Raw genomic sequence first — 56357 nt, forward strand, 5'->3', positions numbered from 1 at the left:
TTCCGGGCCCATGCCGTAGTCTTGCAGGTAACGGTAGCCGTCTTTGTTCACCAGAATGCCACCTTCGCCGCGGCAGCCCTCGGTCATCAGGATGCCGGAACCGGGCAGGCCGGTCGGGTGATACTGCACGAACTCCATGTCGCGCAGCGGTACGCCGTGGTGGAACGCCATGCCCATGCCGTCGCCGGTAACGATGCCGCCGTTGGTGTTGTAGCGATAAACGCGCCCGGCGCCGCCGGTGGCCATCACCACCGCGTTGGCGCGGATCTGCACGCGGGTGCCTTCCATCATGTTGAGCGCCACCAGGCCGCGCGCCTGGCCGTCATCCACCAGAATATCCAGCACGAAGTGCTCGTCGAAGCGTTGGATTTGCGGGTATTTCAGCGAGGTCTGGAACAGGGTGTGCAGCATGTGGAAGCCGGTCTTGTCGGCGGCGAACCAGGTGCGTTCGATCTTCATGCCGCCGAAGCGCCGCACGTTGACCGAACCGTCCGGTTTGCGGCTCCACGGGCAGCCCCACTGCTCAAGCTGGGTCATCTCGCGCGGGCACTGATGCACGAAGTGATCGACCACGTCCTGCTCGCACAGCCAGTCGCCGCCGGCGACGGTGTCGTGGAAGTGATAGTCGAAGGTATCGTGATCCTGGGTGACGGCGGCGGAGCCCCCCTCGGCGGCGACCGTGTGGCTGCGCATCGGGTAGACCTTAGAGATCAGCGCGATTTTCAGTTGGGGATTGGCTTCCGCTGCGGCTATTGCTGCACGTAAACCAGCGCCCCCGGCCCCAATAATGGCAAGATCGGCGTTAAAGGTTTGCACTGCATTCCTCCAATGTTCTTATCAAGAACGGCAAGTTAAATATCTATGCTTAAAATTTAGCGAACTCTTCGGGTGCTAACTAATTGAACCGATTAATGTTGCTTAAAGGTTAAGGATAGATATCTCCCACCAATAATGGGGAATTAACTATACCTAAAGTTAAGTAGTGGAAATTTGATGTGATCGATTGTTTTGTCGATTAACGCTCGCTCAACAGGCCTGTCTGCCTTTTCGCGTGTTCGGCGTGCTTTACCCTTTTTAACGCGCTTTTGCCGCCTATTTATCGGAAATTGGCGTTATCGCCGGTTGCGCATCGTGAAGAATTTGTTTGGCTGCAAGGATGCGAGTAGACTGCATCCCCTGTTTGATTTCGGAGTTAATTACCATGAGCGAAACGGCAAGCTGGCAGCCTAGTGCACCCATCGCCAATTTGTTGAAACGCGCAGCGATTCTGGCTGAGATCCGGCGTTTCTTCGCCGATCGTGGCGTGCTGGAAGTTGAGACGCCCACCATGAGCCAGGCGACGGTCACCGACGTTCACCTGTTCCCGTTCGAAACGCGTTTCGTCGGGCCGGGGGCGGCGGAAGGCCTGACGCTATACATGATGACCAGCCCGGAATATCACATGAAGCGCCTGCTGGCGGCGGGCAGCGGCCCGATCTACCAAATGGGGCGCAGCTTCCGCAATGAAGAAGCCGGGCGGCACCATAACCCCGAATTCACCATGCTGGAGTGGTACCGTCCGCACTACGACATGTACCGCCTGATGAATGAGGTGGACGATCTGCTGCAACAGGTGCTGGACTGCGAGAGCGCGGAGACTCTGTCCTATCAGCAGGCGTTCCTGCGCCATCTGGACATCGATCCGCTGTCGGCGGAGAAGGCGCAGCTGCGCGAAGCGGCGGCCAAACTCGATCTGAGCAACATCGCCGATACCGAAGAAGATCGCGATACGCTGCTGCAGCTGCTGTTCACCGTGGGGGTGGAGCCGCATATCGGCCGTGAAAAACCGGCGTTCGTGTACCACTTCCCGGCCAGCCAGGCGGCGTTGGCGGAGATCAGCACCGAAGACCACCGCGTGGCGGAGCGTTTCGAGGTGTACTTCAAGGGCATTGAGCTGGCGAACGGTTTCCGCGAGCTGACCGACGGCCGTGAACAACAGCAGCGCTTCGAGCAGGACAACCGCAAACGCGCGGAGCGCGGCCTGCCGCAGCAACCGATCGACTACAACCTGTTGGCGGCGTTGCAACACGGCATGCCGGAGTGTTCCGGCGTGGCGCTGGGCGTGGATCGTCTGGTGATGCTGGCGCTGGGCGCCGAGAGCCTGAGCGACGTACTGGCCTTCCCGGTTGGGATCGCCTGACGTTTCAGGCGGTAAGAAAAGCAAAAGGGTCGGCATTTGCCGGCCCTTTTTTTATCGCGAGAAACGCTTACAGCCCCCCGGCGTCGCGCTTGGTGTTCGGCGCCGGCGTGGACGGCGGCGTGCGGCCGTTGTTGGTCAGTCGCGACAGCGTCTCGGTACGTACCTGGAATGGCGGGTACGGCAGCGTGATGCCGTGCTCGCGGTAGCCCGCCAGGATCAGCTGGTGGATCTCATGGCGCAGCGGCATACGGTGGCCCATCTCGGCGGCGTAAATACGCATCTCGAAGATCTGAATGCCTTGCTGCAGATCGACCAGATAGACCTCCGGCGCCGGGTTATCCAGCACCAGCGCGCAGCGCTCGGCGGCGTTCATCAGGATCTTGGTCACTTCTTCGCTGTTGGCCTCGCCCGGCGCCGGTACGGTCAGCACCACACGGGTCAGGGTGTCGGATAGCGACCAGTTGACGAACTGCTCGGTGATGAACGCTTTGTTCGGCACGATGATCTCTTTGCGGTCCCAGTCCGAGATGGTGGTGGCGCGGGTATTGATCTTGGTGACGGTGCCGGTCAGGTTGCGGATCGTCACGGTGTCGCCGATGCGGATCGGTTTCTCGAACAGGATGATCAAGCCGGAGATGAAGTTGGAGAAGATCTCCTGCATGCCGAAGCCCAACCCCAGACTGAGCGCGGTAACCACCCACTGCAGTTTCGACCATTCGATGCCGATCCAGGCGAAGCTGAGCACCGCGCCGAACAGCAGCAGCAGGTACTTGGTGATGGTGGTGATGGCGTAGCCGGTGCCCGGCGACAGATCGAGGTGCTGCAATACCGCCAGCTCCAGCAGCGCCGGCAGGTTGCGCACCAGCTGCATGGTGATGATCAACACCAGAATGGCAATCAGAACCGCGCCGAGGGTGATCGGATGGGCGGTTTCCACGCCGTTCACCGTCGAGGTCACGTCCCACAGCGAGATGTTTTCCAGGAAGGCGAACGCGGAGTGGATCTCCGACCACAGCACGATCACCGACACCAGTGCGATCAGCGTCAGGATCGAACGCACCAGCCGCAGCGACTGGGCGCTGATGGTGTCCAGATCGAAATCCGAATCGTCCGGATCGATGGATCCTTCGGTGCTGTTCGGGGTGTGCGAAGTTTCGTCTTCGCCGCGGGCACGCTGTGCCAGGATGTCGGCACGGCGCTGTTTGGCGCGATCGAAGGCGATGCGCCGCCGTTGGATCAGCATCCAACGGCGGATGATGTGGTAGACGACCAGCAGCAGGAACCAGATCGCCACCGAGGTTTCCAGACGCGCCAACAGCGCCTGCGCGGTGGTGAGGTAACCGACGGTCGACGCCAGCGCCGCCAGCAGCGGCGCCGACAGCAGCAGCCCCCAGAAGGCGCTGTTGAGCATGTTGTCGCCGGAGCCGTTTTTATCCAGATACAGCGGAATGCCGGCGCGTTTCAGGCTGTGGGTGACCAGCGCCAGCGCCAGACACAGCAGGATGAAGCACAGCCGCCCCAGGGTGTTGGCGAACTCACGTTCTTTCAGGCTATCGAAGGTGATCAGCGCCATGATCAGCGGCACGATCAGCCAGATCGACATCTTGTAGTAGCGCATGGCGCGCGAAACCTGCTTCGCCGGCCAGCGGAAGTGCACGATGAACAGCCCCTGCGGGTGGGCGAAGGCGGCGCAGATCATGCAGATCCACAGGATCGGCAGCGTGGCGGTTACCCCTTTGCCGATCGCTTCCGCCACCGGGTAGTTCCAGGCGCTTTGCAGGCCGTAGCCGAGCGCGGCCCACAGTACCGGCAGAGGCAGCGCCACCAGAATCGACCAGAACACGGTGCGCACCGTCAGGAAGAATTCATCCTGCGTCACCTTGCCGACGCGGCTGCTGGCGCGCTCGAGGAAGGCGTGATAGTGCTTGCGCGAGCTGATGCTGAAAATCACCAGCAGCAGGGCGCCGAAGATCGGGATCAGCGTTTCGCGGCTGGTCACCATCATCATGAAGGCGCCGCCGAGCTGCGACAGCGTGTCCAGCGACAGGACGCGTGTCAGATCGTGCGCCACGTTGAGCGGGTAGGAGAAGTTGATCGGATTGACGTCCGGCACCCAGAACAGGTAGCGGTGGGTGGCGTCGCGAATTTCGTTCAACGCTTCGATCAGCTGGGTGTTGGCCACCTTCAGCTTGGTCAACTCGAGGATTTGGGTGTCGCACCCGGACAACAACGAGTTGAGCAGCTCGCGCTGGGTGCGCAGCTGGGCATCGACGATGCGTTGCTCCTGGTTGGTCAGCGCGCTGCCGTCGTCGCGTTTGAATTCGCGCTGCGACAGTTTTTCCAGCTGATTTTCAAACTGCAGGCGCTGCACGCGCAGCTGAGCCATGTCGCCGTCCAGCTGTTGCGGCTTGGGCATTTCCGGCAGTGTCGCCACCTGGGCGCGCAGGGTTTCCCCCAGCGCCGACGACGAACCGAGCCACTGGGCCTGCTCGATGATGGTGCTCAGCGCCTGGCGCACTTGCAGCGTCTGCGCCGCCGCCTGCCGCTGCTGCGATGAAATCAGATCCATGCGCTGCGCCTGGCTGTTCAGCGCGGCGGACAGTTCGCGGTTGATCTGCAGCTGCTGGCTGATGCTTTTTGGCAAATCGCCGTTCTGCTCGGCCAACTGCTCGGTTTTTTCCAGCGCCAGCTCCGCTTCGCGTTGGCGTTGGGCGTTGAGGTTGTTGCGCAGCGCCTGCAGCTGAACGTCTATTTTCTCGTGGCGCTTTTTATAGACCTCGGCGCGCATGCGCGCCAGCTCCTGACGGTTGTTGGCCGACAGCTGCGCCAGTTCCAGTTCGTCCACTTTGGCTTTGCGCGCCGCGGCTTCGGCCTGCAGCAGGGCCAGGGCGGCCTGCGCATACGGCGTGGTCGGGTTGGCGGGCTGCGCCTGCAGGCGGCGCTGCACTTCCGTCAGCGCACGGCGGGCGTCGGTCTGCTGCTGCGGCAACTGGCCGAGCGAATCGCTGATCTCCCGCGTGCGATCCTGTTCTTGCTGCAGCAGGCGCGCCTGTTCCAGCAGCAGGCTGCTGGTTTGCAGGATCTGCTGTTCCAGCTCGGCGGCCGGCAAATCGTCGCCGTTAGGCAGGATCTTGTTGCTTTCCAGCACCAGCTGACGGCGCAGCTCCTGCGTCATCTTCGGAAAATCGTCGATCACCCTCTGATACTGCTCGGAGCGGGTCTGCGACTCTTTGCGCTCCGTCAGCCAGTTGAGGGCGCTTTGCAGCGCCTCGGTGGTTTCCGCCTGATTCGGCGCGTTTTTGCTGCTTTCCGCCTGCTTCAGCTCCTGTTTGAGCTGGCTCTCGGTCGGCACGGGGGCGGCCAGCGCCGGTTGCCACAGCAGGCAACCGAGCAAAAGCGTGATGAAAAGGCGCACGGCGTCGATTCCTTTAGAGCGGGGTCTGTGGCGTTTCAGCGGCGGCCGGGATTTCGGCGAAGGCTTCACCCATGCGGGTGACGGTGCCGTTATGCAGCTGCGGCGCAAACTGCACGCTGCCTGCGGTAAACAGGTTGATCACCGTGGAGCCGAGTTTGAAACGGCCCATCTCGGCGCCTTTTTCCAGCGCGATGGCGCCTTCTTCACCGGCGGCCGGGTAGGTCCAGCGCTTGATGATGCCTTCGCGCGGCGGCGTGACGGTGCCGGCCCAGACGGTTTCGATGCTGCCGACGATGGTGGCGCCGACCAGGATTTGCACCATCGGCCCAATGTCGGTGTCGAATACGCAGATCACGCGCTCGTTGCGCGCGAACAGGTTAGGCACGTTGGCGGCGGTGAGCGGGTTGACCGAGAACAGATCGCCCGGCACATAGATCATTTCGCGCAGCACGCCAGCGCACGGCATGTGTACGCGGTGATAGTCGCGCGGCGCCAGATAGGTGGTGGCGAACAGGCCGTTGCGGAACGGCTCGGCCAACAGATAGTTGCCGGCCAGCAGCGCTTCGAGGCTGTAGTGGTGGCCTTTGGCCTGGAAGATTTGATCCTCGCGGATCGGGCCGAGCTGGCTGATGGCGCCATCGGCGGGCAGCGCCAGCCAGTTGGCGTCGGCGACGATCGGGCGCGCGCCGTCGCGCAGCGGGCGCACGAAGAAATCGTTGAAGGTGGCGTAAGACGCCAGGTCCGGATTTTGCGCTTCCTGCATGTCCACGCGGTAGTAGCGGGCGAAGGTTTTGACCACCAGTTGGGTCAGCCAGCCGGCCCGTTTGTCGGCGCCCCAGCCCGCCAGGCGGGTCAGCGCCAGCTTCGGCAGCCAATATTGCAGTTTAATCTTGATGCTATCCAGCACGTTAACCTCGTGAATCAGGGTAAAGGGCGCGCATTGTAACGAGGGCTCCGCCGTCGTCAATGCCCGCTCGTCAGTGTCAGTCTGCGGCGTCCGTGAAGTTCTTGCGAACCTTCACCTGCGCCATGCTTTCCAGAATGCGGTGGTAGTTGTCGAACCGCTCTTGCGCGATATCGCCTTTCTCCATCGCCGCGCGAATGGCGCAGCCGGGATCGGTATCGTGGCGGCAGTCGCGGAATTTGCAACCGCCTAAATAATCACGGAATTCGACAAAGCCGCGGGTGATTTGTTCCGGCTCCAGGTGCCACAGGCCAAACTCGCGCACTCCCGGGGAGTCGATCACGTCGCCGCCGTGCTGGAAATGGTACAGCCGCGCGGCGGTGGTGGTATGTTGCCCGAGGCCCGAGACGTCGGAAACCTGATTTACCAGAATTTGCTCTTCAGACGGCGGCAGCAGCGCGTTCAGCAAGCTGGACTTGCCGACCCCGGACTGACCGGCGAAGATGCTGATACGCCCGGCCAGCGCCTGTTCGAACTCCGCCATGCCTTCCCGCGTTTGGCTGGAGACTTCCAGCACCCGGTAGCCAATCTTGCGATAGATATCCATCATGCCGTCGACCAGCTTGCGCGCTTCGGCGTCCAGCAGGTCAATTTTGTTGAGCACGATCAGCGGCTCGACTTCGAGCGTTTCGCAGGCCACCAGATAACGGTCGATGATGTTCAGCGACAGCTCGGGCAGGATCGCCGACACGATGACGATCTGATTGATATTGGCGGCGATCGGCTTCACGCCGTCGTAGAAGTCCGGGCGCGTCAGCACCGAGGTGCGTTCGTGCACCGCTTCCACAATGCCTTTTACCCCTTCATGGGCACCCAGACCGGGGCGCCATACCACGCGATCGCCGGTGACCAGCGAACGCAGCGTGCGGCGGATGTTGCAGCGGTGCTGAGTGCCATCCGGCGCCTCAACGTCGGCGTGCATGCCGAAACGGCTGATGACGACGCCTTCCTGCGGCTCGCCCAGTTGGGAATCATCAGGTTCCGGTTTGTTGTCAGCGCGCTTCAGACGGCGCTGATGGTTCGCCTGCACGCGGCGTTGCTGACCTTTGGACAGTTTGTTCTTACTCACTGCGCCTCACTTGAATCGGTTTTATACCTTTACGTATACGCACAGCCGCGGCGGGGGACTTGCCCCGGGCGCAGCCTTGAACCCGTCAGGGTATATGTCGCCCATGGCGACCAAAAAGACTATGATACACGCTATTTTATATTAAATAACCGTTGTTAGCCGCCGGCTGCGGCGTGTCGCCATCGGCGGCGGCCGTCGTCTCGTCCGTACAGCGTTTTTCTCTCGGCTTTTAGGCAGGAAACATCATGACAGCAAACGAAAATAACCTGATTTGGATCGATTTGGAGATGACCGGGCTGGATCCCGAGCGTGACCGCATTATCGAGATCGCCACGCTGGTCACCGACGCCAATCTGAACATCCTGGCGGAAGGGCCGGTGATCGCCGTGCACCAATCCGACGAGCAGCTGGCCTTGATGGACGAGTGGAACGTGCGCACCCATACCGGCAGCGGGCTGGTGGAGCGGGTGAAAGCCAGTCGGCAGGACGATCGCGCCGCCGAGCTGGAAACCATCGCCTTCCTGCAGCAATGGGTGCCGGCCGGCAAATCGCCGATCTGCGGCAACAGCGTGGGCCAGGATCGCCGTTTCTTGTTCCGCTACATGCCGGAGCTGGAGGCCTACTTCCATTACCGCTACCTGGACGTCAGCACGCTGAAGGAACTGGCGCGCCGTTGGAAGCCGGAAATTCTCGGCGGCTTTAAGAAGCAGGGCACCCATCAGGCGCTGGATGACATCCGCGAATCGGTGGCCGAACTGGCTTATTACCGCGAACATTTCATTCAGCTTTAAGGCGATGGCGGCCTCTGCGGGGAAAAAACGCCGTTTTTAGGCGCTTAATTCGCCAATCTGGCGCTTTAATCGGCAATCAAACAAAAATCGCGTTTTTTTGCTTTCAGGGGCTTGCGACAAAAAGGATTTCTCGTATAATGCGCACCCCGTACCGATGAAGAATTTCGTAAAGTTCCACCATCGATACGCCGGGCGGGAATAGCTCAGTTGGTAGAGCACGACCTTGCCAAGGTCGGGGTCGCGAGTTCGAGTCTCGTTTCCCGCTCCAAATTCAACAATGTCGCGATGCGGCATGATGAATAAATAAAGCAGTATCAAGCAGTACCTATGCGACGCGGGAATAGCTCAGTTGGTAGAGCGCAACCTTGCCAAGGTTGAGGTCGCGAGTTCGAGCCTCGTTTCCCGCTCCAAAAATTCAAAGGTCACGCCAGTGTTTGGTGACCGGATGCCAAAAGCATCTCAATGCGGGAATAGCTCAGTTGGTAGAGCACGACCTTGCCAAGGTCGGGGTCGCGAGTTCGAGTCTCGTTTCCCGCTCCAATTTTCTCTTCGTTTCAAACTCAAATCCAACGCCTTATCCGGCGCGGGTTTTTGTCCTGTTTTACACACCTGCTAAAAACGTTGTGAACAGAGTTATCCACAGCCTCTGTACATAAACCCACCAGCCTGAAAAATCAACGTCATACAAATTAAATATTTATACATTTGATTTATAAGCTTATTTATTTATCCCAAAACGTTATGCCGATCACTTGCTCTTTTTGTTGCAGTTGAAAGACAACGTGTTTTTATTTTTATGCACAAATCCACAGAGTGAGATTTCGGGCGATACGCCCGCGCGGCGCACCCCGTCAGGCATCCCTTGGCAAACCTTTTTCCACAGCCCGTATCAACCGTTTTTTCTGCGCCGTTTGCACCTCGATGCCCTGCGCTTCACGGCGAGCGAGCTGTTGCGCCAGCGCCCAGTGGATATGTTCGTCCAGCATGGCGTCTTGGCCCAAGCGCGTGCGCAGCGCGAGCACGATGCTGTCCTCATAAGGTGCATTGCCCAGCGCCACGGCGATATTGCGCAGCCAGCGCAGGTGACCGATGCGGCGTATCGCCGAGCCTTCGGTGATGCGCAGGAATTTTTCTTCCGTCCAACTGAACAGATCGATCAGCTGCGGCGCATGCAACGCGGCGCGCGGGCTGAAATCGTCTTCGTCGGTGAGTTGTGAAAAGCGGTTCCACGGGCAGATCAGCTGGCAGTCGTCGCAGCCGTAGATACGGTTGCCGAGCAGCGGCCGGAATTCCTCCGGGATCGCGCCTTCCAGCTCGATGGTCAGGTAGGAAATGCAGCGCCGGGCATCGACGGTGTAGGGCGCGACGATGGCCCCGGTCGGGCAAGTGGTGATGCAGGCGACGCAGCGGCCGCACTGCTCTTCCTGCGGCTGATCCACCGGCAGCGGCAGGTCGATCAGCAGTTCGCCGAGGAAAAACCAGGATCCGGCTTCGCGGTTAAGAATTAGTGAGTGTTTACCAACCCAGCCGATGCCCGCCTTGGCGGCCAGCGCGCGCTCCATGACCGGCGCCGAGTCGACAAAGGGGCGGAAATTTAGTTCGCCGCAGTAGGCCTGGATCTGATCGCCCAACTTTTTCAGGCGCTGACGCAACAGCTTGTGATAATCGCGCCCCAGCGCATAGCGGCTGACGTAGCCCAATTGCGGGTTCTGCAGGGTGCTGGCGAATGCCGCCTTGGCCGGCAGGTAGTTCATGCGTACGCTGATCACCCGCAGCGTGCCCGGCAACAGCTCGTGGGGGCGCGCGCGCAGCATGCCGTGGCGCGCCATCCACTCCATCTCGCCGTGGTACTGTTTGTCGAGCCAGGCCTGCAACTTCGGCTCTTCCAGGCTGAGATCGGTATCGCAGATGCCAACCTGCTGGAATCCTAGCGATTGCCCCCATTGCTTGATATGTTGGGCGAGTTGATGGAGATCGAGGGGGTGCGTCATGACGGGCCACAGTGAAAAAGCATACGCCGACAGTTTATCACACTCTGTCTGGCCTGCGGATTGGATCCGTCGTTCGGAACCTGCGGCGGCGGCCTCGCTCGGTCTTTCTCTTTACGATTTAATGCTGCGCGCCGGTCAGGCGGCCTACGTACTGGCGCGCGGCACTTATCCCTGCTGCAACCACTGGCTGGTGCTCTGTGGCCACGGCAACAACGGCGGCGACGGCTATGTGGTGGCGCGTTTGGCGAAGGCGGCGGGCGTGCAGGTGACGGTGATCGCCTGTGAAGGCGCACGCCCTTTGCCGCCGGAGGCCGCAGCGGCCCGCGAGGCCTGGCTGGCCGCCGGCGGCGATATTCTGCCGGCGAACAGCCGCTGGCCGGCGTCCGTCTCTCTTATTATCGACGGTCTGTTAGGCACCGGCCTCGCCAGCGTGCCGCGCGCGCCTTTTGATGCGCTGATTGAGGCCGCCAACCGCCATTCGGCGCCGGTGGTGGCGCTCGATATCCCGTCCGGGCTGCTGGCGGAAAGCGGCGCGGCGCCGGGCGCGGTTGTACGTGCCGCGCACACCGTCACATTTATCGGCCTCAAGCCGGGGTTGCTGACCGGCCAGGCGCGCGACTGGGTCGGGCAACTTCATCAGGATACGCTAGGCTTATCGGATTGGCTGGCGAAGCAACCGGTGCAGATTCAGCGGCTTACCGCCGAGGCGTTGCCGCGCTGGCTGCATCCGCGGCGCCCCTGCGCCCATAAGGGCGAACATGGTCGTCTGCTGCTGGTGGGCGGCGACCGCGGATTCGGCGGCGCCATTCGCATGGCGGCGGAAGCGGCGCTGCGCAGCGGGGCTGGATTGGTGCGAGTGCTTACTCACATTGAGCACGTCGCGCCGCTGCTGGCGGCCAGGCCGGAGTTGATGGTGCAGGCGCTGGACGAGACGACTTTGCGGCAGGCGATGCAATGGGCGGACGTGCTGGTGATTGGCCCGGGGCTGGGGCAGGCTGAGTGGGGCAAAAACGCCTTGAACGTGCTGCAAACCAGCGATAAACCGGCCTTGTGGGATGCCGATGCGCTGAACTTGCTGGCATTAAATCCCGAGAAACGGCAGAATCGCGTGATGACTCCGCATCCCGGAGAGGCGGCGCGGCTGTTGAGCTGCAGCAGTGCCGACATCGAAAGTGATCGCTTACTTGCCGTGCGTAACCTGACGGCGCGCTACGGCGGCGTGGCGGTGCTGAAAGGCGCCGGCACGCTGATCGCCGATGAGCAGGGCCAGATGGCGATCGCCGACGTCGGCAACGCCGGCATGGCCTCCGGCGGCATGGGCGATGTGCTGTCGGGCATCATCGGCGGTTTGCTGGCGCAAAAGCTCTCGCTGTATGATGCCGCCTGTGCGGGCTGCGTCGTACACGGTGCGGCCGGCGATCGCGTAGCGGAAAGACAAGGAACAAGAGGCATGTTGGCGACCGATTTACTGCCGGACATCCTTCATTTCGTTAACCCTGAGTGGGCAAAATAGACTTTATCGAATGAAAGAACTCGTTTTACCTCTGCCGGACGAGGCAGCGACTGTCGCTTTGGGTACCACTTTGGCCAAGGCCTGCGATCGCGCCAGCGTCATCTATCTCTACGGCGACCTGGGCGCCGGTAAAACCACCTTCAGCCGTGGCTTCCTGCAGGCGTTGGGGCATCAGGGCAATGTCAAAAGCCCGACCTACACGCTGGTGGAGCCCTATGCCTTGCAGCCCTTGGCGGTATATCACTTCGATCTGTATCGCCTGGCCGATCCGGAAGAGCTTGAATTTATGGGCATTCGCGATTACTTCGCGCAAGACGCCATCTGCCTGGTCGAATGGCCGCAGCAGGGCACCGGCGTGCTGCCGGAGCCGGATCTGGCGCTGCACCTCAGCTATCAGGGCGAGGGACGAGAGGCGAAGATCGAGGCGATTTCTGCTTACGGCAGCCAGCTGTTAGACCGTATTCATGGATCACAGGGATGATGCTGCAATGACGCATGCGTTGAAAAAATTTGCGGTCATCATGCTGATCGCCGTGCTGGGGCCGCTCGGCGCGTTGAACGCGCTGGCGGCGTCCTCGCTGTCCGATATCAAAGTGTCCAACGCCCAGCGCGAAGCGACGGTTTCGGTGAGCTTCAATGGCCCGCCGGACTACGCGTTTTTCCCGCTGCACGGCCCGGAGCGCGTGGTGCTGGACGTCAACCAGAAAGGCAAGGTCGGCGGGCTGCCGCTCAATTTCAGCGGCCAAAACCTGGTGAAAAGCATTCGCTCCAGCGCGCCGAAAGACGCTCAGAGCGTGCGTCTGGTGTTTGATCTGACTCAGCGCGCCAAAACCCGCGTCTCCACCCGCCAGAACGGCGGCGTGCACACCGTGGTATTCACCCTTACGGCCGAAGGCGGCGCCAATACCGTGGCGCGTAAAGCGCCGGTCCAAACGCCTGCGCCGGTCGCCGTCAGCCAACCGCCGCGTCAGGCGCCGGTCGCGGTGCGTGAAGCGCCGGAGCCGCCGCTGCGCAAAGCGCCGACGGGATCGAATCCCTTTACCAATAAACAGAGCGTAGTCGCGGGCACCGCCACTGAGGTGACGCCGCGCAGCAGCCGTGTTTCCGCCGGTTCCGGCGATCGGGTGGTGGTGGCGATCGACGCCGGCCACGGCGGCCAGGATCCGGGCGCCATCGGCCCGAGCGGGTTGAAGGAGAAGAATGTCACTATCGCCATCGCGCGTCGCCTGCAGGCGATGCTGGACGCCGATCCGCAGTTCAAGCCGGTGCTGACGCGTAACGGCGACTATTTTATTTCGGTGATGGGGCGTTCCGACGTTGCGCGTAAACAGGGCGCCAACGTACTGGTCTCCATCCACGCCGACGCCGCGCCAAACCGCAGCGCCAGCGGGGCTTCCGTTTGGGTGCTGTCCAATCGCCGCGCCAACAGCGAAATGGCCGGCTGGCTCGAACAGCATGAGAAGCAGTCCGAGCTGCTCGGCGGTGCCGGCGACTTGCTGGCCAACAGCCAGGCCGACCCTTATCTGAGCCAGGCGGTGCTGGATCTGCAGTTCGGCCACTCGCAGCGCGTTGGCTACGATGTGGCGGTGAAGGTGCTGCAGCAGCTGCAGAGCGTCGGATCGTTGCATAAACGCCGGCCGGAACACGCCAGCCTGGGCGTGCTGCGTTCGCCGGATATTCCATCGCTGCTGGTGGAAACAGGATTTATCAGTAATAGCACGGAGGAGCGGCTGCTGGGCAGTAGCGCGTATCAGGAGAAGATTGCCAAGGCCATTCATAACGGCCTGCGCAGCTACTTCCTGGCGCATCCGCTGCAAGCCGACCCAAAGGTGGAAAACCGACCGCTGGACGTCGCAGCGGCGGTTAACACCTCAACACCAGACGTGCGCCAGCCTGAGCCTATCGTCAACTCGGCCGGCGCGAGCCGCAGCGTAAGCGGCAAGACCCAGATCCACGTGGTTAAACGGGCGGAGACGCTTTCCGGCATCGCCGACAGCTACGGCACGACCATGGCGGCGCTGCGGGATCTGAACAAACTGAAGAAAGACGGCGTGTGGGTCGGGCAACGCCTGAAGGTGCCGGCGGGGAAAACCGCCGCCGTCACCGCCGTCGCCAAAGCGAAAACGCCGGCGAAGAAGCCGTCTAAACATAAAGTGGCCCGTGGGGACACGCTGTCCTCTATCGCTTCTCGTTATGGGGTCAGCGTCGGCGATCTGAAACGGGTCAATAATCTGAAGTCGGACGTCGCGCCGTTGGATCGGACGCTGACCATTCCGCAGGCCTAGCGCCACCGCTACAGGAGTCAGCATGCCTATCCAGGTGTTACCGCCACAGCTCGCCAACCAGATCGCCGCCGGAGAGGTGGTCGAACGCCCCGCGTCGGTCGTCAAAGAGCTGGTGGAAAACAGCCTGGACGCCGGTGCGACGCGCATCGATATCGATATCGAACGCGGCGGCGCCAAGCTGATCCGCATTCGCGACAACGGCTGCGGTATCGGCAAGGACGATCTGGCGCTGGCGCTGGCGCGGCACGCCACCAGTAAAATCAGCACGCTCGACGACCTGGAGGCGATCGTCAGCCTCGGTTTTCGCGGCGAAGCGCTGGCCAGCATTAGCTCGGTTTCCCGTTTGACCCTGACGTCGCGCACCGCAGACCAGAGCGAAGCGTGGCAAGCCTATGCCGAAGGGCGCGAACAGGCGGTGACGATCAAACCCGCTGCGCACCCGGTCGGCAGCACGCTGGAAGTGCTGGATTTGTTTTACAACACGCCGGCGCGCCGCAAGTTCATGCGCACCGAGAAAACCGAATTCGGCCATATCGATGAAGTGGTGCGGCGCATCGCGCTGGCGCGCTTCGATGTGGCGATCAACCTTAGCCATAACGGCAAACTGATCCGCCAATATCGGGCGGCGAAGGAAGAAAGCCAGCACGAGCGCCGTTTGGGCAGCATCTGCGGCCCGGCGTTTTTGCAGCATGCGCTGAACATCGACTGGCAGCATGGCGATCTGAACATCCGCGGTTGGGTGGCGGATCCGGACGGGGCGCGCCAGCTGGGTGAAATGCAGTATTGCTACGTCAACAGCCGCATGATGCGCGATCGCTTGATCAACCACGCCATTCGTCAGGCCTATCAGGATCAGCTGAAAGACGATCAGCAGCCCGCTTACGTGTTGTATCTGGAGGTGGATCCGCACCAGGTGGACGTCAACGTTCATCCCGCCAAGCACGAGGTGCGTTTCCATCAGGCGCGGCTGGTGCACGATTTTATCTACCAGGCGGTGACCACGGTGCTGCAACAGGCCGGGCAGACGCCGTCGCTGCCGCTGGCGGAAACGCCTGACGAGGCGCCTGCGCCGGTCTGGCAGCAGGAAAACCGCGTCGCCGCCGGCGGCAACCATTTTTCTCAGCCTGCGCCGCGTCGCGAAACGCCGCCACCGGCCGGCGCTGCCCGCGAGCGCCCCCCCCAGCAGGGCTGGCAAACGGCGGGCGGTTACCAGAAACGCGAAGGCGAGCTGTATGGCAAACTGATGCGGCCTGCCGCCGAGCCGCAGGCTGAGGCCGCGCCGGAAGCCCCGAGTCGGCCGCCGCTGTTCCCGTCGGTGAAAGCCGCCGTGGAAACGCCGTTGGCGAGCGGGCAACACAGCTTTGGCCGGGTGCTGATGATCCATCCGCCGTGCTACGCACTGATTGAACAGCGTCAGCAGCCGGCGTTGCTCAACCTGACGGTGGCCGAGCGCTGGCTGCGCCAGGCGCAGCTCAATCCGCCGACGGAAGGGCTGCGGCCGCAGCCGCTGCTGATCCCAGTCAAGCTGACGTTGGACAAGAACGAAGCGGCGGCCATCGCGCGGCATCAGGCGCTGCTGACGATGATGGGGCTGGATTTGCAGACGGATCACGGCCGTGTGACGTTGCGCGCAGTGCCTTTACCATTACGCCAACAAAATTTACAAAAACTGATACCCGAACTGTTAGGCTATCTGGCCGAGCATCAGGAGATGTCGCCCGCGGTGTTGGCCACCTGGCTCGCTCGCCATCTCGGCAGTGAACATGAACAGTGGAACACCTCGCAAGCGATACAATTGCTGACCGACGTTGAACGACTTTGCCCGCAGCTGGTCAAATCGCCACCGAGCGGACTTTTACAACCTGTTGATTTACAGGCCGCACTGGCGGCCCTCAAGCATGACTAACACTGAAATGACATCACGTCCCCCGGCTATTTTCATTATGGGGCCGACCGCCTCGGGCAAGACCGCGCTGGCGATCGCGCTGCGCGAGCGCCTGCCGGTGGAACTGATCAGCGTCGATTCCGCGCTGATTTATCGCGGCATGGATATCGGCACCGCCAAGCCGAGCGCCGAAGAATTGGCGCAGGCGCCGCATCGGCTGATCGATATTCGCGATCCCGCTGAAGCTTACTCGGCTGCGGAGTTCCGCGCCGATGCGCTGAAAGAGATGGCCGACATCACCGCCGCCGGCCGTATTCCGCTGTTGGTGGGCGGCACCATGTTGTATTTCAAGGCGTTGCTGGAAGGATTGTCGCCGTTGCCGTCCGCCGATCCCGCGGTGCGCGAGCGCATCGAACGGCAAGCGGCGGAGCAGGGCTGGGAGGCGCTGCACCGTCAGTTACAGGCGATCGATCCGGTCGCGGCAGTGAGAATTCATCCGAATGATCCGCAGAGACTGTCCAGAGCACTGGAAGTTTTTTTTATTTCGGGTAAAACTTTAACGGAACTGACTAAAATTTCGGGTGAATCGTTACCGTATCAAGTTCACCAATTTGCGATAGCGCCGACCAGCCGTGAGTTGATCCATCAACGCATCGAGCTGCGGTACCATCAAATGTTGGCGGCGGGTTTTGAGACGGAAGCGCGTGCACTTTTCGCACGGGGTGATTTGCATACGGACTTGCCCTCCATTCGCTGTGTCGGTTACCGCCAGATGTGGTCATACTTGTCTGGTGAAATTAGTTACGATGAGATGGTTTATCGTGGTATTTGCGCAACACGTCAGTTGGCTAAACGCCAGATGACCTGGTTACGGGGTTGGGAGTCGGTCCATTGGTTGGACAGTGAAAAGCCGGGAGAGGCTTTGGACTCGGTGACACAGGTTGTTAGTGCATAGGTTGGGTGATTGTGTACAATTGCTGAGTATTCAGCGCGCAAATTTTTTACGTCGTTTATTTTAGAGCCGACAGGTTCTTAGTTACAAACAACAAGCAAATAAGGAAAAGATAGAATGGCTAAGGGGCAATCTTTGCAAGATCCGTTCCTGAACGCATTGCGTCGTGAACGTGTTCCGGTTTCTATTTATTTGGTGAATGGTATTAAGCTGCAAGGCCAGATTGAGTCTTTTGACCAGTTTGTCATCCTGTTGAAGAACACGGTTAGCCAGATGGTGTACAAGCACGCTATCTATACCGTTGTCCCGTCACGCCCGGTCTCGCATCACAGCAACAATCCGAGCGGCGGTTCAAGCAACTATCACCATGGTAACAATCCGTCTGCGCAGCAACAGCCGCAGCAGGAAAGCGATGACGCTGAATAAAGCGCGTTGCAAGTCAACCATGACGGGGAGCATAAGCAGCCGCGTGCTGTTTATGTCCCCCAAACTCACGGTGAGTGTCCGTTTGAGAGGTTGCACGCTTGTTTGACCGTTATGAAGCCGGTGAGCAGGCCGTACTGGTTCATATCTATTTCTCGCAAGACAAAGATACGGAAGACCTCAGCGAGTTCGAATCGCTGGTCTCCTCAGCCGGTGTCGAAGCTTTGCAAGTGGTGACTGGTAGCCGCAAAGCCCCGCATCCGAAGTACTTTGTCGGCGAAGGAAAGGCCGAAGAAATTGCAGATGCGGTGAAAGCCAGCGGCGCGTCTGTTGTCCTGTTTGATCATTCCCTTTCCCCGGCGCAGGAAAGAAACCTCGAGCGCCTGTGCGAATGCCGGGTGATCGATCGCACCGGGCTGATTTTAGACATTTTCGCCCAGCGTGCCCGCACCCATGAAGGTAAGCTGCAGGTGGAGCTGGCGCAGCTGCGTCACATCGCCACGCGTCTGGTACGCGGCTGGACGCACCTGGAGCGGCAAAAAGGGGGGATAGGCCTGCGCGGGCCGGGGGAAACCCAGCTTGAGACCGACCGTCGCCTGTTACGCGATCGCATCAGCTTGATTCTGCGCCGCCTGGAGCGGGTAGAGAAGCAGCGTGAACAAGGCCGACGCGCGCGGACCCGCGCCGATGTGCCGACCGTATCGCTGGTGGGCTATACCAACGCCGGCAAATCCACCCTGTTTAACCGAATAACGTCTGCCGAGGTGTATGCGGCGGACCAGCTATTTGCCACCCTGGATCCTACGTTGCGGCGCATTGACGTGCCGGACGTGGGGGATACCGTGTTGGCGGATACCGTAGGCTTTATCCGGCACCTGCCGCACGATCTGGTGGCCGCCTTCAAGGCGACGCTGCAGGAGACGCGCCAGGCTTCTTTGCTGCTGCACGTCATCGACGCGGCGGATCCGCGCGTCGACGAGAACATCGACGCGGTGAACACCGTGCTGGCGGAGATAGACTCGGATGAAATCCCTACACTGTTAGTGATGAACAAAATAGATATGCTGGACGATTTTGTGCCGCGTATCGACCGCAACGATGAAAACCTGCCGATCCGGGTGTGGCTGTCCGCCGCCAGCGGAGAGGGTATTCCGTTGCTGTATCAGGCGTTGACGGAGCGCTTATCGGGGGAGATCGCGCATTACGAATTGCGCTTACCGCCACGGGCAGGCCGTCTTCGCAGCCGTTTTTACCAGCTTCAGGCGATTGAAAAAGAGTGGAACGAAGAGGACGGCAGCATTGGCGTGGTGGTGCGAATGCCGATCGTCGAATGGCGTCGTCTCTGCAAGCAAGAACAGGACCTGATTGACTTTATCGTATGATCATATCCTGTTACATTTATGCTTCGCGAAAGCCTGAAGTACCCAATCACAGAATATGGAGCTAAAACATGGCGTGGAATCAGCCCGGTAATAACGGACAGGACCGCGACCCGTGGGGGAGCAGCAATAACAATGGCGGCAACTCTGGCGGTAACAACAAAGGCGGTCGTGATCAAGGGCCACCTGATTTGGATGATATCTTCCGCAAACTGAGCAAGAAATTGAGCGGTTTTGGCGGGGGCAAAGGCTCCAATAGCAATAGCGGCGGCACCGGGGCCTCCGGCCCGGGCTTCAGCGGCCGCATTATCGGTATCGCGGCGGTCGCCGTGGTGGTGATCTGGGCCGCCAGCGGCTTCTACACCATCAAGGAAGCCGAGCGCGGCGTCGTGACGCGTTTCGGTAAGTTCAGCCATCTGGTGCAGCCGGGCCTGAACTGGAAGCCGACCTTCATCGACGACGTGCGTCCGGTGAACGTGGAATCCGTGCGTGAGCTGGCGGCGTCCGGCGTGATGCTGACCTCCGATGAAAACGTGGTGCGCGTGGAAATGAACGTGCAGTACCGCGTGACCAACCCGGAAGCGTATCTGTTCAGCGTCGTCAATGCCGACGACAGCCTGAGCCAGGCGACCGACAGCGCCCTGCGCGGCGTGATCGGCAAATACTCGATGGATCGCATCCTGACCGAAGGCCGTACCGTGGTGCGTAACGATACGCAGCGCATGCTGGAAGAGACCATTCGTCCTTACAACATGGGCATCACGCTGCTGGACGTCAACTTCCAGGCGGCACGTCCGCCGGAAGAGGTGAAGGCGTCGTTCGACGATGCGATCGCCGCGCGTGAGAACGAGCAGCAATACATCCGTGAAGCGGAAGCTTACGCCAACGAAGTTCAGCCGCGTGCGAACGGCCAGGCGCAGCGTCTGCTGGAAGACTCCAAGGCTTATAAAGACCGCACCGTCCTGGAAGCTCAGGGTGAGGTGGCGCGCTTTGCCAAGCTGTTGCCGGAATACAAGTCCGCACCGCAGATCACCCGCGAGCGTTTGTATATCGAAACCATGGAAAAAGTGCTGGGCCATACCCGTAAGGTGTTGGTGAGCGACAAAGGCAACAACCTGATGGTGCTGCCGCTGGATCAGATGCTGCGCGGCCAAGGCGCGGCGACGGAGAGCGGCAACAAGGATACCAGCCTGATTCGCCTCAATCCGAATCCAGCGCCGGCTGCCAACAGCAGCACCCCGCGCACCAGCAGCGGATCGGTTATGGATCAGCGCCGGGCGAATGCGCAGCGTGACGACACCACTCGCGTAGGGAGAGAGTAATCAATGCGTAAGTCTTTTGTAGTTATTGTCCTCGCGGTGCTGGTGGTGCTGTACGCTTCGCTGTTCGTGGTGCAGGAAGGCCAGCGCGGCATCGTGCTGCGCTTCGGCAAGGTGCTGCGCGACGGCGAAAACAAGCCGCTGGTGTATGCGCCGGGTCTGCACCTCAAGATCCCGTTCATTGAGACCGTGAAGAACCTGGATGCGCGTATCCAGACCATGGACAACCAGGCCGATCGCTTCGTGACCAGCGAGAAGAAAGACCTGATCGTTGACTCCTATCTGAAGTGGCGCATCAGCGACTTCAGCCGCTACTATCTGGCGACCGGCGGCGGCGACGTCTCCCAGGCCGAAGTGCTGCTGAAGCGTAAGTTCAGCGACCGTCTGCGTTCCGAAATCGGCCGTCTGGACGTGAAAGACATCGTGACCGACTCGCGCGGCAAGCTGATGTCTGACGTGCGTGACGCGCTGAACACCGGCACCGTGGGTGACGGCGAAGAAGTGGCGACCACCGAAGCCGATGACGCTATCGCCTCTGCGGCGGCGCGCGTTGAGCGGGAAACCACCGGCAAACAGCCGCAGGTGAACCCGAACAGCATGGCGGCGTTGGGCATCGAAGTGATCGACGTGCGTATCAAGCAGATCAACCTGCCGGCCGAAGTCTCCGACGCCATCTACCAGCGTATGCGCGCCGAGCGTGAAGCGGTAGCCCGTCGCCTGCGCTCGCAGGGCCAGGAAGAAGCCGAGAAACTGCGCGCCAGCGCGGACTACGAAGTGACCCGTACCCTGGCGGAAGCCGAGCGTCAGGCGCGCATCACCCGTGGTGAAGGCGATGCTGAAGCAGCCAAGCTGTTCGCCAACGCGTTCAGCCAGGATCCGGACTTCTATGCCTTTATCCGCAGCCTGCGTGCCTATGAAGCCAGCTTCAAGGACAACCAGGACGTGCTGGTACTGAGCCCGGACAGCGATTTCTTCCGCTACATGAAGTCGCCTGATACCCTGCGCAAATAAGCGCGGCAGGCAATCTGATCGAGGGCCCGTTTTCGCGGGCCCTTTCTCGTTTTTGGGGGATGCATGAACTCAACGATTTGGCTGGCGCTCGGGCTGGTCCTGGTGCTGGAAGGATTGGGGCCGATGCTGTTTCCGCAGGCCTGGCGCAAAATGATTGTGGCGATGTCGCAGCTGCCGGACGCGACGCTGCGGCGATTTGGCGGTGGAATAGTGGTTGCGGGCTGCGTGATCTACTACATGTTGAGCGGCCGCACGGGTCTTTAAAGTCTAGCTCAAAATTTATGCAATCGTATGCTAAAAGTGCTGAAAATCGAAAATTACGGTGGTAGAATCCATTTTTAAGCAATCGGTGATTTTGAAAAATGGGTAAGAACGTCGTCGTACTGGGCACCCAATGGGGTGACGAAGGTAAAGGCAAGGTTGTAGACCTGCTGACTGAACGGGCTCAATATGTTGTGCGCTACCAAGGTGGCCATAACGCTGGCCACACTCTGGTAATCAACGGTGAAAAAACCGTTCTTCATTTAATTCCTTCAGGTATTCTGCGTGAAAACGTCACCAGCATCATCGGCAACGGTGTTGTTCTGGCGCCGGACGCATTGATGAAAGAAATGGGTGAACTCGAAGCGCGTGGCATCCCGGTACGCGAACGTCTGTTACTCTCTGAAGCTTGCCCGTTGATCCTGCCTTACCACGTTGCGTTGGATAACGCGCGTGAGAAAGCGCGCGGCGCGAAAGCGATCGGCACCACCGGTCGCGGCATCGGCCCGGCTTACGAAGATAAAGTGGCTCGTCGCGGTCTGCGCGTCGGCGATCTGTTCAACAAAGAAACCTTCGCCGTTAAGCTGAAAGAGATCGTCGATTACCACAACTTCCAACTGGTCAACTACTACAAAGTTGAAGCCGTCGATTATCAGGCGACGCTGGACTACGTGCTGTCTATCGCCGATATCCTGACCGCGATGGTGGTTGACGTTTCCGAACTGCTGGACGGCGCGCGCAAGCGTGGCGATCTGATCATGTTCGAAGGCGCTCAGGGTACCCTGCTGGATATCGACCACGGTACTTACCCGTATGTGACCTCTTCCAACACCACCGCCGGCGGCGTGGCTACCGGTTCCGGCATCGGCCCGCGTTATGTGGACTACGTGCTGGGCATCGTGAAAGCCTACTCCACTCGCGTGGGTGCAGGCCCGTTCCCAACCGAACTGTTCGATGAAACCGGCGAGTACCTGTGCAAGCAGGGTAACGAGTTCGGCGCCACCACCGGCCGTCGTCGTCGTACCGGTTGGCTGGACGCGGTAGCGGTGCGTCGCGCGGTGCAGATCAACTCCCTGTCTGGCTTCTGCCTGACCAAACTGGACGTCCTGGACGGCCTGAAAGAAGTGAAGATCTGCGTGGGTTACCGCATGCCGGACGGCCGTGAAGTGGACACCACTCCGCTGGCGGCTGAAGGCTGGGAAGGCATTGAGCCTATCTACGAAACCATGCCGGGCTGGAGCGAAACCACCTTTGGCGTGAAAGAGCACAGCAAGCTGCCTCAAGCTGCGCTGAACTACATCAAGCGCATCGAAGAAGTGACCGGCGTACCGGTAGACATCATCTCTACCGGCCCGGATCGCAGCGAAACCATGATCCTGCGCGACCCGTTCGACGCATAATCAGGCTTTGCGGCACTAAACAAACCGGGCGCGTCCCGGTTTGTTTTTATCCTGACTCCCTCCGATTGCGGTTTCACGTCAAAAAATCCTTTCATAAACCCGCCTTAGGGCGCGGGATTCGCTAAATAATTAGCGACGAACTCTCCGGCTGGTTTATTATCCAATGAGTAATCTTTTGAATAGCGCCGAAAAGCGGCGTATCAGACGGGTAAAGTCATACCCAGAGGTAAGATGTGCAGTTAACAAGTTTTACTGATTATGGTCTGCGGGCGTTGATCTACATGGCCTCGTTGCCGCAGGACAAGATGACCAGTATCTCGGAAGTGACCGAGGTGTATGGCGTGTCTCGCAACCATATGGTGAAGATCATCAATCAGTTGAGCCGGGTCGGTTTTGTCACGGCGGTGCGCGGCAAGCATGGCGGCATCCGTTTGGGCAAACCGGCCGAGAGCATTCGCCTCGGCGATGTCGTGCGGGCGCTGGAGCCGCTTGCGCTGGTTAACTGCAGCAGCGAGTTTTGCCACATCACCCCTGCCTGCCGATTGAAGCAGGTGCTCCAACAGGGCGTACAGAATTTCCTTGAAGAGCTGGATAAGCATACGTTGGCCGACATGGTCGAAGACAATCCGCCGCTCTACAAGCTATTGCTTGTCGAATAAAACGACGTTGAGAAGACAAGGCTCAACGTCATCCTGCTGATGACAACGGAGGAACCGCAATGTCACAAGATCCATTCCTGGAACGAGAAGCAGAAAAATACGAATCTCCCATCCCCAGCCGTGAATATATCCTGGCCCATTTGGCGAAACGAGAAACGCCGGCCAGCCGCGAAGAACTGGGCAACGAATTGGGCCTCAGCGGCGAAGAACAGCTGGAAGCGCTGCGCCGCCGCCTGCGCGCCATGGAGCGCGATGGCCAGTTAGTGTTTACCCGCCGCCAGTGCTACGCGCTGCCGGAGCGTTTGGACCTGCTGCGCGGCACGGTGATCGGCCATCGCGACGGCTACGGCTTCCTGCGCGTTGAAGGCAGCAAAGACGATCTCTATCTGTCCGCCGAACAGATGAAAATGGCGATCCACGGTGACGTGGTGCTGGCGCAGGCGCTGGGCGCGGATCGCAAAGGGCGTCGCGAAGCGCGCATCGTGCGCGTGCTGGTGCCGAAAACCAGCCAGATCGTCGGCCGCTTCTTCATGGATGCCGGTACCGGCTTCGTGGTGCCGGACGACAGCCGTCTGAGCTTCGATATTCTGATCCCGGCGGACAGCGTCAGCGGCGCGCGCATGGGGTACATGGTGGTGGTGGAGCTGACTCAGCGCCCAACCCGCCGCACCAAAGCGGTCGGCAAGATCGTCGAGATCCTCGGCGACAAAATGGGCACCAGCATGGCGGTGGATATCGCGCTGCGCACCCATGAGATCCCGCATACCTGGCCGCCGCAGGTGGAAAAGCAGGTGGCCGATCTCAGCGAACAGGTGCCGGAAGCGGCCAAGAAGGGCCGCGTCGATCTGCGCAAGCTGCCGTTGGTCACCATCGACGGTGAAGACGCGCGCGACTTCGATGATGCCGTGTACTGCGAGAAAAAACGCGGCGGCGGCTGGCGCCTGTGGGTAGCGATCGCCGACGTCAGCTACTACGTGCGTCCACGCACCGCGCTGGATGACGAAGCGCGCAGCCGCGGCAACTCGGTCTACTTCCCGTCGCAGGTGATCCCGATGCTGCCGGAAGTGCTGTCCAACGGGCTGTGCTCCCTGAACCCGCAAGTCGATCGCCTGTGTATGGTGTGCGAGATGACCATCTCCGCCCAGGGGCGCCTGTCCACGGCCAAGTTCTACGAGGCGGTGATGAGCTCCCACGCTCGCCTGACCTACAACAAGGTGTGGCACATTCTGCAGGGCGATCAGGAGCTGCGCGAGCATTACCACCCGCTGGTCAAGTACCTGGAAGAGCTGCACGCCATGTACAAGGTGCTGGATAAGGCGCGCGCCGAGCGCGGCGGCATCGCGTTTGAAACCGAAGAAGCCAAATTCATCTTCAACGCCGAACGCCGCATCGAGCGCGTGGAGCCGACGGTGCGCAACGACGCCCACAAGCTGATCGAAGAGTGCATGATCATGGCCAACGTGGCGGCCGCGCGCTTCGTCGAGAAACGCAACGAGCCGGCGCTGTACCGCGTGCACGATCGTCCGAGCGATGACCACATCTCCGCGCTGCGCAGCGTGCTGAGCGAGCTGGGGCTGACGCTGGGCGGCGGCAACAAACCGCAGCCGAAGGACTATGCGGTGCTGATGGATGAAGTGTCCGAGCGCCCTGACCACGAAATGCTGCAAACCATGTTGCTGCGTTCGATGAAGCAGGCGATTTACGATCCGGAAAACCGCGGCCACTTCGGCCTGGCGCTGGCGTCTTATGGCCACTTCACCTCGCCGATCCGCCGTTATCCGGATCTGGCGCTGCACCGTGCGATCAAATATCAGTTGGCCAAAGAACACGGCGAGCAGAAAGAACGCTGGACGCCGACCGGCGGCTGGCACAGCGAGTTCGAAGAGATGCTGCAGCTGGGCGAACACTGCTCGATGACCGAGCGCCGCGCGGACGAAGCGACGCGCAACGTCGCCGACTGGCTGAAGTGCGACTTCATGCAGGATCACGTCGGTGAAGTGTTCAGCGGCATTATCTCCAGCGTGACCGGCTTCGGCTTCTTCGTGCGCCTGAACGATCTGTTCATCGACGGGCTGGTGCACGTATCAACGCTGGATAATGATTACTATCGCTACGATAATATCGGCCAACGTCTGATCGGCGAGTCTTCCGGCACGGTCTATCGCCTTGGGGATACGGTGGAGATCCGCGTGGACGCGGTGCACATGGACGAGCGCAAGATCGACTTCGCGCTGGTGTCCAGCACCCGCAAAGCGCGCGGTGAAGGCAAAACCGAACGCGATCGCGCCAAGAAAGGCGGCCAGCGTACGCTGCGCGACAACGGTAGCGCAGGGCGCGGCAAGCGCCGCGGCGGCAAACCGCCGGCCAACTTCGAGCCGGACAGCGCCTTCCGCAAGCAGGATGACGCCAAGCCCGCCGACAACGTGAAGAAGGCGAAAAAGAAAGCCAAGAAAGCGTCCGACAAAACGCGGAAAATCGCGGCGGCGACCAAAGCCAAACGCGCAGCCAAGAAGAAAGGTGCCGAGCAGGCTTAACCTGCCGCACATCGTTACCATCGGCCGGTTATCGCCGGCCGCACGACTTTAAAAGAGCATCATGAGCGAAATTATTTACGGCATCCACGCCGTCAAAGCCCTGTTAGAGCGCGATCCGCAACGCTTCCTGGAAGTGTTTATCCTGAAAGGTCGCGAAGATCGCCGCCTGCAGCCGCTGATCGCCGAGCTGGAAGCGACCGGCATCGTGATCCAGGTGGCGAACCGCCAATGGCTGGATGACAAGGTTGAAGGCGCGGTGCACCAGGGGATCATCGCCCGGGTGCGCGAAGGGCGTCAGTATCAGGAGAACGATCTGCCGGGCCTGTTGGAGAGCGTGGAAACGCCATTCCTGCTGGTGCTGGACGGCGTGACCGACCCGCATAACCTCGGCGCCTGCCTGCGCAGCGCCGATGCGGCCGGCGTGCACGCGGTGATCGTGCCGCGTGACCGTTCCGCCCAGCTGAACGCCACCGCCAAGAAAGTGGCCTGCGGCGCGGCTGAAAACGTGCCGCTGATCCGCGTGACCAACCTGGCGCGCACGCTGCGTCTGCTGCAAGAGATGAATGTCTGGGTCGTCGGCACCGCCGGCGAAGCCGACCATACGCTGTATCAGAGCAAAATGACCGGCCCGATGGCGCTGGTGATGGGCGCGGAAGGCGAAGGCATGCGCCGCCTGACCCGCGAACACTGTGATGAGCTGATCAGCATCCCGATGGCCGGTACCGTCTCTTCACTGAACGTGTCGGTCGCCACCGGCATCTGTCTGTTTGAAGCGGTGCGCCAGCGCGGCTGATTCTTCTGACGGGAGCGCCGTGCTCCCGTTAATTCCCCCTCTTGTGATCCCGCCTGCGGCAGAAATCTCTGCGCCGACCATACTTACCCCTGACGCTTTTTTCAGGGAGCACTCTCATGGTCTGGACTACGCACACCGTTTTTAACCAACCCAAGCCGCTGGGCAACAGCAACCTGTTTCTCTCCGATACGCCGCTGCGCGAAGCGTTGCAGCGCGAGCAGGGCGGTTGGGACGCCGAGGTATTGGCTTCGCTGGGCCAGCAGCTCGGCACGCAGGAGTCGCTGGAGCTGGGGCGGCTGGCCAACGCCAACCCGCCGGAGCTGCTGCGCTACGACGCCACCGGCCAGCGGCTGGACGACGTTCGCTTTCACCCGGCCTGGCATATCCTGATGCAGGGGCTGATCGCCAACCGGGTGCACAACCTGCCCTGGCAGGAGGATGCGCGCATCGGTTCCTTCGTGGCGCGCGCCGCGCGCTTTATGCTGCATGCGCAGGTTGAGGCCGGCACCCTGTGCCCGGTGACCATGACCTTCGGCGCCACGCCGCTGCTACAGCAGGCGTTACCGGCCGAGTTTCGCGCCTGGCTGACGCCGCTGCTGTCGGATCGTTATGACGCTCACCTGCTGCCGGGCGGGCAAAAACGCGGCCTGCTGATCGGCATGGGCATGACGGAGAAACAGGGCGGCTCCGATGTCTTGAGCAATACCACCACCGCCACGCCGCTCGGCGCGCGCGGGCCGGGCGAAGCCTACCGGCTGGTGGGGCACAAGTGGTTCTTCTCGGTGCCGCAAAGCGATGCGCACCTGGTGCTGGCGCAGGCCGAAGGCGGGCTGTCCTGTTTCTTCCTGCCGCGCATTTTGCCGGACGGCAGCCGCAACGCCATTCGCCTTGAGCGGTTGAAAGACAAGCTGGGCAACCGCTCCAACGCCAGCAGCGAGGTGGAGTTCCAGGACGCCACGGCCTGGCTGCTGGGCGATGAGGGCGACGGGGTGCGGCATATCCTGAAGATGGGCGGCCTGACCCGTTTCGACTGTTCGCTGGGCAGCCACGGCCTGATGCGCCGCGGGCTGTCGGTGGCGCTGTATCATGCGCTGCAGCGGCAGGCGTTCGGCAAGTTGTTGATAGAACAACCACTGATGCGCCAGGTCTTGGCGCGCATGGCGCTGCGGCTGGAAGGGCATACCGCGTTGCTGTTCCGGCTGGCCCGCGCCTGGGAGAGCCGCAGCAATGAAGGCGAACTGATCTACAGCCGGCTGCTGACCCCGGCGGCCAAATACAGCATCTGCCGGCAGGGCATGCCGTTCATCGCCGAGGCGATGGAGGTGCTGGGCGGCATTGGTTACTGCGAGGAGAGCGAACTGCCGCGCCTGTACCGTGAGATGCCGGTGAACAGCATCTGGGAAGGCTCCGGCAACATCATGTGCCTGGACGTGTTGCGCAGTTTGCATAAACTGCCGGGCGCGCTCGAGATGTTGCAGTTCGAGCTGCAGCCGGTGCGCGGCCAGAATCGGTTGTTCGATCACGCCTGGCGGCAGTGGCAGCAGCGTGCCCGGCAACCGAGCGAGGAGATGGGGCGGTTGCTGACCCAGCAGCTGTTCGATCTGTGCTGCGCCGCGCAGCTGTTGCAGCACGCCAGCCCGCAGATCGCCGACGCCTGGTGTCACCTGACGCTGGATCACCGCGGTGAGAGCCTGCTGTCGGCCGAGGTGTGCGAGCTGTTGTTGAACCGCGCCATCGGCGGTTAGGGAAAAGGGTGGCGCCCGGCGGCGAAAACCTTTTTAATTCAGCCTCACTCTGACAGGAAAATGCACATGGATATTCTCAGCGCGTTGGCGGCGTTCGCCTCTTACTTCTTCAGCGGCTTCGCCATGATTTTGGTGTTTCTGTTCGTCTATACCCGCATCACCCCGCACGACGAATGGGCGCTGATCAAGGCCGATAATCAATCCGCCGCCTTTGCTTTCATCGGCGCCTGCCTGGGGTATGTGATCCCGTTGGCCAGCGCGGCGATCAACTCGATCAGCCTGCTGGATTACCTGCTGTGGGGCGTGGTGGCGCTGGTGGTGCAACTGCTGCTGTTCGCGGCCGTGAAGATCTACATGCCGCGCATCAGCGACAAGATAGAAGCGAATCACCTGGCCGCCGGGATTTTCCTGGGGGGCGTCTCCGTCAGCGGCGGCGTGTTGAATGCGGCTTGCATGAGCTACTAAAGGTATAAGATCGCCGAGGCGCGCCAGCCAGGCGGGTGCGCCTGCTCTTCCATGCGCAGGATGCGGTAATAGCTGGCGCCGTGTTGGTCGGCGGTGCGGGCGATGGCCAGTTCCGCCTCCTGCGGTGAGCCGGGCAGATCGTTGAAGGTGATCTCGGCGATTTCACTGAGCGGCGTCACGCGATCGGCGGGCGCCAGCTCGGCGGACTGTGCGCCGGTGCTGAGCAACCCCATGGAAAGCAAGAGGGAGGTGAGTGCGGTGGAGCGTTTCATGGCGTTCCCCTTCGTCAGATCCTGATTCGACACCCGCAACATGCGGCATGCTGTCACTCAGTGTGCAACACCCTGCTTCAGCCAGTGCAAAGCCAGTGTAAATCTGCTTAAAAAATCCCCGCCTTAGCGATACAGGATCGCCTGGGAATACCATTGGCCCGGCACGACGGTCTCGCTGTTCATGATGATCACGTAATAACGGGCGCCGGCGGCGGTGGCCTTGCGCTGGATCTCCGCTTCCACGTCCATCGGGCTGCCGCGTACCACGGCGGTGACGGTGCCGATTTTCACCAGCTCGGCGGTTTGCGCGCGAACGATCTCCTGCGCCTGAGTGGTGGGGGGCGGCGGCGGTTTCGGCGTGGTGGTCATGATGCCGCAGGCGGAAAGCTGTGCGGCCAGCGTCAGGGTAATGAGTGTGCGGACAATCGTCATGGTGACCTCGGAAGCGCCGGTGCGATGGCTTCAGTGTAACGCAATATAAGCTGTAACAGATTGAGCTATCGCTGCTTCGCGCAAGTTTGTCATGATGAATGCCAACAGGTGAGTTGAGGATGAACGGATGATCGAAATTCATGACGAGCGGGCGGGCGATATTGCGGTGATCCATGCGGTGCCGGCGGGGCAGTATCATCGGCCGCTGCCGACGGTGTTCTTCTGCCATGGCTATACCTCGTCGAAAGAGGTGTACGCCTACTTCGCCTATGCGCTGGCGCGCGCCGGTTTTCGGGCGGTGCTGCCGGATGCCGATCGGCACGGCGAGCGGTTCGACGGCGATGAGGCGCGGCGCCTGGCGTCGTTCTGGGAGATCCTGCGCAGCAATATCGACGAACTGCCGCAGATCAAGGCGCATTTCGAGCGGCTCGGCCTGATCGCCGACGGCCGCATCGGCGTCGCCGGCGCCTCAATGGGCGGCATGACCGCGCTCGGTGCCTTCGCGCGCTTCCCGTGGATCCGGGCGGCCGCCAGCCTGATGGGCTCCGGCTATTACCGTGCGCTGGCGCAAACGCTGTATCCGCCGTTGGGCGAGACGGGCGAGGCGCTCTCGCCGGCCGCGTTTGCGGCGCGAACCGCCGTACTGGCGGAGTATGAGCTGGAAGGACGTTTGGTGCAGATCGCCGGGCGGCCGCTGCTGCTGTGGCACGGCGAGACGGACGACGTGGTGCCGGCGGCGGACAGCCTGCGTTTGGCGGCTGAACTGCGGCAGCAAGGTGCGGACGGCCGTTTGACATCGCTCGTCGAGCCGGGCGTGAAGCACCGCATCACGCCGTTGGCGCTGTCCGCCACCACCGATTTCTTCCGCCGCGAATTGTAATGCGCCTCCGGGCGCGATGCGTGGAATTACAGCGCTCTGCGCAGGCTATTTCGGCCATCGTTTGGCCGCTCGAAGGGGAGAATGTCAGCGTGAATTCTTTCAGGGGCGGCAAGGAGCAGAGCATGATAAAGGGTATCAGCAAGACGGCCGAGGCCGATCGCAGTTTGATGGGAACGATAAAAGCGCGCGCCGATCTTAACTCAGCGGCCTTCAGCGAGCTGTTGGGCGCCGCCGACGGCAAGGCGCGGCAAAACAAGGCGAATCCGCTGTCGCGCATCACCGCGCAGACGGTGCAAAACATGACGGCGCTGTTCGCCTCTGCGCCGAAAGCGGCGGCCGCGCAAACCGCGAAGGCCGGCTCGCTCTCCTTCGAGCAGCGGGCGACGCTGGAGGAAAGCGCCGAACTGCTGCAGGTACGGACAAACTATCTGCGGATGGCGCTGCAATTGCACAATCCGGGCAAGGCGTTCAGCGCGCCGACGTTGCTCAAACTGTGATGGGTGAGGAAGTGGAGCGCCCGACAGGCGGCGCTCCGGTGCGGACTGAACGGGCTTTCTGATGAAGCCCTGGGGATTTCCCTGGCGTGGCGCGTCTTTTTAACGGTACAGCTCGGCGCTAACGTGCATCGTGCTGTTGTCGCTCGGTTCGTGCAGGGCGATGATGCGATAAGAGCTTGCACCGCGTTGATCGGCGATTTTACTGACCTGGCTGCTGGCGTCATCCGGCGAGACCACGTTCTGGTTCAGGGTGACGAAGCCGACGCTCTGGCGTTGATCGGCCTGGTGCGAGGAGATCTCCGTCGCGGCCATCACGTTGGCGGAGAACAGGGCGGCAAGCGCCGTCGCGAGAAGGATGCGTTTCATAGTGCCTCTCTTACTTTTTGCCGTTACGGCCTGACAGCGAGTGTCGCTGCGGCAAAAAGTCATTTATCTGCATTGAATAACCTGGAGTCTTTTTCGTCGCGCTGTCTGCGGCGGATAAGGTTAATTTTAGTCGGTTGCGGCGGATTAAAAAGCCGGGCGTTTTGATGACCTCTTTCAAAAAAAATGAAATAGATTTGTGACTCAGCGCTGATTTCATTGAAAGATTTTTGAAACTGATGGATCGGCGTACATAGGTTTCCTCGCCAGCAAATCGTGCTATTTCCCATACCCCCTCTCAATAATGCGAATAAAACCCACGCAGTCCTTGAGTTTCCCGCCCTGCGTCAGTATGATTACGCGTCATTTTTCAGCCGCACACTAAACACGTTCCTTGCTTCCATGGGCCGCGGTTGACCCTGACAGGAGGCTGAATAATCCGTAAGGAGCAATTCGATGCGTCATTACGAAATCGTTTTTATGGTCCATCCTGACCAAAGCGAACAGGTTCCGGGCATGATCGAGCGTTACAGTGCTACCATCACTAACGCGCAAGGTCAGATTCACCGTCTGGAAGACTGGGGCCGCCGTCAGCTGGCTTATCCGATCAATAAACTGCACAAAGCTCACTACGTTCTGCTGAACGTTGAAGCGCCGCAGGAAGCGATCGATGAGCTGGAAACTAACTTCCGCTTCAACGACGCCGTTATCCGCAGCATGGTTATGCGCGTTAAGCACGCGGTAACTGAAGCATCTCCGATGGTTAAAGCGAAAGACGAACGTCGTGGCGATCGCCGCGAAGACTTCGCTAACGAAACCGCAGATGATGCAGATGCTGGGGATTCTGAAGAGTAATTGCCGCCGTGACGGCTAATCGTCTGGTTTTGTCGGGCACTGTGTGCAAGGCACCGGTTCGAAAAGTGAGTCCTTCCGGGATACCGCACTGCCAATTTGTGCTAGAGCACCGTTCGCAGCAGATGGAAGCCGGATTCAGCAGACAAGCATGGTGCCGAATGCCCGTGGTTGTCAGCGGACAACAGTCACAAGCACTAACTCAAAGATTAACGGTCGGCAGTCAGATTACCGTGCAAGGCTTTGTAAGCTGCCATCAAGGGCGCAACGGGCTGAGCAAATTGGTTCTGCATGCCGAGCAGATTGAATTGATAGATTCTGGAGACTAGCCAAATGGCACGTTATTTCCGTCGTCGCAAGTTCTGCCGTTTCACCGCGGAAGGCGTTCAAGAGATTGACTATAAAGACATCGCTACGCTGAAAAACTACATCACCGAAAGTGGTAAAATTGTACCGAGCCGTATCACCGGTACTCGTGCAAAATATCAGCGCCAGCTGGCCCGTGCTATCAAGCGCGCGCGCTACCTGTCTTTGTTGCCGTACACTGATCGTCATCAGTAATCGGCCACTGTCCATTAACGACTTTGAGAGGATAAGGTAATGCAAGTTATTCTGCTTGATAAAGTAGCAAACCTGGGCAGCCTGGGTGATCAAGTTAACGTTAAAGCGGGCTACGCTCGTAACTTCCTGGTACCACAGGGCAAAGCTGTTCCTGCTACCAAGAAAAACGTTGAGTTCTTCGAAGCACGCCGCGCTGAACTGGAAGCCAAACTGGCTGACGTTCTGGCTGCTGCTGAAGCTCGCGCAACCAAGATCAACGAACTGGGTTCAGTGACCATCGCTTCCAAATCTGGCGACGAAGGTAAACTGTTCGGCTCTATCGGCACCCGCGACATCGCTGACGCAGTGACTGCGGCAGGCGTTGAAGTTGCCAAGAGCGAAGTTCGTCTGCCGAACGGCGTTCTGCGTACCACTGGTGAGCACGAAGTGCACTTCCAGGTACACAGCGACGTGTTCGCACAGCTGAATGTAGTTGTGGTTGCAGAAGCGTAATTTACGCTGCTGTTAACCCGGTTAAAACGCCAGCCTCGCGCTGGCGTTTTGCTTTTCTGCGCCCGGCAAAACGCGCTACGCTTGAAGACGGGATGAAAAGGGAGAGCGTGCGATGGCAACGATTACGCTACAGCGGGTTTACGACTTCAGCGCGCCGGCGCCGGCGCATTGCTATCTGATAGACAGGCTATGGCCGCGCGGCATCAGCAAGGAGAGGCTGGCGGGCGTGCAGTGGTTGAAACAGGTGGCGCCGGATGATGAGCTGCGCAAGTGGTTCCATCAGCATACCGACCAGTGGGAAGCCTTCGAGGCGCGTTACCGCCAACAGCTGGCGGCCAACGACGCCTGGCAGCCGCTGGTGGCGCTGTTGCGGCAGGGGGAGGCGCTGACGCTGCTGTATGGCAGCAAAGATACCGCGCACAACCAGGGCGTGGTGCTGCGCGAGTTTCTGCTGGCGCAGCTTTAGCGATTAACGTTCCCGGCGGTAGCTGCCGTCGGCCTGGCGGCGGAACAGCGCCTGGCTGTTGTCCACGGTGGTGACCGACAGCGCGCTAATCACGCCGTTGGCGTCGCGTTCGATACGCACTTCCTGGCCGGCCTTCATGTTGCTCAGCGGCTTGTCGCCGCCTTCTACCTGCGCCATGGCGAACACCTCATTCACCGGCAGATTGTTGTCGCGAAACAGCTGGGCCAGCGTCTGGCCGGGCTGGATCTGATAACGCTGCCAGTTGCCCGCCGGCGTCGGTTCGTCGGCCGGCGTGGCGGCGCCACCGCCGTTTTGCAGCTCAGCCTGCAGCGGCACGCTGGTTTCCTGCTGAGAGACCGGGAACGGCTGTCTTTCGGGCGAGTAGGGCCACAGCAACGCCAGCAGCAGAATGATGCCGAAGATCAGCACCCAGCGGCGGTGAAAGTAGGGCAGTGGTTCCATCCAATGGAAACCGTCCGGCAGATGCCAGACTTTGGCCAGCAGCGCTTTGACCTGCTGCATTTTGTCGTTGGCCGACGGCGGTTCCGATGGCGGCTCCGCGCCTTCAGACGCAGGTGCGGCGCCCGGTTTCAGGCGCTGGCTGATGTTCAGCCAGGTGCGCAGCAGCGGCTGGTAGATGCGGGTGGTTTTCCTTCTCCTGGGCGCGATTCTGCCCATGGTGACCTCTCTTCGACGGCGTAATAATAAGCGCGGCGCGGCAAGCGCGTCGCCTGCCCGATATCCTGCTTTCAGTATAGTCCGCTAACTGATTGAAGTGAAAGGCGGCTGAGCGGCAGGGCCGGGGTTTGCGGCTGCGGGCGTTAACAGAAGGTTATTGTTTCTTTTTCTACGACAAAAGTCATCATTCTCCACACAAGATTTTACCCGGCATTGACGCGCTGTTATGCTGCGCTTTCGACTTTTTACAGACTTAAGGAAAACCCCATGACAACCCCTTCTTTTGACAGCGTTGAAGCGCAAGCAAGTTACGGGATTGGTTTACAGGTCGGCCAGCAGCTGCAAGAGTCCGGGCTGGAAGGTTTGCAACCGGAAGCTTTGCTGGCGGGTCTGCGCGACGCGCTGGAAGGGAATGCCCCGGCGGTTCCGGTAGACGTGGTGCACCGTGCGCTGCGTGAAATCCACGAGCGTGCGGATGCGGTGCGCCGCGAGCGCCAGCAGGCGATGGCCGTTGAAGGCCAGAAATTCCTGGACGACAACGCCAAGCGCGACGACGTGACGCTGACCGAGTCTGGCCTGCAGTTCTCCGTACTGGAGCAGGGCAACGGCCCAATCCCGTCCCGTCAGGATCGCGTGCGTGTGCACTACACCGGCCGTCTGATAAACGGCGACGTGTTCGACAGCTCGGTTGAACGCGGCCAGCCGGCAGAATTCCCGGTCAGCGGCGTGATCCCAGGCTGGATCGAAGCGCTGACCCTGATGCCGGTCGGTTCCAAATGGCAGCTGTATATCCCGCACAACCTGGCCTACGGCGAGCGTGGCGCAGGCGCGTCCATCCCGCCGTTCAGCGCGCTGGTGTTCGACGTCGAGCTGCTGGAAATCCTGTAATCCCACCGAGGATTACTCTGGGCGCCTTCGTGGCGCCCTTATTTTATGCGCCGCGCAAACGGGCGATGAATGGCCGGGCGAGCCGGCCAGTGACAGTGAGTTACTTACCGCTTAAATCGATGCGATAAACCGCGAAGCCGATGCTGTCGCTGCCTGCGGCGCTCATCGGGTATTGGGCGTGCTCTTTGATAAACTTCGTCGCTTTGTCCGAAGGCGAGGTCTCGAAGCGGATATCCAGCGGCTGCGTGCTGCTGAAGTTAGCCAAACGCCAATTGTTGTCCGCCTGCGGGCGCACCGCGCCATGCCGCTGGGTTTCGGCGCTGATGTAGGCCGCCAGCACCGAGCGGTTTTCATCCGGCGAAGCGAAGGCGATATGTTTGTCGCCGGTGCCGGCAAACTTGCCGCCGTAGGCGCGGTAGTTGTTGGTGGCAACCAGGAAGGTGGCGTTCGGATCGATCGGCTTGCCGTTGAAGGTCAGCTGCTTGATGCGCTCCGCCTTAGCGTTGATCAGCTGGCATTCGCCGTCGTAGCGCGCCGGCTGGCTGACGTCGATCTGGTAGTTGACGCCGTCGATCACGTCGAAGTTGTAGGTGCGGAAGCCGTCCCAGTTGATCAAGCCCTGCGGCTTGGCGCTGTTGACGTCGATCTGGTTGAACTGGCCGGCGGAGCACTCCAGCCACTCTTTCACCTCTTTGCCGCTGGCCTTCACCACCACCAGCGTATTGGGATAGAGATAGAGATCGGCGGCGTTGCGGAAGGTGAGCTGGCCTTTTTCCACTTCGACGAAGCTGGCGGGGTCGTTCTTGCGGCCGCCGACCTTGAACGGGGCCGCCGCTGACAGCACCGGCAGATCGGCCAGGTCCGGGTCGCCCTGGATGTAATGTTCGACGTAGGCCTTCTGCGCATTGTTGACGATCTGCACCGTCGGATCGTCCTGCACCAGCGCCAGGTAGCTGTACATGTTGCCGTCGGATTTACCGATCGGCTGGCTGACGAACTCGCGCGTGCCTTTGTGATCGTCCGCCAACACCTTCACCAGCGCAGCATCTTCCGCCGCCAGCGATTTCTTGTTCTCTTTGTCGTAGATCGGCCGCGCTTCCGCTTTGGCGGCGGTCACTTTCCAGCTACCGCCATCGTTGTTGAGCTGCAGATCGACCACGCCGAGATGGTCGCCCCATTGGCCCGGCATCACCGCCGGTACGCCATTCAGCAGACCTTTGTCGATATCCGCGCCTTTGATGTTGGCGAAGTCCTTGCTCGGGAACACCGCGTGGGCGTGGCCGAACATGATGGCGTCGATGCCGGGCACCTGGCTGAGGTAATAGACCGAGTTTTCCGCCATCGCCTTGTAAGGCTCGCTGGACAGCCCGGAATGCGGGATCGCCACCACCAGATCGGCGCCCTGTTTACGCATCTGCGGCACGTAGCGCTTGGCGGTGGCGGTGATGTCGTCCACCGTCACTTTGCCCTGCAGGTTGGCTTTGTCCCACACCAGGATCTGCGGCGGCACGAAGCCGATGTAGCCGATGCGCAGCGTATGCGCCTTGCCATCACGATCCTTCACCGGGGTATCGACGATGATGTAGGGCGCGAACAGCGGTTTTTGCGTTTTGGCGTCGATGACGTTGGCGTTGATGTATGGGAATTTGGCGCCGGCGATGGCGTTCTGCAGGTAGTCCAGCCCGTAGTTGAACTCATGGTTGCCGATGTTGCCGACCACATAGTCCAGCGTGTTCATCGCCTTATAGACCGGGTGCACGTCGCCCGGTTTCAGCCCCTTGGCCGCCATGTAATCGCCGAGCGGGCTGCCCTGAATGATGTCGCCGTTATCCACCAACACCGCGTTGGCGGCCTGCTGGCGCGCCTGTTGGATCAGGCTGGCGGTGCGCACCAGGCCGAACTTGTCGGTCGGCGTGTCCTTGTAGTAATCGAAGTCCATCATGTTGCTGTGCAGATCGGTGGTTTCCAGCACGCGCAGATCGACGGTGGCCGCCTGCGCCGAGGCGCATACCAGCAGCGCAAGCGCGGACAGCGTCAGTGGATGCTTCATCATTTGGGGTTCTCTCCATTCCATTATTCGAGTGTTATCGCAGAGGGAAATGTAATTAACACTGCTTGCCACAGTAAACTGTGAAGTGTGGCAGAAAACGGCGGCGGGTAACGCGGGGAAGTTCACAGTTGTGCCCAACAGGATCTGAGGAATTCCCGTGGCTTAGCCGGTTGAGATGGATATTCGGCGTAAAAAAAACTAGTCTGCTAGCAGAGACAGAGGGAAATTTCCCACGGAGATGCAGAGTTGAGGTGCATGATGTTAGAGCGAATTTGCCAACTGTCCCGCGAGGCGGGGGCGGCGATCATGGCGGTGTACGACGGTGAACAACCGCTTGATGTCGCACAGAAAAAAGATGACTCACCGGTGACGGCGGCCGATCTGGCGGCGCATCACATCATCAAGCGCGGCCTGGCGGCCCTGACGCCGGAGGTGCCGCTGCTGTCGGAAGAGGATCCGCCGGCGTGGGAAGAGCGCCGCAGCTGGACGCGCTACTGGCTGGTCGATCCGCTGGACGGCACCAAAGAGTTCTTGCATCGCAATGGCGAGTTCACGGTCAATATCGCCCTGATTGAAGACGGGCAGGCGGTGATGGGCGTGGTGTACGCCCCGGCGATCGACGTGTTGTATCTGGCGGAGCGCGGCAAGGCCTGGAAAGAAGAGAAGGGCGTGCGGCAGGCGATCGGCGTCAGCAACGCGCATCCGCCGCTGGTGGTGGTGAGCCGCTCGCATATCGACGACGAATTGAAAGACTATTTGCAGCAGCTGGGCGAGCACCAGACCGTGTCCGTCGGTTCCTCGCTGAAGTTCTGCCTGGTGGCGGAAGGCAAGGCGCAGCTCTATCCGCGCTTCGGGCCAACCAATATTTGGGATACCGCCGCAGGACATGCGGTGGCGGTGGCCGCCGGGGCGCAAATTCACGATTGGCAGGGCAAGCCGTTGCTTTACACCCCGCGTGAATCTTTCCTCAACCCCGGCTTCCGGGTTTCGCTGTTCTGAATCAGTTCGCCAACAGCTGGTGCAGCTTGGACATCACCTGCTGCACCTCTTCCGGCGTCAGCGCGCCGTCTTTGGCGAACTGAATGCGCCCTTGCTTATCCAGCACCACGATAGCGGAACCTTTCGGCTGCAGATCCCAGGCTTTGCGTACGTTGCCGTCGCTGTCGACGATAAACTGCGACCACGGGAACTCTTTCTTGCTGTCTTCGATGCTGCTGCGCACGAACATGGCGGTGCCCATCAGGGCATCGTCGGTGTTGACGATTGTCGTCGTTTGGTAACGATCGTGTGGTAGCTTCGCCTTCTTAATCGCTTCAATCAGTGGGTCGTTCATGTCTTTGGCGGAGCTGCGGCCGGCAATGTGCTGTATCACCCGCACTTTTCCACTGAGCTGCGCGCTGTTCCAATTCTGGTAGCTAAAATTACCGTCAGCGTAATTGAGCTCTCCTTTATCGCTGACGCCAACCGGCGCCACGCGCTGCTGGAGCTGGAAGTTGTGCGCGGAAGCGAAAAGCGGGGCGAGCAGCAGGGATACCATCAGCATGCGACTTGTTTTCATGCTTTCTCCTTGTAAATGGGGGAATTTGTGCGACAGCACTTCGACAGCCTAAAGCATAGGATGTGATAAGAGGTCTGTCCTGTTAACCGGATCGCAGTTTTTCCCTTGGTTCGCTAATCATCAGATTTTGAAGGGATATCCTGAAAACGTTATAAATCATCATATACAATTCTGTCAAAAAGTGTAAATCCAGTGCAGATCACCGGGCGGAAGTGAACGATCTGGTCTTTACTGGGTCTACTACATGCAATCAAGTTGCGTTCTGAATTTCGAGGCTGCCACCTTTGGCGGCTCGCTGAGCGCATGGATCAACGGGAGGAGCGTAAAAGAATGAGAATCTTCCAGCGTTATAACCCTTTGAAAGTGGCGAAGTACGTTAAGACCCTGTTTCGCGGAAGGCTGTATATCAAGGACGTGGGCGCATTTGAATTCGACGAGGGGAAAATCCTGCCGCCGAAGATTCGCGATAAGCGCCATTTCAGCGTGATGTCCGAAGTGAACCGCCAGGTGCTGCTGCTGCAGGCCGAGGTCGGCTGAACACGGCGCTGACAGCGGTAAAAAAATGCGGCCCCGATGGGGCCGCTGATGTTTTTGTCCTTCGCGCCGTCAGGCCGCAGGCGTGTCGTCCGGCGCTTTCGGCAGCACCGCCGCCGGTTTGTCGCTCAGCCGGGTGACCAGCAGCTGATCTATCTTGTAGCTGTCGATATCCACCACTTCGAACTTGTAGCCGGCGTATTTGACGAAGTCGGTGCGTTTCGGGATCTTGCGCAGCATGTACATCATAAAGCCGCCAATGGTTTCGTAGTTGCCCGCCTGCGGGAACTCGTCGATATCCAGCACGCGCATCACGTCGTCGATCGGCGTGCCGCCTTCAATCAGCCATGAGCTTTCGTCGCGCGCCACGATCTGCTCTTCCTGGCCCTGGCCGACCAGATCGCCCATCAGCGTGGTCATCACGTCGTTAAGGGTGATGATGCCCACCACTAACGCATATTCATTGAGGATCACCGCGAAGTCTTCGCCGGCGGTTTTGAAGCTTTCCAGCGCTTCGGACAGCGTCAACGTGTCCGGCACGATCAGCGCCGAGCGGATCTGCACGCCGCTGCTCAGCACCAGACTTTGGTTGCCCAGCACGCGGTTCAGCAGGTCTTTGGAATCGACGTAACCCACCACCTGATCGATATGGCCGTCGCATACCAGGAACTTGGAGTGCGGATGGGTCGAGACCTTCTCCTTGATGCTCTCTTCACTTTCGCGCAGATCGAAGTACACCACGCTTTCGCGCGAGGTCATCGAAGACGGCACGGTGCGCGATTCCAGTTCGAACACGTTTTCAATCAGCTCGTGCTCCTGCTTGCGCAGCACGCCCGCCAGGGCGCCGGCTTCCACCACTGCGTAGATGTCATCGGAGGTGATGTCGTCTTTACGCACCATCGGCAGCTTGAACATGCGGAAGATCAGGTTGGCCATGCCGTTGAAGAACCACACCAGCGGGCGGAAGATCATGATGGAGAAACGCATCGGGTTGATGATCCGGACGGCGACCGTCTCTGGTGCAATCATACCGATGCGCTTCGGGGTCAAATCGGCGAACAGGATAAACAGGCTGGTCACCAGCACGAAGGAGCAGATGAAGCTGACCTGTTCCGCCAGCTCGGGCGAGAGAAAACGGTCGAATAACACTTTGAAGTAAGGCGAGAAAGCCGCGTCGCCGACGATACCGCCGAGGATGGCCACGGCGTTCAGGCCGATCTGCACCACGGTGAAGAAGATGCCCGGGGTTTCTTGCAGTTTAAGCACTCTGGCGGCGTTGACGTTGCCTTCGTCCGCCATCAGTTTCAGTTTGATCTTGCGCGAGGCGGCCAGAGAGATTTCCGACAGTGAGAAAAACGCACTCACCGCGATCAGAAAAAGAATCAGTAAAATACTGTTTAACATAATCTATCCATACGTGCCGACGGGATGCCGGCGCTCTTGAGGAAGGGTAGTACATAGTAAAAAAAGCAGCGATAACAACCAGAAGGGAAGCTATCGGGCCGCAGAAGCGGCCCGCACAGTATAGCAGTTGCCCCACAGGGGCCGCCAGCGGTTAAAAAAGTGCCGCCGGCCGGCATCGGATCAGCCCTGCGGCGGCAGGCAAACGCCGATGCCGCCCAGCCCGCAGTAGCCCTCCGGGTTTTTGAACAGGTACTGCTGGTGATCGTCTTCCGCATAATAGAACGGCAGCGCCGGCGCGATCTCGGTGGTGATGACGCGCTTGTCGCCCGCCGCCGCCATCGCCTGCTGGAAGCGTTGCAGGCTGCTTTCCGCCTCGGCCTGCTGCTCTGGGCTCAGCGTGTAAATCGCCGAGCGGTACTGCGTGCCGACGTCGCCGCCCTGGCGCATGCCCTGCGCCGGATCGTGATTTTCCCAGAACACCTGCAGCAGCTGCTTGTAGCTGACGACCTGCGGATCGAACACCACGCGCACCACTTCGGCGTGGCCGGTCTGGCCGCTGCACACTTCGCGGTAGGTCGGGTTCGGCGTGTAGCCGCCGCTGTAGCCGGCGGCGGTGCTGTAGACGCCCGGCTGTTGCCAGAACAGACGCTCAACGCCCCAGAAACAGCCCATGGCGAAGATCGCCACTTCCATGCCGGCCGGCACCTGAGTCATCGAGTGTTCGGTGACGACGTTGAGCGTTGCGACAGGCATTGGCGTGGTGCGGCCAGGCAGCGCGCTTGCCTTATCGACGGTTTGTGATTTATCAAAAAATGGCACCACGGTTGACTCCTGTTGTCACAGTAAGAATTGACCCTACATGGCGGCGGTTCGGTTGTATCTCACCGCGTCTTTGCCCACAATAAGCGGCAAGTGGGATTTTGTATAAGCTTAACGCAGTATTTTGAGCGCCAAAAGTGAAGAATTCGCCTGTTGCGCGGCGGCAAAGCGCGGCGGGCGGCGTCCGGAAGAAGGTTGAAGAGGGCTGCCGTCATGATAGCGCGGAGTCTGCCCTGGCCCCGGAGCGAACACCATAACAGGAAAGTAAAATCAATAAGGAGAACACGTGCCAAAGTACCCGGTCATGTGCTTGATATCTGTGTTGCTTGCGGCACCTGCAGCCTATGCGGCCAACGTGCGGCTGCAGGTGGAGGGGTTAAGCGGAGAGTTGGAAAAAAACGTCCGGGTGCGGCTGTCGTCGATCACGCCTGAAGAGGTCGGCACCGACGGTCGCTTCCGCGCACGGGTGGATGAGGCGGTGCGCCAGGGGCTGCGCGCGCTCGGCTATTACCAGCCGACCATCGAGTTTACGCTGGACGATCGGCCGGGGATGTCGCGTCCGGTGCTGCATGCCAAGGTCAATCCGGGCGAACCGGTGCGCATCGCCGGCGCCAACATCGTGCTGGAAGGCGGCGCGAAGACCGATGAGGACTACCTGGCGCTGGTAAAGAAGGATCGGCCGACCATCGGTGAGATCCTCAACCACGGCAAGTATGACAGTTTCAAAGGCTCGCTGACCGGCCTGGCGCTGCGCAAAGGCTACTTCGACGCCGACATGACCAAAAGCCAACTCGGCGTAGCCGAAGATCTGCACAAGGCGTTTTGGGATATCGATTTCAACAGCGGCGAACGTTACCGCTTCGGCAAGGTGAAATTCACCGGTTCGCAAATCCGCGAAGACTATCTGCAAAATCTGGTGCCCTTTCATCAGGGGGATTACTACAGTTCGGAGGATTTGGCCGAGCTGAACCGCCGTTTGTCCGCCACCAACTGGTTCAACTCGGTGGTGGTGTCCCCTGATTTCAACGATGCCAAAGAGAACAAGATTTTGCCGTTGGACGCGCTGGTGACGCCGCGTACGCGCAATACCATCGAAACCGGTATCGGTTACTCCACCGACGTCGGCCCGCGGGTGAAAGGCACCTGGAAAAAGCCCTGGCTCAACGATCGCGGTCACAGCCTGGAAACCAGTGCCAGCGTGTCGGCGCCGGAACAGCAGCTGGATCTGACCTATAAGATCCCGCTGCTGAAGAATCCGCTGGAGCAGTATTACCTGTTGCAGGGCGGGCTCAAGAACGTCGACCTTAACGACACTAAATCCGTGACCTCCAAAGTGGTGGCTTCGCGCAACTGGGATCTCTCCAGCGGCTGGCAGCGGGCGATCAACCTGACCTGGCGCTGGGATAACTTTACCCAGGGCAACGTCAGCAACACCACCATGCTGCTGTACCCCGGCGTCAGCTTCAACCGCACCCGCTCGCGCGGCGGCCTGATGCCGACCTGGGGCGACAGCCAGCGCTACTCGATCGACGTGTCCGACACCACCTGGGGCTCGGGCGTGGACTTCGCGCTGATGCAGGCGCAGAACGTCTGGATCCGCACCTTGGCCGACAAGCATCGTTTCGTGGCGCGCGGGCAGGTGGGATGGATCGAAACCAACGACTTCGACAAGGTGCCGCCGGATTTGCGCTTCTTCGCCGGCGGTGACCGCAGCATTCGTGGCTACAAGTACAAAGACATTTCGCCGCGCGGCGACGACGGCAAGCTGACCGGCGCCTCCAAGATGCTGACCGGCTCGCTGGAGTATCAATACAACGTGACCGGCAAATGGTGGGGGGCGATGTTCGTCGATTCCGGTGAAGCGGTGAACGATATCAAGCAGAGCAACTTCAAGACCGGCGCCGGCGTAGGCGTGCGCTGGCAGTCGCCGGTGGGGCCGGTGAAGCTGGATATCGCCGCGCCCGTGGGAGACAAGGACACTCACGGGATGCAGTTCTACATCGGTTTGGGGCCTGAACTATGAGCCTGGTTAAAAAGATTTGTCTCGGATTTCTGGTCGTTCTGCTGCTGCTGATCGGCGGGCTGGCCTTTCTGGTGGGGACCACCACCGGTTTGCATATGGTCATCAACGGCGCGGCGCGCTGGGTGCCGGGGCTGGAGATCGCCGGCGTCAGCGGCGGCTGGCGCGATCTGACGCTGAAGGGCGTGAAGTATCAGATGCCGGGCGTGACGGTCAACGCCGGGCAATTCCATCTGTCCCTCGATCTCTCCTGCTTTAAACGCAGCTCGCTGTGCGTCAACGCCTTGACCGCTCAGGACGTGGACGTGGCGGTGAACACCAAAGAGATGGCGCCTTCCGCGCCGGTGGAGGAGAGCAGTGAGCCGACCACCAATCTCAGTACGCCTTATCCGATCACCCTGCGCCTGCTGGCGCTGAACAACGTCAAGGTCACCGTCGACGACACCGCCATCTCTCTGGCCGAGTTCCGCACCGGCGCGCAGTGGCAAGAGCGCGCGCTGACGCTGATGCCGACCAAGATCGGCTCGTTGCTGATCGCCTTGCCGAAAACGCCGCAAAATCCGTTGCCGGAAGCGGTGCAACCGGCGGTCGAGGTGGCGAAAAAGGTCGGTGAGCAGGTTACCGACGCGGCGAAACCGGCGCCGCAGCCGGAGGAGAAGCCGCTCGGCGAAACGCTGAAGGAACTGTTCGCCAAACCGCTGTTGCCGGATCTGCCGGACATCCGCCTGCCGCTGGATATCACCGTCAAAGAGATCAGCGGCGAACAGCTGCGCTTGACCGGCGATACCGACGTGCTGATCACGAGTCTGTTGCTGCAGGCCAGCACGCAGGATCAGCATATCCAACTGGACAACTTCGACGTGAAGTCGCCGCAGGGCACGCTGTCGGTGCAGGGACAGGCGACCCTGACCGGCGATTGGCCGGTGGCCCTGACCGCCAACAGCGCGTTGAACATCGACCCGCTGAAGGGTGAGAAAGTGAAGCTGAACATCGGCGGTGGGTTGCGTGATGAGCTGAAGGTCGCGCTGAACCTGTCCGGCCCGGTCGGCGCCCAGCTCGATGTGCAAACCCGGCTGGCCGAAGCCGGCCTGCCGCTGGCGCTGACGCTGCAGAGCAAACAGCTCAAATGGCCGCTGAGCGGCGAGGCGCAGTACCAGGTTAACGATTTCCGCCTGCGCTTTAACGGCAAGGCGACCGACTACGCGCTGTCGACGCGCGCCAATCTGAAAGGCCAGGATCTGCCGCCGGCGGTGTTGACGCTGGACGGCAAAGGCAACGTCGAGCAGTTCAAGCTGGAGCGCCTGCGCCTGGCGGCGCTGCAGGGCAATACCGATCTCACTGCGCTGGTGGACTGGAGCAAGGCCATCAGCTGGAACTCGCAATTGACGCTGAGCGGCATCAATACCGCCAAGCAGTGGCCGGAATGGCCAGCGAAACTCGACGGCAAGATAGCTACGCGCGGCAGCCTGCACGGCGGCAGCTGGCAGCTGCAGGTGCCGGTGCTGCAGCTTGACGGCAACGTGAAGCAGAACAAGGTCACGGCGCGCGGCACGCTGAGCGGCAACGCCGCCGGGCAGTGGAAAATCCCCGGCATCGATCTGACGTTGGGGCGCAACCAGCTGAACGTTAAAGGACAGCTGGACGAGAAGAGCTGGAACCTGGACGCCAACATCGACGCGCCGCGTCTGGACGGCGCGCTGCCGGGCCTGGGCGGCACCGCCAAAGGGCTGCTGAAGCTGCGCGGCAATCTGCAGGCGCCTCAGCTGCTGGCGGATTTGACCGCTTCCGGTTTGCAGTGGCAGGCGCTGCGCATCAACCGCGTGAAAATCGACGGCGACGTGCGCTCCACGGATCAGATCCAGGGGCAGTTGGCGGTACGCGTCGAGCAGCTGAAGCAGGACGCGCTGGAAGTCAGCTTGCTGACCCTCGACGCCAAAGGCAGCGAGAAGCAGCATCAGCTGCAGCTGAAGATCGACGGTAAGCCGGTCTCCGGCCAGCTGGCGCTGCAGGGCAGCTTCGATCGTCAGCAGCAGCGCTGGCGCGGCAATCTGAACAATACCCGCTTCGATACGCCGGTGGGGGAGTGGCGCCTGACGCGCGCCATCGCGCTGGACTACCTGAACACCGCACAGAAAATCAGCATCGGGCCGCACTGTTGGCAGAACCCGAACGCCGAGCTTTGCGTGCCGAAGACCATCGAAGCCGGCCAGAGCGGCCAGGCCAGCGTGGTGCTCAACCGCTTCGATCTGGCGATGATCAAGCCGTTCCTCGGCCCGGAAACCGCCCTGAGCGGCGTGTTCACCGGCCGGGCCGACGTCAGCTGGAAACCGGGCGGCGCGCTGCCGGAGGCGAAGGTCACGTTGGCCGGCAACGGCGTCAAGGTGGTACAGCAGGTGCAGGGCAACGCGCTGCCGATCGCCTTCGATACGCTGACCCTCAACGCCGGTCTGAACAACGGCCGCGCGCAGGCTGACTGGCGGATCAAACTGACCAACAACGGCCAGTTCGACGGCAACATCCAGGTGGTGGATCCGCAGGTGCGGCGCACCATCAGCGGCAACGTCAATATCACCAACATCTCGCTGGCGCTGATCAACCCGGCGCTGATGAAGGGCGAAAGCGCGGCGGGCATGCTGAACGCCAACCTGCGCCTGGGCGGCAGCGCGCAGAAGCCGCTGGTGTTCGGCCGCCTGGCGTTGGATCGGGCGAAGGTGCAGGGGCACTGGATGCCGTTCGATATGACCGACGCGCGGCTGGCGGTGAATTTCAACGGCATGACCTCGACGCTGGAAGGGCTGCTCAGCACCACGCGCGGCCAGCTGAATCTGGCGGGCGATGCCGACTGGCGTGACATCAACGCCTGGCGCGCACGCATCGCCGCCAAGGGCGACAAGCTGCGGGTGACGGTGCCACCGATGATCCGCATCGACGTGTCGCCGGATCTGGTGTTCGAAGCCACGCCGCAGCTGTTCTCGCTCAACGGCAAGGTCGATATTCCCTGGGCGCGCATCACGGTGCAGGAGCTGCCGGAAAGCGCGGTAGGCGTCTCTTCCGACGAGGTGATGCTGGACGATCAGCTGAAGCCGATTCAACCGAAGACGGCGTCGATCCCCATTAACAGCAACCTGATGATCCACGTCGGCAACGACGTGCGGCTGGACGCCTTCGGCCTCAAAGCCCGCTTGAAGGGCGATTTGAAAGTGGTGCAGGACAAGAAAGGGCTGGGCCTCAATGGCCAGATTGACATCCCTTCCGGTCGCTTCCATGCTTATGGTCAGGATTTGATCGTGCGTAAAGGGCAGCTGATGTTCTCCGGCCCGCCGGATCAGCCGCTGCTCAATATCGAAGCAATCCGCAACCCGGAATCCACCGAGGACGACGTGACCGCCGGCGTGCGCGTGACCGGCCTGGCGGATGCGCCGAAGCTGGAAGTGTTCTCCGATCCGGCCAAATCGCAACAGGAAGCCCTGTCTTATCTGCTGCGTGGCCAGGGCTTGAACAGCTCAGGCGCCGACGGCAACGCCATGACGTCGATGTTAATCGGCATGGGGGTTGCACAAAGTGGTCAACTTGTGGGTAAAATCGGCGAGGCATTCGGCGTGAGTAATTTGGCTCTGGACACTCAGGGGGTTGGCGACAATTCTCAGGTTGTCGTGAGCGGCTATGTCCTCCCAGGCTTACAAGTAAAATATGGGGTGGGCATTTTCGACTCACTGGCCACGCTGACGTTGCGTTATCGCCTGATGCCTAAGTTGTATCTTGAAGCGGTGTCTGGTCTCGACCAGGCATTAGATTTGCTCTATCAGTTTGAGTTTTAGCGATGCGAATAATTGTCTACGGCAGTTTACGGCGCAAACAGGGAAACAGCCATTGGATGACCAACGCCCAATGGCTCGGCGAGCACGAGCTCGAAGGCTATCAGATTTATAATCTGGGCCATTACCCGGCGGCGATCCCTGGAGAGGGCACGATACATTGCGAGGTGTATCGTATTAACTCATCGATTCTGGCAGAGCTGGACGAACTGAAAAGCAACACCAAGGACTATAAGCGCGAGCTGATTCAGACGCCTTATGGGAGTGCGTGGATCTACCTGTACAAACACAGCGTGGACGGTTACCCGCGAATTACCAGCGGTGACTGGCTGAAGCGTCTCGAAGAACAGTAAGAAAAAAAACACCGCTCAATGAGCGGTGTTTTTTCATCGGACGGCGGCTGGAATTACTTCTTGGCAGCGCGTTCGAAGGAGGCGATGATTTCCGCTTTAGCTGCGGCAGCGTCTGCCCAGCCTTCCACTTTCACCCATTTGCCTTTTTCCAGATCTTTGTAGTGCTCGAAGAAGTGAGCGATCTGGGCTTTCAGCAGTTCCGGCAGGTCGTTCACGTCTTTCACGTGATCGTACTCTTTGGTCAGCTTGCTGTGCGGCACCGCAACCAGCTTGGCGTCTTCACCGGCTTCGTCGGTCATTTTCAGCACGCCAACCGGACGGCAGCGGATCACGGAGCCCGGCTGCAGCGGGTATGGGGTTGGAACCAGCACGTCAACCGGGTCACCGTCCAGAGACAGGGTGTGGTTGATGTAGCCGTAGTTGCACGGGTAGAACATCGCGGTGGACATGAAACGGTCAACGAACAGTGCGCCGGTTTCTTTGTCGATTTCGTATTTGATTGGATCGGCGTTGGCCGGGATTTCGATTACTACGTAGATGTCTTCCGGCAGGTCTTTGCCAGCTGGGACCAGATTCAAGCTCATGTCGGTTTCCTTTAATCATCAAACCAGAAATGGAGTGGCGGCTATTATAGCGGACTCTTTTGCGATTTCCTGCCCTTTTCATCGTCGAAAACCCTGTGTCTCTGCGCGCGGAGAATTTCCAGATTAATCCCGCCGCGGCATGAAGTTTTGCCTCCGCCTGCCGATAACTTCAACAAACAATAATGAGCCAGCAAAGCTGGCTCCGCGTTTTGCCACCCCTACTACGTCTGATCTCACTATTCTGAAGCCGGGAAGAACTCATGCTAAAAAAGATTACGGTGAAGGCTGGGCTGATCGCCCTGCTGAGCCTGATGACCATGCTGCTGATCATGGTCAGCGTTATTGGCGTCAACGCGATTAACGAAGGATCGCGCTCGATCCATACCTTAAATCAGATCCTCGGCGAAGAGCTGGGCTCGCTGGCCAACAGCTCCAACCTGACGCTGCGCGCCCGAACCGCCGCCTCGCTGGCGGTGCGCCAACGGGAGATCGGCCAGACTGATGTCGCCGATGCCACCGTGGGCCGCATCTACGGCTACCTCGAGCAGTCGAACCAGGAAATGGCGCGCTTTGTCGGCGTCGGCACCGTGACCGATCGCGGCCGCGAACTCTCCAGCCGCCTGCAAAACAGCTATCGCGCCTATCTGGAACAGGGCGTGAAGCCGATGGCCGCCGCCATCAAGGCCGGCAAGATCGATGAGTATTACCATATCCAGGAGACGCGCATCTCCGCATTGAGCATCGCGTTTGAAAAGGATCTCACCGATTTCCGCAGCTTCGCCATGAAGCTCGGCGCCCAACAGGTGCATGACGCGGAAAGCAACGCCAGCACCAAGATCTCGCTGATCGTGGTGGCGGGCATGCTGAGTGTGCTGCTGGCGGTGCTGGCCTGGTTCGCGCTGCGAGTGATCATTCTGCGCCCGCTGGACGAGTCCATCGCGCAGCTGGAACACATCGCCGGCGGCGATCTGACCCACGAGATCCGCGGCGAGGGCGATACCGAAATGGGGCGCCTGATACGCGCGATGCAGCGCATGCAGCAGGCGTTGGCCAGTTCGGTCAGCAAAGTGCGCGACGCCAGCAGCCAGATCGACACCGGTTCACGCGAACTGGCGGCCGGCAACCTGCATTTGGCGCAGCGCACCGAAGAATCGGCCGCCTCGCTGGAAGAGACCGCCGCCAGCATGGAGCAACTGACCTCGACGGTGAAAATGAACGCCGAGAACTGTGAACAGGCCAACCAGCTGGCGCTGAGCGTGTCCGATATCGCCAACCAGGGCAGCGAGGTGGTCAGCCAGGTGATGAGCAAGATGCAGGCGATCACCGACAGTTCACGCCGCATCGCCGATATCATCAGCGTGATGGACGGTATCGCCTTCCAGACTAATATTCTGGCGCTGAACGCGGCGGTGGAAGCGGCGCGCGCCGGTGAACAGGGCCGCGGTTTCGCGGTGGTGGCCGGTGAAGTGCGCAACCTGGCGCAGCGCAGCGCCCAGTCGGCGAAAGAGATCAAAGGGCTGATCGAAGCGTCGCAAAACCGGGTGCAGGAAGGCGAACAGATGGTGGAGTCGGCGGCGCAGACCATGAGCGGCATCACCGGTGAAGTGGGCCGGGTGACGGCGTTGATGCGTGAGATCTCGGCGGCGACGCGCGAACAAAGCAGCGGTATCGAACAGGTGAACCTGGCGGTGGCGCAGATGGATCAGGTGGCGCAACAGAATGCGGCGCTGGTGGAGGAGTCTGCGGCGGCGACGCGCTCGCTGGAAGATCAGGCTCAGCTGCTGGCGCAGAGCATGGCGGCCTTCAAGCTGTAAGGCAATAAGGGTTCGGCAAGGCGCCGAACCCTGGCAAAGAACGCGTTACTCGTCCGGGTTTTCGGCGATGAAGCGTTCTGCGTCTTCCACCATCGACTTGGTGCCGACGAAGAATGGCGCGCGCTGGTGCAGTTTCACCGGCGTGATGTCCAGAATGCGGTTTTTGCCGTCGCTGGCCTTGCCGCCGGCCTGTTCGGCCAGGAACGCCATCGGGTTGCATTCGTACAGCAGGCGCAGCTTGCCTTGTGGGTGGCTGGCGGTGCTTGGGTAGATGTAGATGCCGCCTTTCAGCAGGTTGCGGTGGAAGTCCGCCACCAGAGAACCGATGTAGCGCGAGGTATAAGGGCGCTGCGTCGCTTCGTCCTGCTCCTGGCAGTACTTGATGTATTTCTTCACGCCGAGAGGGAACTTGATGTAGTTGCCTTCGTTGATGGAATACATGTTGCCGCTCGCCGGGAAGCGCACTTTCTCGTGAGAGAGACAGAACACGCCCAGAGACGGATCGTACGTGAAGGCGTGGACGCCGTAACCGGTGGTGTACACCAGCATGGTGGACGACCCGTAAACCACGTAACCCGCTGCGACCTGGGCGCTGCCCGGCTGCAGGAAGTCTTCTTCGGTCACCGGCGTGCCGACCGGCGTGATGCGACGATAGATAGAGAAAATCGTACCGACCGAGACGTTGACATCGATGTTGGACGAACCGTCCAACGGATCCATCAATACGACATACTTGGCATTTTCAGCACGCTCGCCGTCGAATATCACGATTTCATCTTCTTCTTCGGAAGCGATACCCGCAACTTCACCGCGCGCTTTCAACGCCGCTTTCAGTTTTTCGTTCGCGTACAGGTCCAGTTTCATCTGAACTTCGCCCTGTACGTTGGACACCCCGCTGGTCCCCAGAATATCAACCAGGCCGGCCTTGTTGATGTCGCGGTGGATGATTTTGGCGCCCAGTTTAATGGCAGAAAGTAACGCGGTCAGCTCGCCGGTGGCGTGCGAGAAGTCGTGCTGTTTCTCGACGATAAATTCGCCTAACGTTTTCATGACACAATCCCTGAATCTACGGATGGATAGCGGCCTGTTAACAAACCGCCAACGTTTTCGCGAGCAGTGTAGCCCAAAGATGCGCGCCATTCATAGGCAAATCCATTTCTTCTGGACGATTCTGAGCGTTAGAATATGCCGACATTCGATGCACTCACATGAGAAACCTATGCGCATTCACATTCTTGGGATCTGTGGCACCTTTATGGGCGGGCTGGCGATGCTGGCGCGCTCACTGGGGCATGACGTCACCGGTTCGGACGCCAACGTCTATCCGCCGATGAGCACGCTGCTGGAGAACCAGGGGATCGATCTTATTCAGGGTTATGATCCAGCCCAGCTGGATCCGGCACCGGATCTGGTGATCATCGGCAACGCCATGACGCGCGGCAACCCGTGCGTGGAGGCGGTGCTGGAGCGTGGCATCCCTTACGTTTCCGGTCCGCAGTGGCTGCACGACGCCGTGTTGCGCGATCGCTGGGTATTGGCGGTCGCCGGCACCCACGGTAAAACCACCACCGCCGGCATGGCGACCTGGATCCTCGAGGCCTGCGGCTACCAGCCCGGCTTCGTCATCGGCGGCGTGCCGGGCAACTTCGACGTCTCGGCTCGCCTCGGCGGCAGCCCGTTCTTCGTGATCGAGGCCGACGAGTATGACTGCGCGTTCTTCGACAAGCGCTCCAAGTTCGTGCACTACAGCCCGCGCACGCTGATCATGAACAACCTGGAGTTCGACCACGCCGATATCTTCGACGATCTGAAAGCCATTCAGAAACAATTCCACCACCTGGTGCGTCTGGTGCCGGGCAAAGGCAAGATCATCCTGCCGGACAACGACAGCCACCTGAAGCAGGTGATGGCGATGGGCTGCTGGAGCGAGCAGGAGCTGGTGGGCGAAGAGGGCACCTGGCGCGCGCAGAAGCTGACGCCGGACGCCAGCCATTACGCGGTGTTCCTCGACGGCGAGCAGGTTGGCGAAGTGAACTGGGCGCTGGTGGGCGAGCACAACATGCATAACGGCCTGATGGCCATCGCGGCGACCCGTCACGTCGGCGTGCAGCCGGCGGACGCCTGCCGCGCATTGGGCGATTTCATCAATGCCCGCCGCCGCCTGGAGCTGCGCGGCGAAGCCAACGGCGTCACTGTTTACGACGACTTCGCACACCACCCGACGGCGATCCTGGCCACCCTGGCCGCGCTGCGCGGCAAGGTAGGCGGCACGGCGCGCATTCTGGCGGTGCTGGAGCCGCGATCCAACACCATGAAAATGGGCATCAGCAAAAACGATCTGGCGCCTTCGCTCGGCCGCGCCGATGAAGTGTTCCTGTTCCAGCCGCATCACATTCCGTGGCAGGTTGCGGAAGTGGCGGATGCCTGCGTGCAGCCGGCGCACTGGAGCGCGGATCTCGACACGCTGGTGGAGATGGTGGTGAAAACCGCACAGCCGGGCGACCACATTCTGGTGATGAGCAACGGCGGTTTCGGCGGCATTCACGATCGCCTGTTGAACGCGTTGGCGAAAAAGCAGGAACCGAAGGTGACCTACTGATCGTTCAGCCGCATAAGCCAACCTAAGGGCCGCATTCGCGGCCTTTTTTACGCCCATAAAAAAGCCCTCGCGAGCGAGGGCAACGGGGTTCGTCGGATAGGACGACGAGAGGGTCTCTGGGAAATCGGCGTTTGCGTCAGAACTCGGCAGTGGCAGTGACGAGGGTAATCAGCTCTGCAAAACCGTTCCCAGAGTTGTTATTTGTAAATCTCGGCGGTGGCGTGATAGTTGCCTTCGTTACGCGCTTCGATCACGCGGTAGGCGGTCGCGCCTTTCGCGTCGGCTTTCTCCGACAGCGCCTGGCGTATGTCGGTCGGTGCGCCGTCGATGCCGCTGACGGTAATGGTGCCGATAGATTGCAGATTGGCGGTCTGATAGTTAGTCACCAACTGGGCGGCAGACGCGCCGAAGGAGATGACGGACAGCAAACCGAGTGCAGCGAGAGTAGTTTTCATGTTCATGATAGCGATCCTTGGTCATAACAGCCTGGAAGGGCTTGGCAGCGATTTTTATTCTTGAAGGCCGTTATGACAGCGTTTGATTCCAGAGATGTATTGCCCGTTGCCGGGTAATGCCGGTACTTATTTGTAGATTTCAGCGGTCGCGTGGAAGTTGCCGTCGTTGCGCGCTTCGATCACGCGGTAAGCGGTCGCCCCTTTGGCGTCGGCTTTATCGGACAGCGCCTGACGAATGTCGGAAGGTGCCGCGGCGACGCCGCTCACAGTGATCACGCCGGCGGGCTGCAGTTTTGCGGCCTGGGTTGCATCAACAGATTGTGCTGCGAATGCGCCGAAGGAAAGCATGGACAGAACGCTCAGGGTTGCAACGGTAGCTTTAATTTTCATCATCTCACCTCATCGTATTCTTTTATCAGTTCCAACGAACTGTGACTTAGTTCACGGAAATGAGTATACAGCTAGTAACTCGAAAAATTAATAGTTCGCTAACAGTTGCTAGTGAAACTTTAAACCGATGAACCTTATTTTTTATAACTACAAGGAATAAAAAACGCTCATAAAACGATCTTTTGATGTTAAATTTATGTAATTTCAATAAGGTAAGTGCTTTTGACCAAAAGTGCGGAAGATCACAGTGGGTACTGCTGGTTACATGGATATGTCATGGAAATGTGTTGTTGCGGGATAAAAAAGCAGTGTTAAACGCGGTTGAAGGCCGGAAAGGTAACGCGAGGGTTAAAGAAGCGCTAACAAAATGCGGGCGGTAGCCGCACTTTGTTAGCGCCAGGTTTCACAGCTCTTGCTCGAACACGCCCAGGATCGCTTCATGCAGCTTCTGAGCGGTAAAGCCGCTGGACGGGGTGACGAAAATCGTGTCGTCGCCGGCGATAGTGCCGAGGATGCCTTGGGATTTGCCCAAGGAGTCAAGCAGGCGGGCGATCAGCTGTGCGGCGCCCGGACTGGTGTGGATCACCACGACGGCGTCGTTATGGTCGACGTCCAGCACCAGGTTCTTCAGCGGGCTGGTGGTGGTCGGCACGCCGAGTTCGGCAGGAAGGCAATACACCATTTCCATTTTGGCATTGCGCGTACGTACCGCACCGAACTTGGTCAGCATGCGCGATACTTTGGATTGGTTAATGTTTTCGAAGCCTTCTTCTTGCAGCGCCAAAACGATCTCGCCTTGAGAACTGAATTTTTCTTCTTTCAATAACGCTTTGAACGTCTTGATCAGATCTTCCTGTTTTGCGGGATTACGCATTTTGCACCGTGGAATGTTGATAATGGAAGTCATGATTATGCATATAGATGAATTTTTATGCAACAAGGGCCGACCCAAAGAAAATAAACATGACCGGGCGGCGAGGAAAGGGCGGCATTTTAACAAAATCCGGCCGTGATGAATATGCCCTTTTGACGTCGGAAAATCGGCCTGCGCTGGTAAATAAAATGTTATTAAAATGATGTTGTTCTGATGTTGCGTAAGGGTGTAATGTAACGGCCGGTTAACTTGCTCGTGAATAACCTCGCACTATTTTTGATTAGTGTGCGCTATGCCCTTCATGCGTAAGCGATTTAATCTAAAATGGGCGCGACAGCGGTCATTTTATTGCACCTGCAGGCAACAATTAGCTAATTTATTGTTTTTAAAGGTGTAATAATTTAAGGTCCGTCACCAACACATTCACGGCGCTTTATATATTTAAGACAATAAAGGAGTATAGGATGAAAGTTGCAGTTCTCGGTGCTGCTGGCGGTATCGGCCAGGCCCTCGCCCTTCTACTCAAAACCCAGCTTCCTTCAGGTTCTGAACTCTCTCTCTACGACATTGCCCCCGTTACCCCAGGCGTTGCCGTCGACTTAAGCCACATCCCAACCGCAGTTAAAATCAAAGGCTTCAGCGGCGAAGACGCGACCCCGGCTCTGCAGGGTGCGGACGTGGTGCTGATTTCCGCCGGCGTGGCTCGTAAGCCAGGCATGGATCGCTCTGACCTGTTCAACGTTAACGCCGGCATCGTGCGCAACCTGATTGAGCAAGTGGCGAAAACCTGCCCGAAAGCCTGCATCGGCATCATCACCAACCCGGTTAACACCACGGTCGCCATCGCGGCGGAAGTGCTGAAAAAAGCCGGCGTTTACGACAAGAACAAACTGTTCGGCGTGACTTCGCTGGATATCATCCGTTCCAACACCTTCGTGGCCGAGCTGAAAGGCAAGCAGCCGGAAGAGCTGAACGTGCTGGTGATCGGCGGCCACTCTGGCGTGACTATCCTGCCTCTGCTGTCGCAGATCCCTGGCGTGAGCTTCACCGATCAGGAAGTGGCGGATCTGACCAAACGCATTCAGAACGCCGGCACCGAAGTGGTGGAAGCCAAAGCCGGTGGCGGGTCTGCTACGCTGTCCATGGGCCAGGCGGCCGCGCGTTTCGGTCTGTCTCTGGTGCGCGCACTGCAGGGCGAGAAAGGCGTTGTGGAATGCGCTTACGTTGAAGGCGACGGCAAATACGCCCGCTTCTTCGCACAGCCGTTGGTGCTGGGTAAAAACGGCGTTGAAGAGCGCAAGGATATCGGCACGCTGAGCGCCTTCGAACAGAAAGCGCTGAATGAGATGCTGGACGTGCTGCACAAAGATATCGAACTGGGCGAGAAGTTCATCAATAACTGATCGTCGCCGATAGTCAGCCGATAAACGCCGCCGGACGCTGTTCCGGCGGTTTTTTTTGCCCCGCGTTCACGATTTGATGCGGGCTTTTCGATCCAGCAGGCAATCGCTATGCGGATCATAATAGCGGCTTGGCCAGATCTCCGATGGGTGGATGCCGATTGCTTCGGCGATCAGCCATTCCCCCTTCGGCCAGGGACGCGACAGCGCGTTGGCCAGCGTTGATGAGCTTAATCCGGCCTTGCGCGACACCGCCGCCAGCGTGGTGCCCTGT

54 protein-coding genes and 3 tRNA genes (2 of these 57 cut by a window edge) are annotated in these 56357 nt (G+C 60.0%); 37 read left to right on the forward strand and 20 right to left on the reverse strand.

The window, feature by feature from the left end; all coding sequences use genetic code 11:
* A protein-coding gene (gene frdA / locus IMX17_RS14480; RefSeq protein ID WP_042783510.1) for a fumarate reductase (quinol) flavoprotein subunit crosses the window boundary here: on the reverse strand, positions 1-816 show its beginning. The gene continues 981 nt to the left of window position 1, outside the view; 816 of the gene's 1797 nt are visible here — the first part of the coding sequence; the start codon lies at positions 814-816; its stop codon lies off the left edge, out of view.
* Between the two features lie 385 nt (positions 817-1201).
* On the opposite strand from frdA, the gene epmA reads away from it, so the two are divergent.
* Entirely contained in the window at positions 1202-2179 is a 978-nt protein-coding gene (epmA, locus tag IMX17_RS14485) for an elongation factor P--(R)-beta-lysine ligase (protein ID WP_004929681.1), read from the forward strand.
* A gap of 67 nt (positions 2180-2246) precedes the next feature.
* Here the strand turns inward: epmA and mscM are convergent, their stop codons facing one another.
* From mscM to rsgA, 3 genes are all read right to left on the reverse strand, one after another.
* The gene (gene mscM / locus IMX17_RS14490) at positions 2247-5594 is read right to left on the reverse strand and encodes a miniconductance mechanosensitive channel MscM (RefSeq protein ID WP_046897957.1); all 3348 of its coding nucleotides are present in this window, start codon (positions 5592-5594) and stop codon (positions 2247-2249) included.
* Between the two features lie 13 nt (positions 5595-5607).
* Positions 5608-6501, reverse strand: coding sequence for an archaetidylserine decarboxylase (asd, locus tag IMX17_RS14495; RefSeq protein ID WP_033651500.1), 894 nt, complete (start codon positions 6499-6501; stop codon positions 5608-5610).
* A 76-nt stretch (positions 6502-6577) separates the two neighbouring features.
* Entirely contained in the window at positions 6578-7627 is a 1050-nt protein-coding gene (gene rsgA / locus IMX17_RS14500; protein WP_033641617.1) for a small ribosomal subunit biogenesis GTPase RsgA, read from the reverse strand.
* Positions 7628-7872: 245 nt separating this feature from the next.
* Here rsgA and orn point away from each other — a divergent pair, with 245 nt between their 5' ends.
* The 4 genes from orn (at position 7873) to IMX17_RS14520 (ending at position 8958) form a co-directional block, all read left to right on the forward strand.
* Positions 7873-8418, forward strand: a complete 546-nt coding sequence (orn, locus tag IMX17_RS14505) for an oligoribonuclease (protein WP_033641618.1) — start codon at positions 7873-7875, stop codon at positions 8416-8418.
* Between the two features lie 192 nt (positions 8419-8610).
* Positions 8611-8686 (forward strand) — tRNA-Gly (locus IMX17_RS14510).
* A 66-nt stretch (positions 8687-8752) separates the two neighbouring features.
* Positions 8753-8828, forward strand: a tRNA-Gly gene (locus tag IMX17_RS14515).
* A gap of 54 nt (positions 8829-8882) precedes the next feature.
* A tRNA-Gly gene (locus IMX17_RS14520) sits at positions 8883-8958 on the forward strand.
* Between the two features lie 311 nt (positions 8959-9269).
* On the opposite strand, the gene queG is transcribed toward IMX17_RS14520, so the two are convergent.
* Complete coding sequence (gene queG / locus IMX17_RS14525; protein ID WP_046688096.1) at positions 9270-10409, reverse strand: tRNA epoxyqueuosine(34) reductase QueG; 1140 nt, start codon at positions 10407-10409, stop codon at positions 9270-9272.
* Here queG and nnr point away from each other — a divergent pair.
* The 16 genes from nnr to IMX17_RS14605 all read left to right on the forward strand — a co-directional run bounded on the left by nnr (position 10408) and on the right by IMX17_RS14605 (position 29033).
* Positions 10408-11922, forward strand: a complete 1515-nt coding sequence (gene nnr / locus IMX17_RS14530) for a bifunctional ADP-dependent NAD(P)H-hydrate dehydratase/NAD(P)H-hydrate epimerase (protein WP_182265153.1) — start codon at positions 10408-10410, stop codon at positions 11920-11922. The two genes, queG and nnr, sit on opposite strands and share 2 nt — an antisense overlap.
* Positions 11923-11932: 10 nt before the next feature.
* Positions 11933-12403: a tRNA (adenosine(37)-N6)-threonylcarbamoyltransferase complex ATPase subunit type 1 TsaE gene (tsaE, locus tag IMX17_RS14535; RefSeq protein WP_025305017.1), complete on the forward strand. Its 471-nt coding sequence runs from the start codon at positions 11933-11935 to the stop codon at positions 12401-12403.
* Between the two features lie 7 nt (positions 12404-12410).
* Positions 12411-14207 (forward strand): N-acetylmuramoyl-L-alanine amidase AmiB, encoded by a 1797-nt coding sequence (gene amiB, locus IMX17_RS14540; protein WP_046897961.1) that lies wholly within the window; start codon positions 12411-12413, stop codon positions 14205-14207.
* A 22-nt stretch (positions 14208-14229) separates the two neighbouring features.
* Positions 14230-16113 (forward strand): DNA mismatch repair endonuclease MutL, encoded by a 1884-nt coding sequence (gene mutL / locus IMX17_RS14545; RefSeq protein WP_182265154.1) that lies wholly within the window; start codon positions 14230-14232, stop codon positions 16111-16113.
* Positions 16106-17047, forward strand: coding sequence for a tRNA (adenosine(37)-N6)-dimethylallyltransferase MiaA (miaA, locus tag IMX17_RS14550; RefSeq protein ID WP_046897963.1), 942 nt, complete (start codon positions 16106-16108; stop codon positions 17045-17047). The genes mutL and miaA overlap by 8 nt, the downstream gene beginning before the upstream one ends.
* A gap of 114 nt (positions 17048-17161) precedes the next feature.
* Positions 17162-17470 carry an RNA chaperone Hfq gene (gene hfq, locus IMX17_RS14555; RefSeq protein WP_193549891.1) on the forward strand — a complete coding sequence of 103 codons (309 nt, stop codon included), beginning with the start codon at positions 17162-17164 and terminating at the stop codon, positions 17468-17470.
* Positions 17471-17568: 98 nt separating this feature from the next.
* On the forward strand, positions 17569-18849 hold the full coding sequence (hflX, locus tag IMX17_RS14560; protein WP_033641625.1) for a ribosome rescue GTPase HflX: 1281 nt from the start codon (positions 17569-17571) through the stop codon (positions 18847-18849).
* 68 nt (positions 18850-18917) lie between these two features.
* Positions 18918-20168, forward strand: coding sequence for an FtsH protease activity modulator HflK (gene hflK / locus IMX17_RS14565; RefSeq protein WP_033641626.1), 1251 nt, complete (start codon positions 18918-18920; stop codon positions 20166-20168).
* Between the two features lie 3 nt (positions 20169-20171).
* Positions 20172-21176, forward strand: a complete 1005-nt coding sequence (gene hflC / locus IMX17_RS14570) for a protease modulator HflC (RefSeq protein WP_004933669.1) — start codon at positions 20172-20174, stop codon at positions 21174-21176.
* Positions 21177-21239: 63 nt separating this feature from the next.
* On the forward strand, positions 21240-21440 hold the full coding sequence (locus tag IMX17_RS14575) for a DUF2065 domain-containing protein (RefSeq protein ID WP_004933666.1): 201 nt from the start codon (positions 21240-21242) through the stop codon (positions 21438-21440).
* Positions 21441-21538: 98 nt separating this feature from the next.
* Positions 21539-22837 carry an adenylosuccinate synthase gene (locus IMX17_RS14580; RefSeq protein ID WP_025159583.1) on the forward strand — a complete coding sequence of 433 codons (1299 nt, stop codon included), beginning with the start codon at positions 21539-21541 and terminating at the stop codon, positions 22835-22837.
* A 233-nt stretch (positions 22838-23070) separates the two neighbouring features.
* Positions 23071-23496 (forward strand): nitric oxide-sensing transcriptional repressor NsrR, encoded by a 426-nt coding sequence (gene nsrR / locus IMX17_RS14585; RefSeq protein ID WP_015376391.1) that lies wholly within the window; start codon positions 23071-23073, stop codon positions 23494-23496.
* A 59-nt stretch (positions 23497-23555) separates the two neighbouring features.
* Positions 23556-26030 carry a ribonuclease R gene (gene rnr, locus IMX17_RS14590; protein ID WP_193549892.1) on the forward strand — a complete coding sequence of 825 codons (2475 nt, stop codon included), beginning with the start codon at positions 23556-23558 and terminating at the stop codon, positions 26028-26030.
* A gap of 61 nt (positions 26031-26091) precedes the next feature.
* Entirely contained in the window at positions 26092-26823 is a 732-nt protein-coding gene (gene rlmB, locus IMX17_RS14595; RefSeq protein ID WP_004933653.1) for a 23S rRNA (guanosine(2251)-2'-O)-methyltransferase RlmB, read from the forward strand.
* 116 nt (positions 26824-26939) lie between these two features.
* Positions 26940-28568: an isovaleryl-CoA dehydrogenase gene (locus IMX17_RS14600; RefSeq protein WP_046897967.1), complete on the forward strand. Its 1629-nt coding sequence runs from the start codon at positions 26940-26942 to the stop codon at positions 28566-28568.
* Between the two features lie 66 nt (positions 28569-28634).
* Positions 28635-29033, forward strand: a complete 399-nt coding sequence (locus tag IMX17_RS14605; RefSeq protein WP_015376394.1) for a DUF350 domain-containing protein — start codon at positions 28635-28637, stop codon at positions 29031-29033.
* On the opposite strand, the gene IMX17_RS14610 is transcribed toward IMX17_RS14605, so the two are convergent.
* Together IMX17_RS14610 and bsmA are read right to left on the reverse strand one after the other, a co-directional pair.
* Positions 29030-29305, reverse strand: coding sequence for a DUF1471 domain-containing protein (locus IMX17_RS14610; protein ID WP_025159584.1), 276 nt, complete (start codon positions 29303-29305; stop codon positions 29030-29032). The two genes, IMX17_RS14605 and IMX17_RS14610, sit on opposite strands and share 4 nt — an antisense overlap.
* A gap of 123 nt (positions 29306-29428) precedes the next feature.
* Positions 29429-29737, reverse strand: a complete 309-nt coding sequence (gene bsmA / locus IMX17_RS14615; protein ID WP_046897968.1) for a biofilm peroxide resistance protein BsmA — start codon at positions 29735-29737, stop codon at positions 29429-29431.
* A 127-nt stretch (positions 29738-29864) separates the two neighbouring features.
* Between bsmA and yjfP the strand changes: the two genes are divergently transcribed.
* Both yjfP and IMX17_RS14625 read left to right on the forward strand, forming a co-directional pair.
* A complete protein-coding gene (gene yjfP / locus IMX17_RS14620) occupies positions 29865-30617 on the forward strand; it encodes an esterase (protein WP_193549893.1) in 753 nt (250 codons plus the stop codon).
* Between the two features lie 122 nt (positions 30618-30739).
* Positions 30740-31114, forward strand: a complete 375-nt coding sequence (locus IMX17_RS14625) for a hypothetical protein (protein ID WP_193549894.1) — start codon at positions 30740-30742, stop codon at positions 31112-31114.
* Positions 31115-31213: 99 nt separating this feature from the next.
* Here the strand turns inward: IMX17_RS14625 and IMX17_RS14630 are convergent, their stop codons facing one another.
* Positions 31214-31480, reverse strand: coding sequence for a DUF1471 domain-containing protein (locus tag IMX17_RS14630; RefSeq protein ID WP_046897971.1), 267 nt, complete (start codon positions 31478-31480; stop codon positions 31214-31216).
* Positions 31481-31490: 10 nt separating this feature from the next.
* Entirely contained in the window at positions 31491-31697 is a 207-nt protein-coding gene (locus IMX17_RS14635) for a hypothetical protein (protein ID WP_152665234.1), read from the reverse strand.
* Between the two features lie 236 nt (positions 31698-31933).
* On the opposite strand from IMX17_RS14635, the gene rpsF reads away from it, so the two are divergent.
* The 5 genes from rpsF to IMX17_RS14660 all read left to right on the forward strand — a co-directional run bounded on the left by rpsF (position 31934) and on the right by IMX17_RS14660 (position 33848).
* On the forward strand, positions 31934-32332 hold the full coding sequence (gene rpsF / locus IMX17_RS14640; RefSeq protein ID WP_004933634.1) for a 30S ribosomal protein S6: 399 nt from the start codon (positions 31934-31936) through the stop codon (positions 32330-32332).
* An 8-nt stretch (positions 32333-32340) separates the two neighbouring features.
* Complete coding sequence (priB, locus tag IMX17_RS14645) at positions 32341-32658, forward strand: primosomal replication protein N (protein WP_049233092.1); 318 nt, start codon at positions 32341-32343, stop codon at positions 32656-32658.
* Positions 32659-32662: 4 nt separating this feature from the next.
* Complete coding sequence (gene rpsR / locus IMX17_RS14650) at positions 32663-32890, forward strand: 30S ribosomal protein S18 (protein ID WP_000135199.1); 228 nt, start codon at positions 32663-32665, stop codon at positions 32888-32890.
* Positions 32891-32929: 39 nt separating this feature from the next.
* Positions 32930-33382: a 50S ribosomal protein L9 gene (rplI, locus tag IMX17_RS14655; RefSeq protein WP_004933629.1), complete on the forward strand. Its 453-nt coding sequence runs from the start codon at positions 32930-32932 to the stop codon at positions 33380-33382.
* 112 nt (positions 33383-33494) lie between these two features.
* Positions 33495-33848, forward strand: coding sequence for a DUF488 domain-containing protein (locus tag IMX17_RS14660; protein WP_033641634.1), 354 nt, complete (start codon positions 33495-33497; stop codon positions 33846-33848).
* 3 nt (positions 33849-33851) lie between these two features.
* Here the strand turns inward: IMX17_RS14660 and IMX17_RS14665 are convergent, their stop codons facing one another.
* Entirely contained in the window at positions 33852-34526 is a 675-nt protein-coding gene (locus IMX17_RS14665) for an OapA family protein (RefSeq protein WP_046897972.1), read from the reverse strand.
* A 267-nt stretch (positions 34527-34793) separates the two neighbouring features.
* On the opposite strand from IMX17_RS14665, the gene fklB reads away from it, so the two are divergent.
* Positions 34794-35414, forward strand: coding sequence for an FKBP-type peptidyl-prolyl cis-trans isomerase (gene fklB, locus IMX17_RS14670; RefSeq protein WP_004933618.1), 621 nt, complete (start codon positions 34794-34796; stop codon positions 35412-35414).
* A gap of 100 nt (positions 35415-35514) precedes the next feature.
* On the opposite strand, the gene IMX17_RS14675 is transcribed toward fklB, so the two are convergent.
* Positions 35515-37467: a bifunctional 2',3'-cyclic-nucleotide 2'-phosphodiesterase/3'-nucleotidase gene (locus IMX17_RS14675; protein WP_046897973.1), complete on the reverse strand. Its 1953-nt coding sequence runs from the start codon at positions 37465-37467 to the stop codon at positions 35515-35517.
* Positions 37468-37722: 255 nt separating this feature from the next.
* On the opposite strand from IMX17_RS14675, the gene cysQ reads away from it, so the two are divergent.
* Entirely contained in the window at positions 37723-38463 is a 741-nt protein-coding gene (gene cysQ / locus IMX17_RS14680; RefSeq protein ID WP_004933611.1) for a 3'(2'),5'-bisphosphate nucleotidase CysQ, read from the forward strand.
* Between the two features lies 1 nt (position 38464).
* Here cysQ and IMX17_RS14685 read toward each other — a convergent pair whose 3' ends face one another.
* Positions 38465-39022 carry a YtfJ family protein gene (locus IMX17_RS14685; protein ID WP_025159587.1) on the reverse strand — a complete coding sequence of 186 codons (558 nt, stop codon included), beginning with the start codon at positions 39020-39022 and terminating at the stop codon, positions 38465-38467.
* 330 nt (positions 39023-39352) lie between these two features.
* Between IMX17_RS14685 and IMX17_RS14690 the strand changes: the two genes are divergently transcribed.
* Positions 39353-39559: a DUF1107 domain-containing protein gene (locus IMX17_RS14690; protein ID WP_033641639.1), complete on the forward strand. Its 207-nt coding sequence runs from the start codon at positions 39353-39355 to the stop codon at positions 39557-39559.
* Between the two features lie 69 nt (positions 39560-39628).
* Here IMX17_RS14690 and IMX17_RS14695 read toward each other — a convergent pair whose 3' ends face one another.
* Positions 39629-40960, reverse strand: coding sequence for a hemolysin family protein (locus tag IMX17_RS14695; protein ID WP_046897974.1), 1332 nt, complete (start codon positions 40958-40960; stop codon positions 39629-39631).
* A gap of 180 nt (positions 40961-41140) precedes the next feature.
* Positions 41141-41779 (reverse strand): peptide-methionine (S)-S-oxide reductase MsrA, encoded by a 639-nt coding sequence (gene msrA / locus IMX17_RS14700; protein ID WP_089195519.1) that lies wholly within the window; start codon positions 41777-41779, stop codon positions 41141-41143.
* A 304-nt stretch (positions 41780-42083) separates the two neighbouring features.
* Between msrA and IMX17_RS14705 the strand changes: the two genes are divergently transcribed.
* From IMX17_RS14705 to IMX17_RS14715, 3 genes are read left to right on the forward strand one after another with little or no spacing between them, the layout of a single operon-like run.
* Entirely contained in the window at positions 42084-43802 is a 1719-nt protein-coding gene (locus IMX17_RS14705) for an autotransporter assembly complex family protein (protein WP_169539905.1), read from the forward strand.
* Entirely contained in the window at positions 43799-47617 is a 3819-nt protein-coding gene (locus tag IMX17_RS14710; protein ID WP_046897975.1) for a translocation/assembly module TamB domain-containing protein, read from the forward strand. The genes IMX17_RS14705 and IMX17_RS14710 overlap by 4 nt, the downstream gene beginning before the upstream one ends.
* 2 nt (positions 47618-47619) lie before the next feature.
* Positions 47620-47967 (forward strand): gamma-glutamylcyclotransferase, encoded by a 348-nt coding sequence (locus tag IMX17_RS14715; protein WP_025159589.1) that lies wholly within the window; start codon positions 47620-47622, stop codon positions 47965-47967.
* A gap of 53 nt (positions 47968-48020) precedes the next feature.
* On the opposite strand, the gene ppa is transcribed toward IMX17_RS14715, so the two are convergent.
* Positions 48021-48551: an inorganic diphosphatase gene (ppa, locus tag IMX17_RS14720; RefSeq protein WP_004933594.1), complete on the reverse strand. Its 531-nt coding sequence runs from the start codon at positions 48549-48551 to the stop codon at positions 48021-48023.
* Positions 48552-48811: 260 nt separating this feature from the next.
* Here ppa and IMX17_RS14725 point away from each other — a divergent pair, with 260 nt between their 5' ends.
* Entirely contained in the window at positions 48812-50365 is a 1554-nt protein-coding gene (locus IMX17_RS14725) for a methyl-accepting chemotaxis protein (RefSeq protein WP_046897976.1), read from the forward strand.
* Positions 50366-50410: 45 nt separating this feature from the next.
* Here IMX17_RS14725 and fbp read toward each other — a convergent pair whose 3' ends face one another.
* Positions 50411-51415: a class 1 fructose-bisphosphatase gene (gene fbp / locus IMX17_RS14730; RefSeq protein WP_004933587.1), complete on the reverse strand. Its 1005-nt coding sequence runs from the start codon at positions 51413-51415 to the stop codon at positions 50411-50413.
* A 169-nt stretch (positions 51416-51584) separates the two neighbouring features.
* Here fbp and mpl point away from each other — a divergent pair, with 169 nt between their 5' ends.
* A complete protein-coding gene (gene mpl, locus IMX17_RS14735; RefSeq protein ID WP_046897977.1) occupies positions 51585-52964 on the forward strand; it encodes a UDP-N-acetylmuramate:L-alanyl-gamma-D-glutamyl-meso-diaminopimelate ligase in 1380 nt (459 codons plus the stop codon).
* Positions 52965-53161: 197 nt separating this feature from the next.
* Here mpl and yhcN (IMX17_RS14740) read toward each other — a convergent pair whose 3' ends face one another.
* The 3 genes from yhcN (IMX17_RS14740) to argR all read right to left on the reverse strand — a co-directional run bounded on the left by yhcN (IMX17_RS14740) (position 53162) and on the right by argR (position 54683).
* Positions 53162-53425, reverse strand: a complete 264-nt coding sequence (yhcN, locus tag IMX17_RS14740; protein ID WP_193549895.1) for a peroxide/acid stress response protein YhcN — start codon at positions 53423-53425, stop codon at positions 53162-53164.
* 120 nt (positions 53426-53545) lie between these two features.
* Complete coding sequence (yhcN, locus tag IMX17_RS14745; RefSeq protein ID WP_004933574.1) at positions 53546-53809, reverse strand: peroxide/acid stress response protein YhcN; 264 nt, start codon at positions 53807-53809, stop codon at positions 53546-53548.
* Between the two features lie 403 nt (positions 53810-54212).
* Complete coding sequence (argR, locus tag IMX17_RS14750; protein ID WP_016929335.1) at positions 54213-54683, reverse strand: transcriptional regulator ArgR; 471 nt, start codon at positions 54681-54683, stop codon at positions 54213-54215.
* A gap of 464 nt (positions 54684-55147) precedes the next feature.
* On the opposite strand from argR, the gene mdh reads away from it, so the two are divergent.
* On the forward strand, positions 55148-56086 hold the full coding sequence (gene mdh / locus IMX17_RS14755; RefSeq protein ID WP_046897978.1) for a malate dehydrogenase: 939 nt from the start codon (positions 55148-55150) through the stop codon (positions 56084-56086).
* Positions 56087-56152: 66 nt separating this feature from the next.
* On the opposite strand, the gene IMX17_RS14760 is transcribed toward mdh, so the two are convergent.
* Positions 56153-56357, reverse strand: partial view of a helix-turn-helix transcriptional regulator gene (locus tag IMX17_RS14760; protein WP_004933567.1) — the 3' portion only. Its footprint extends 56 nt past the window's final position; 205 of the gene's 261 nt are visible here — the last part of the coding sequence; its start codon lies off the right edge, out of view — the gene reads right to left on this strand; it ends in the stop codon at positions 56153-56155.

Source organism: Serratia sp. X3, assembly GCF_014982455.1.
Taxonomy (GTDB): Bacteria; Pseudomonadota; Gammaproteobacteria; order Enterobacterales; family Enterobacteriaceae; genus Serratia; species Serratia ureilytica.

Coding starts and splice junctions, on each gene's coding strand:
- rnr (WP_193549892.1), top strand. CDS start 23,556: ATGTCACAAGATCCATTCCTGGAACGAGAAGCAGAAAAATACGAATCT.
- cysQ (WP_004933611.1), top strand. CDS start 37,723: ATGTTAGAGCGAATTTGCCAACTGTCCCGCGAGGCGGGGGCGGCGATC.
- miaA (WP_046897963.1), top strand. CDS start 16,106: ATGACTAACACTGAAATGACATCACGTCCCCCGGCTATTTTCATTATG.
- rpsF (WP_004933634.1), top strand. CDS start 31,934: ATGCGTCATTACGAAATCGTTTTTATGGTCCATCCTGACCAAAGCGAA.
- fklB (WP_004933618.1), top strand. CDS start 34,794: ATGACAACCCCTTCTTTTGACAGCGTTGAAGCGCAAGCAAGTTACGGG.
- hfq (WP_193549891.1), top strand. CDS start 17,162: ATGGCTAAGGGGCAATCTTTGCAAGATCCGTTCCTGAACGCATTGCGT.
- IMX17_RS14695 (WP_046897974.1), bottom strand. CDS start 40,960: ATGTTAAACAGTATTTTACTGATTCTTTTTCTGATCGCGGTGAGTGCG.
- fbp (WP_004933587.1), bottom strand. CDS start 51,415: ATGAAAACGTTAGGCGAATTTATCGTCGAGAAACAGCACGACTTCTCG.
- yhcN (WP_004933574.1), bottom strand. CDS start 53,809: ATGAAAATTAAAGCTACCGTTGCAACCCTGAGCGTTCTGTCCATGCTT.
- IMX17_RS14710 (WP_046897975.1), top strand. CDS start 43,799: ATGAGCCTGGTTAAAAAGATTTGTCTCGGATTTCTGGTCGTTCTGCTG.
- rlmB (WP_004933653.1), top strand. CDS start 26,092: ATGAGCGAAATTATTTACGGCATCCACGCCGTCAAAGCCCTGTTAGAG.
- mutL (WP_182265154.1), top strand. CDS start 14,230: ATGCCTATCCAGGTGTTACCGCCACAGCTCGCCAACCAGATCGCCGCC.
- IMX17_RS14575 (WP_004933666.1), top strand. CDS start 21,240: ATGAACTCAACGATTTGGCTGGCGCTCGGGCTGGTCCTGGTGCTGGAA.
- IMX17_RS14610 (WP_025159584.1), bottom strand. CDS start 29,305: ATGAAACGCTCCACCGCACTCACCTCCCTCTTGCTTTCCATGGGGTTG.
- mdh (WP_046897978.1), top strand. CDS start 55,148: ATGAAAGTTGCAGTTCTCGGTGCTGCTGGCGGTATCGGCCAGGCCCTC.
- IMX17_RS14580 (WP_025159583.1), top strand. CDS start 21,539: ATGGGTAAGAACGTCGTCGTACTGGGCACCCAATGGGGTGACGAAGGT.
- argR (WP_016929335.1), bottom strand. CDS start 54,683: ATGCGTAATCCCGCAAAACAGGAAGATCTGATCAAGACGTTCAAAGCG.
- epmA (WP_004929681.1), top strand. CDS start 1,202: ATGAGCGAAACGGCAAGCTGGCAGCCTAGTGCACCCATCGCCAATTTG.
- ppa (WP_004933594.1), bottom strand. CDS start 48,551: ATGAGCTTGAATCTGGTCCCAGCTGGCAAAGACCTGCCGGAAGACATC.
- IMX17_RS14605 (WP_015376394.1), top strand. CDS start 28,635: ATGGATATTCTCAGCGCGTTGGCGGCGTTCGCCTCTTACTTCTTCAGC.
- IMX17_RS14690 (WP_033641639.1), top strand. CDS start 39,353: ATGAGAATCTTCCAGCGTTATAACCCTTTGAAAGTGGCGAAGTACGTT.
- hflK (WP_033641626.1), top strand. CDS start 18,918: ATGGCGTGGAATCAGCCCGGTAATAACGGACAGGACCGCGACCCGTGG.
- orn (WP_033641618.1), top strand. CDS start 7,873: ATGACAGCAAACGAAAATAACCTGATTTGGATCGATTTGGAGATGACC.
- rplI (WP_004933629.1), top strand. CDS start 32,930: ATGCAAGTTATTCTGCTTGATAAAGTAGCAAACCTGGGCAGCCTGGGT.
- IMX17_RS14675 (WP_046897973.1), bottom strand. CDS start 37,467: ATGATGAAGCATCCACTGACGCTGTCCGCGCTTGCGCTGCTGGTATGC.
- IMX17_RS14665 (WP_046897972.1), bottom strand. CDS start 34,526: ATGGGCAGAATCGCGCCCAGGAGAAGGAAAACCACCCGCATCTACCAG.
- rpsR (WP_000135199.1), top strand. CDS start 32,663: ATGGCACGTTATTTCCGTCGTCGCAAGTTCTGCCGTTTCACCGCGGAA.
- IMX17_RS14715 (WP_025159589.1), top strand. CDS start 47,620: ATGCGAATAATTGTCTACGGCAGTTTACGGCGCAAACAGGGAAACAGC.
- amiB (WP_046897961.1), top strand. CDS start 12,411: ATGACGCATGCGTTGAAAAAATTTGCGGTCATCATGCTGATCGCCGTG.
- nnr (WP_182265153.1), top strand. CDS start 10,408: ATGACGGGCCACAGTGAAAAAGCATACGCCGACAGTTTATCACACTCT.
- IMX17_RS14725 (WP_046897976.1), top strand. CDS start 48,812: ATGCTAAAAAAGATTACGGTGAAGGCTGGGCTGATCGCCCTGCTGAGC.
- hflC (WP_004933669.1), top strand. CDS start 20,172: ATGCGTAAGTCTTTTGTAGTTATTGTCCTCGCGGTGCTGGTGGTGCTG.
- IMX17_RS14635 (WP_152665234.1), bottom strand. CDS start 31,697: ATGAAATCAGCGCTGAGTCACAAATCTATTTCATTTTTTTTGAAAGAG.
- queG (WP_046688096.1), bottom strand. CDS start 10,409: ATGACGCACCCCCTCGATCTCCATCAACTCGCCCAACATATCAAGCAA.
- IMX17_RS14685 (WP_025159587.1), bottom strand. CDS start 39,022: ATGAAAACAAGTCGCATGCTGATGGTATCCCTGCTGCTCGCCCCGCTT.
- mpl (WP_046897977.1), top strand. CDS start 51,585: ATGCGCATTCACATTCTTGGGATCTGTGGCACCTTTATGGGCGGGCTG.
- IMX17_RS14625 (WP_193549894.1), top strand. CDS start 30,740: ATGATAAAGGGTATCAGCAAGACGGCCGAGGCCGATCGCAGTTTGATG.
- IMX17_RS14630 (WP_046897971.1), bottom strand. CDS start 31,480: ATGAAACGCATCCTTCTCGCGACGGCGCTTGCCGCCCTGTTCTCCGCC.
- IMX17_RS14660 (WP_033641634.1), top strand. CDS start 33,495: ATGGCAACGATTACGCTACAGCGGGTTTACGACTTCAGCGCGCCGGCG.
- IMX17_RS14705 (WP_169539905.1), top strand. CDS start 42,084: ATGTGCTTGATATCTGTGTTGCTTGCGGCACCTGCAGCCTATGCGGCC.
- yhcN (WP_193549895.1), bottom strand. CDS start 53,425: ATGAACATGAAAACTACTCTCGCTGCACTCGGTTTGCTGTCCGTCATC.
- yjfP (WP_193549893.1), top strand. CDS start 29,865: ATGATCGAAATTCATGACGAGCGGGCGGGCGATATTGCGGTGATCCAT.
- IMX17_RS14600 (WP_046897967.1), top strand. CDS start 26,940: ATGGTCTGGACTACGCACACCGTTTTTAACCAACCCAAGCCGCTGGGC.
- bsmA (WP_046897968.1), bottom strand. CDS start 29,737: ATGACGATTGTCCGCACACTCATTACCCTGACGCTGGCCGCACAGCTT.
- tsaE (WP_025305017.1), top strand. CDS start 11,933: ATGAAAGAACTCGTTTTACCTCTGCCGGACGAGGCAGCGACTGTCGCT.